Here is a 43,336-nt window from a genome sequence, read left to right on the forward strand (position 1 = left end):
CTCAGCTCGCCAAAACCAACTTTGACTTTAATTTTATCCGAAACAAAGTCTTTTCCTTGGTTGAGCGTATTACGGATCACATTACCTTTGGATACATCAATGCTGTTGATATCACGCTGTCGCGCGTAGGCAACTCCACTGTATGTTAAAACGCCTAATGAGCAAATTACCTCGGTGCCTGATTTACACAGCACTTTAACACGTGTCACAAGCTCTTTAGGGTTGAGGTTAAGTGGGTTTAATGGATGTGATTTCAGCAGCTCTTCTGTAATTTTTTTAGTATTTGATACCAAACTGACAAATTGACTAAATAACACCAGTTCATTGGCGCCGTCTAATATACCGTGCTTAAGCTGAAACTTAACAACAGCGTCTGAAACATCTTTCATTGCTTTGGCTTGCATTGCATCGTCATAAAATGGTGCTTGCTCAACCTTACCTTTGAAATCATTGATTTTTTCTTGAGATACTTTAACTACTTTATCTTTAACATCGCTGCACGATTTAGCAATTGAATCATACCAGTGACCTTCATTATCACCTGCCAAGCTTTTGTACTCTTGCTTAAGCTTATCAAGTAGTTTCCATACGTCTTTTGACACTTTGCCAGAGACGATTAGTTGACTGCCACGATCAAATGACATTAATGTCGCTAATCTTAAATCACCAAAGCGGTTGTTACTCACATCTTCCCATTCGCCAGTCTGTTGGTTTTGCAACCACTTTGATTGTAACGGTTGTTGGCTTTGACCTAGTTGCTGTGAATCGAGCAACAGCGAGCTAATCCACTTCGACGCTAGCTGTTTAACTTGATCATCGGTTAAAAATACCATCCAACTAAAATCATATTTTCCGGTTTTAAATTTACGCGGATACAAGTTATATAATTGACCTGCTCGACTTTCATCGCTATCGCTATCCGGTTGGAAAACAAGCAAATCTTTTAAAAGCTGATGTAGGAAGCTTAGCTTGTCTGTCTCTGGCGACTTTAAAAAGCTTGGTAACATTCCGCGCTTTACAAAGTTCAGCATTCGCATCGTAGTATCACTCATACTCTAAGTTCCTTTCTTAAATAACATCTATCAAACTGGCTTAATTTGATTCAACCAAGGATAACAATATCGCTGCATTAATAGCGTGACCAACCATATTATCTGGTGGCATCACAACCGGTAGTTCAGGCGCGACAATCGAGCCGGTACCTGACCAAAATACCGCATAGCCTAGCCATCCTGCCGCGGTATCCAACCCTACTCGTTCAGCTAACTGCTGAGCTCGAATTCGCATGGTTTCATTAGGTGAACTCAACCAGCTTGCAACGCACTCTAAAATAGCGGCATTTTCAGCGGCAATCCGTTCATTGTTAGATAAAACACTTAATCCCCAGCGTATTGCTGTCATTACCGGTAAACCGTGCGCAATTAATTGAATTGCATCATGTGGTAAGTCATTCTCAACAAGCTGTGAGACTGCCATTTGAGGCTGCCAATCTGGATTGGATTGTAGTAGCGCTTTGGCATTATCTGACGCTTGGTATTTAGCCAATATCACACTGACTTTAGGCTGTTTTAGTTCACTAACAATAGCATCGGTAATTATATTCATTGTGATTATTTAATTTATTTTAACCAGTGCACCGGTGATTTCTGCCATCGCAGCACCACTGAGTTTTGCCATTGCTGTTGATGTTACTTGCGCCCCTGCGGTGCCCTCAAGTTTAGCAATTGCAGTCGATTTAACATTTGCGCCCGCAGTACCTTCAAGATTCGCTTGTGCCGTCGCTTTTATATCAACATTTGCATTAGCACTGATTTTAGTTGAAGCATTACTTGATGTAGTAAAATTCATTGCAGAAATTTTAGTATCTTGGCTCGATTTAAGCTCAATGCTCGACGCGTCTATTTTAACCCCTGAGCTGCTAATCGTAATTTTGTTACTACCCACTTTTAACTCAATTTGAGTATCGCCTTCCAAGGTGATTTTATCGGCTTTTAAAGTGTAGTTATTTTTTACCGTAACCGTTTGAGAATCTTCAATCGATGTGGTTTGCGTCTTCTTGATGGTAACTGAATCTTCAGCGTTTACTAAGGTTGTTGCGTTATTTGCCACTGTAATAGCGAAGTCTTTACCCGAAGTAAGTGATAACTTCTCTTCACCTTTTTTATCATCAAAACAAATTTCATGAGCAGTATCATCTGCCAGCCCTGTTTTAATGGTCGATTGCGTCGCATCTTTTTGAGCATAAGGAGGCTGAGTGTTTCCGTTATAAACACTGCCAATCACAATCGGCTGATCAATATCGCCATTGATAAAATCAACTAACACTTCATCACCGATGCGCGGAATAAACTGCATACCAGCATTTACGCCTGCCGTTTGTTGCATGACCCTTAGATAACAACTGGTCGATTTTGAATCGCTTACATCCCATAAAAAATGCACTTTGATGCGACCATCTTTATCTTGGTTAATTTCACCTTTGCTATCAAATGAGCCACTGTCAGCAACCACGATGGCATTTGTTATGCCGGTGTTTCTGGGTTTTGCAGGGTATTTCGGTGTAATCGGTAATTTAGGTGAGCGACATGTAACACGGCATTGGTAACTGGTACTGAGATTACTTTGTGATACTTCAATATCATGATGACATGCCAGCACATTGTAGTCGTCTTGCCATTGTGTATTGGGGTGATTTTTCACTGACAGGCTGGTACCTACAGTGACAATATTTGCATCCGTTAGCATCACAATATTTTGCGATTCACTTTGCTGAGAGTCACTTAATTGCTTCACTAAGGTAGTGCTGTCGCTGTAATCCCCTTTATCAGACGATAATGAAAAGTGCTCTAACTTTTTATTCGTAAAGGTTGCAATAGATGTTGATGAAACCTGTGCAGAACCCGATTCGGTTTTTGCCTTATCGTAATTGTAACCCGATAAAGATATGCTTTTTGCGATCAGCTTTTGCTCGGGTTCAAACTTGCTCATAAGTAAGTTTGATGCAGACTTAGTTAAGGTATGGTCAAACTTCGCAAGGCTATTTGCAGAAAAAGGGGCGCTTGCGTTTTGTACCACTAACGTGTGCTTTCCCTCGTCTTGGGTAAAGTAAAATATAATGCCCGCTTCAGCCATAATGCGAGTAACAAACTGATAATCTGTTTCGTTAAACTGCGTACAGTACTCTTTTTTTGTTGATGGCATAGCGCCAAATTTATACGCACCTTTAAAACCCGCATTATCAAAAATATCGGATAAAATGTCCTTTACGGTTTGCGCTTGATAAATGCGATAGGTTCGACAAAATTGCAGCAGTGAAAGCCAGCTAGATAGACTAACTTCAAAGCTTCGTATAGATTCAGCGTTGGCTTCGAGTTCGCGAACCTCGGTAACATAGCCATTGTATTGCAACAGCGTATTTGGACGTCCCGCCACATCTTGATACCAAGTAATCGATAGCGACTTGCCAAGTTGCTCAAATACGTCTTCACCATCAGTGATAATATTCGTTGTGATGGAAAAACTAGTGTTTAAAACATCATTAACCTTGCAGCTACTGAGTCTATACTCTTTTCCTTGCTCGGTTTTAGCAACAAGGTAACTGGTTTCGCCTGCAATATACGTATCCATAACTTTCTCTTATTTCACGCTATTTATTTTAATAACGTTGCGGGTATTGTGAGCTCTGCAAAAAACAGCGGATTTAAGATACTGCTATTATCATCAATACCTTTTATCGCTATCGCAACACCTTGTTTATTTTTAAAATTAATGCGTAGCAATTCACTGCTAGTGCTAGCTTGATGCTCACTGATAAAGCGATAAATGCCCCAGTTTCCCTGGTAATTTAGTTGCTGCTTTTGATTGTTTAAATCTGTCAACGTGATTGTTAAATTTGACTCAGTAAACTCTTTAGGCCAGCTAAATGTTTTCGGGATTTCAGGACCATGAGTATAGTGCAATGAGCGCTCACCCGTTTGTAGTGTAAATGCACTGAGCTCTGGCGACATATTCCTCGCCGACACGGTAACAGCTACTTGAAGCTCATTGTTACGGCCGTACAAACGTTTTTGTAACGCAATATACTGACTCATAAACTGCTCTACTTCGCTATTAAGCGTTATTACAGTATCTTTATCAAAAATAGCGAGCTGTTTTTGATTACCAACGTTTAAGAAGTGACTCAATATACTGTCGTTAAAATTATTTACCGAACTGCCTGGAGCGAAATAACTTCTCAGCGCTGTCAGCGATAAATCTGTGCCATCTTTATTGAACGGGTAAAACGGTGATATTGTGCTGTTGTATGGCTGTATTACGCTATCTTGCCAAGCTTGTTGCAAATAAGCCGATACTTTTTCTTCAATATGATTTGCTGATTGCGCAAGTACAAGGGCGATTAAATCAGCGACTACGGGCTCTGAATGCTTGCCAAGCCATAACCCTGAAAAGGCATCAAAACGGTTTTCACTTTGTAATTGTTTAAAGTAAGTTAAGCCTGGGATCACATCGTTATCGGCTTTTGCTAACCACTTTTTCAACTCAGTAAGCTTTTTGACAAGCGACTGATATTCATTACTAATATCCTCACGCTTTGCGATGATCAGTGTATTTTGTGAAAACGCGTGCGCCACCTTTTCGCTAACTTCGTTATGCTCCTCAGCCTTAGCAATCGCTAGTTGCTGCTCTTTATTCAATAAACGATTCGCCGAGCTCGCTAACTTGTCGAGTTTTTTTGCTTTTGCGGCTAACTTTTTCGGCGCTTTCGATGCGCTTTGCGGCTCTTCAAACGTTGGCACTTCGACAGGTGGAATATAGATATAACTGCGCAGCGTACTGTACAACTGCACTAATGGCGATGTTTGTTTTTCGGTTAACGCGTTTAACACTGGCTTTAATGTTAAACCATCAACCAGTGTGATTTGCTGATAGTACTGTCGCCAAAAACTAATGTAATCATTAATAAACTTGTACTTCAAATAATTACCGACGCGGGTCAGTTCGCGTTGTGATGGCGTTGATTTAAATAGACCATGATTATCTTTTACCAGCTGTTGCATAAATTCCGACTCAGGAATAAACGACAACTGTTGTAACGCTGCTGGTGTAAACAATTGAGGCACTAAGAAATTCGCATCATCACCTTTTAATTTAAACAACTGTGTTTGCGTTGCCTCATCACCAAATAAAGAGCTTCGAATATCAATTAAACGAGAAAACTCTGGCAGTTGCTTAACATATTCATACATCAATTGATTCGTGTCTTGCATTGCAAGCTGGCTATCAACAATGGCGAGTAACTCTTCATTGGTGTCTATTTTGCTGTAGCCAAGTTGATAATAATCTTCTAATAGCGCTACAAAGTTTTGAGTTTGTACCTCATCCAAAATACCGCCTTGCTTTAATGACTGCGCAACATAATTCACGACAACTTGTTTATTTGAACCACTGGCAAAAGACTCATAAACATCTTTAATATTAATGACCTTTAAATAGTCTTCGAGCTCTAGATAAACAAATAACTCTTCTTCAAGGTACTTTAATAAGGTCGGTTGCAATGCCAAACTTAATTGTTTTTGATAAAGCTCTGTATAGTGACGCTCGCGTTCAATTGAAGCCAGCACTGGTAATGCAAACCACGGCTGATTGTGTTGCTCGGTATCAAACTTTGCGTAGGCAAGTCGTAATACCGTAAGTGGCTCGATAATAGATTCGGGGTCGTTGATATCGAACTGGGTATTATCAAGCTCTGCACGATACTGCTGATGAACGTCACCAAATTCTTGGTGTAGCGTTTCGTTGTAAACATATGCCTGCCAACCAATCCAAGCTGCCACAGAAAATATCGTTAAACCTACCGAAAACATGCCAACTTGCTTAACAAAGTGCTTAACAACGCGACGTTTATTTGTTGGCGCCGAATTAGACAGTGGTAATACTTGTGCCGCGAAGGTTTTAGTTAATTCTGCGCGCGGTTTTAAATTCGCATCTCGCACAACCGGTAGCATCGTTTGATTTACTTCAATCAAGGTGTGTGCCGTGGCTAAATTTACCCGATACTCACTTGATTCAGACTCAACCAAATGAAAGCTTGTTAACGTAAATGGCGATTCCAAGCCATTAAAGTCGAGCAAGTCTTCGATAAAACCTTCAACAGAAAGTTTTACATATTGGAGTTGCATTGAACCTAATAATTGTTTGCGCTTGAATTCGTCATCTAGCTGCAGTGAAACGTGATGAATATTGTTAATAAACAACTTTTTAAACAGCTCATCACAGGCATGCGATAATGTGTGTTGCACACCCGTTGTTTGATCGGCCAAATAGAAAGATAAGTCATCGATGTTCGTTTGCTGGTGCAGGCTTTCAGCTAAACCGTCCAGTTTGTTAACGCCACACAGAAACAAGTGCAATGGCACTTGAATACCGTTGCGAATATAAATTGATTCAAGCTGGGCTTTAACATCACTTAAAAAGTCTTGCTTGGTTTTCTGTGAGCGCTGAATCAGACTAAACGCATCGGTTAGCAATAACACGCCATTTAATGCTTGCTTAGGTCTAACAAAATTAAGCCATGCAAAAAAGTTTTCACGCGTTACGTTGTCTTTAGCGGTCACATGCCAAATTAGTGCCCCTTTAACATGATAAAGTGCAATATCAGGGGGCATATAAGACAATTTAACACGGTTAAACTGGGCAAAACTCTCACCCACACTTTCTTCAGATACTACTAAATACCAGGCTGTTTGATATAAATTGGCATTCAGTTTTAATTTTTTTTGTGCGCCGCGAATAAGACGCGAGTATTGCTTAAATTGATTACGTTTGTGTACACCGCGCAGTAATGCTTGGTTGATAGTGGGTAGTGTAATAACCAAAACACCTACTAAGGCAATTGCAATACATACCCAGTACAAGGTGTTTGAGTAGTGAAAAATAGCATTAAGTATCGCCAGCACTATACCAATTATAATAAGTATTGCGCCGCTATATAGACGCACTAATGAACGGCTCACTGGTACTCCTTAATAAAAGGTGACACGCGACATAAACTCGAAAAATATGCGCTCACTTTTTTAGCCGAGGTGAAGCCGTCGGCAATAAAGCCAACCCGATGGCGCGCACCGTCATCTTCAATCACGGTTTGATAGTCTTCATTGCCGCACTTTTGTTGCAAAGCAAGCGCGCGTGAGCGCTCATAAAATGCACCAAGTTGCACAAAATATTGAGTTGTTGTATCAACTTGGGGTTCAGGCTGTGTTTCAGGTGCATGTGTAATTGGCGCGGCTGTCACGACTGGCTTTTGGTAATTTTCTTTAGCGGTAAATTGCGCATTTTCAATTGAAATTGGTTTATGTTTTAACTGTTGCAAATGAGCAAAGGTATTTTTGGCCATTTCATCATATTCATGATGTTGGCTTTGATATATTTTGCCGACATAAACATTGTAAGAGATCAATCCAGCGAGCATTAAGAACACAATAAAAACAACAAAAGACGTAGCAGAAACGCCTTTAAATAAGCCATAGCTAATATGAGATTTTCGCTTAATGTTTGCTAATGGGGAAACCGTGTTTTGTTCTTTAAATGCGCCTAGTTCAGTAATTGCAAAATTTACATCAGCAATAATTTTATTAAGCTCTGCTTGTTGCTGGTTATTAAACTTGCCCTTAAAGCCGAGCTGTAACAACAAATAGCAAATTTTAATAAGCTCAATATGCTTTTTTGGAAACTCCATTAACTGCTTGAGTAAACTAAAAAAGGTTTCGCCGCTATTACGAATACCAAACAACTGACTCACAAGCGTGTTATTTTGCCATTGAGTTGTATCTAATTTACATTCATAGCTGATGCGCTCATCAAAAAACGCAGCCCAAACAAAACACAGTTTATCAAGCAGCGCTGGCGCTATATTTTCATCGCGGCCACGGCGCTTTAGCGCTTTAAGTTCCGTTACCAACTTATCGCGCAAGTTATTAAGCGAATTTGCTTCATCGAGTGACGCAACCGCATCAATCATCGGCAAAAACGGTAAACTCAAACGCAATAACGCTTCACCTTGCCATTCAATTTCATTGAATAGATCTTTAAGTGCAGTATTTTTTTCATCAACTAATGAAAACTGGTTAACGGTATAACTGGCTATTTGCATACTAGTTAATTAAAAATAATTTAACGTCTTCAACATAAATACGCGCATCAATATGTAATGCGAGCATCTCCTTGTTATCAAGCACTTTTTGCCACAGCACATCATTTAAATCAATTTGGAAATAGCTGGTGTTGGCACGCTCTTTTAACTCTGGTGGTGGAAATGGCAATGCAGTAACATTTACCCCTTGCGTTGCATTTTTTATGCATTCAATAATGGATTTATTGCCCGCCAGTTTGAAACCGGTTTCAAATACTTCTTTGGCAATATTGGCCTCAGAAGATACCGCAATAATCACCCGTTGTGCTTGCCTCACTTCTACTTGCTTAATCTTTGCCAATAGCATGCGTCTGCTATCAAATAGCGATTTATCCCATAAATACTCAATCACATTTTGCTGTTGATTGATTGAAAGCTTGTCTTTAATTCGTGATATCACGCTATGAAATTGGTGATACAAATTTTCAAATGTCAGCGGAGTCCACGATGTACGCGGTTCAAAGTCAGCGCTCAGTAATGCCGATTCGAACTGCTTTAATTCATAAAAAAAACGTCCCAGCTTGTAGTGCTGTGTACGCTGTGTCGCTTCAAGCCATGGCAACCAGTGATAGATCAAAGAAAGAAGTTGCTGCTCTTTAAACAACACACTACCCGTTTGCGTTTCAATCGTTGCGTTTAAACGTGCAAGTAGCTGATTCGCTTTTGCATTCGCTAAGGTCTCAAGCTCTTTAATTCGTTCAAGCAAAATATCCGCGGCTCCTAAGCTAAGGCAGTCAGGAATAAACGCACGGTCAATCACCACTTCTCCGTTACCATTAACTTCTAACACTTTGCCAACGGCTAATTTAACGAAACCATCTAAGTTATCTTCTTCGAGTTGCAAGGTGATATTAAGTGACGCATGTTCTACTTCAAGCTCAGCTTGTTCGCTTGAGGTAAAATCAAACACTTTAGAGAAATGTGTTCGATAGCGAGATGTGGCAAGCTGATTGTTAAAGCTATCATTGCCAACCAACATAATTGGTACAGTTAAATAAACCATTTGGTCGACCGTGCCTTCAGGGATATGCAAAGCAATCTCGCTTTCTAAATTGAAATATTGACCATCTGGTAAAATGCCTTCACATGCTTGAATTGAAAACTGCCCAAGGTTAAGCAAGCCTTCATTTATTTTTAAACGGGTTAAACCGCAATGTGGCGTCAACTCTCCGGTTTTCAGCCTGCTATAATTTTGTATTACGCCTTCTAAATGCGCATCCATCTGTTGAAAGTGCTGAGGATACAAAAAGGTGCCATCGCGCCAAACGATTTTATTATTCATTATGCTGCTCCCCAGCTAAATAGACTATCCCACCAACTTGGTTGTGGTACCACATTAAAGGTCACTGTACTGCCTTGAATTCCCAACCAAACAACCGTGTCTTTCGATAAATCCTCTGGCAATGTAATCAAGGCTTTTGCTGCACTTTTTTGATAGTCTGTAAATTCAACTAACACAGCTAAATGGCGCACACCTGGCAACAATTCTATGGTCTTAAACTCTGAGGTTTGCGGCATCACAGGATACCACCTTTGACGCTCTATCAGCTGCTCAGCCAACACTGATTTATCGTCATTAAATAGCGTAATAAAGTCGCTTTGCATAAAGCGATCTGACTTTTCAAGCTGATACAAGCGAACCGCCACTGGATTGGCGGTATTATTTGACCAATTAAGTTTTTCATTGGTCTCCAGTTTTAGCTGAATAGGCAGAGAAAAACGCTTCAATAAATCGTTGCTCGAGCAACCAAATAAACAAGCGGTTATTATTAATATAATTATTTTTGCATGCATTCTATTAATAGCGCTTTAAACTGACGTTTAAAATGCCCTTCATTTTGTTTTCGCTGATAATAATTCTTGTATGCGACCCACTGTTTGTTGTTCCAGCGTGATGGCGGTCCAACCATCTCTTCAATCATCTCAGGGTCAAACTCTTTAATAAACTGCTCAACAACATCATCCAACATCATAAGCAATTGTTTTTGCTGAATCCATGGATTTTGCGACACTTCTAAAAGTTTATCTAACTTCTTTTCAACCGTATGAGAATAAGCCCCTTGTTGGCTTGATACATCAACTTCCTGATAAGCATGATAATCAACAAATTCATCCTCTTGTGATTGATGCTCGGCCACTTGATCAAGTTCACTTTCAAGATCGGCAAAGATATTACTGGCATCAAATTCAACATTCGAAACCGTGTCATAAAAATCACTCGAGGCATTATTTGCCTTATCTGAATCGTTGATTGATTCAGTTTGCATATCCGTGTCGGCCGAAAATAATAGAGTGTAACCATTAACCGCTATCACATCACCGTCACTTAAAGTAACAGACGAATTGGCGATTTGTGCTCGTTGGTTCACCGCAACCCCTTCAACTTTGGTCAGCAGTTTAAAACGGCCAGTTGTCACATCAGGCGAAACACGAAAGTAAATAGCGCCCGCGTCTTGGTTCGCATCAACTGCAGGTAAAATTAAATCACATTCAATTGACCCACCTAACGCCACGCCAGCCTCGGTGACAGTTGCCATACGAGATAATAAGCGAACATCTTCGGGGCACTCTGTCACTTGTAACATTGCCGAATTCATGAGTTAGTTCCCCGTATCCTGCACCAGGCAATTAGACGCAGCAGTATTAAATGATTGTAAAAACGTCGGATGCTCATTTAAAAAGGCCTTAGAAAACAATACACCAAGCGCTATTTTCCCATAGTGCTGACGCGAAAAGCGAGTACTTTGCAAATTATGCTTTGATAATTCATAACTAAATTCTTGTTCATCAAGTAATATTGCATCCACTTCATGGCTCACTAACAGTTGCACCAACTCTTCGGCATCACGCGGCTTTTTCTGTACGTTATATGCTTGGCGTTTTAAGGTTAACCATTCGTCTGAACCAAAATCAGCAGCCACTTTGTATTTTTGATAAAGCGGGTTAGTTGTCGCTACATCAATTTTAGAGCCTGTGAAATACCAATAAAGATGCTTTTGTGCCAACGGGATAGAAAGCTCACCAAATTCACTTCGTCTTTCGTTGTTAGCCACAGCAAAAATAGCATCAAGTTGGCCAGTACGCAGTCGTAACTCAACGTCAACCCAATCACTAAACTCTGCTTTAAACGGCGTTTCCATGCGATTAAAAGCACACTTTACTTGGCGAATGACATCACCGTACACTTTACCGTTCTCAACATAGTGATATGGGTAAACTTGGTGCGTCGCTAAACGCACCCTTTCAATCGCCAAACTGTTAGCTGTAACGAATAAGCTCGATACAAGCAGCACATATGAAAATGCTCGATACCACATTAAATGTTATTCAACCTTCAGTTCAAAATCGGTTGCATCGGCAACGCCCGTAATAGTTACGCTGGTTACTGCATCACCATTACTAATTCGTTCGATGCATTTTTCTGCTAATAGCGGCATTAAATTACGGTTAACGATTTGCTCAATCGCGCGCCCACCGATAGTTGGCTCATTACCTTTGAGCACTACATAATCGATAAACGACTGATCATAATCCAATGTTGCACCATAGGTTTCTGACAGCTTTTGTGAAATTCGTTTTAACGCAATGCCCGCTATTTGTGCTAATTCATCAGTGTTAAGTGGGTAATATGGAATAATATTACAGCGACCAAGAAACGCTGGCTTAAAGTACTCTTGCAGTGCCGGACGCACGTTATCAACCAGTTCGATTAAGTCAGGACGCGTGTCCTGTGCATCACAATAGTCCACTATCGCGCTATCAGCCGCATTCGAAGTCATAATAATCAGCGTATTACGGAAGTCGATATTACGCCCTTCGCTATCTTGAATGCAGCCTTTGTCAAAGATTTGGTAGAAAATATCATGCACACTTGGGTGGGCTTTTTCCATTTCATCAAGTAGCAGCACACAATATGGATTACGACGAATTGCCTCTGTTAGCACCCCGCCTTTACCATAACCAACATAGCCAGCTGGAGAGCCTAGCAACATAGATACCTTGTGCGCCTCTTTAAATTCGGTCATGTTAATAACCGTCATATCTTGTTCGCCACCAAACAGTTGGTCGGCTAACGTCAGCGCCGTTTCAGACTTACCAACACCACTTGGGCCACACATTAAAAACACACCAACCGGTTTGCGTTTATCTGTTAAACCTGCGCGCGACACACGAATACTTTTTGCCAACTCATGCATTGCATGTTTTTGACCAATAATTCGTTGGTGCAACGACGCTTCAAGTGTCAGCAATTTTGCTACTTCATCTTTTAGTAAATTACCAATAGGAATGCCTGTCCACGCACCAATTACCTCAGCAATGGTTTGTTCATCAACAATAGCATGAACCATTGGCGTTTCACCTTGCAGTGCTTTTAACTTGTCTAACGATGCTAAGAAGTCGCCTTGCTGTTCACCGCTTTGAATTGCACTAAGTTGATCGACTAATTCTTTTTCTTGTTGCCACTGCTGGTTAATCGCTTCAAGTTCAGACTCAAGATCTGCTTTTTTTGCTTGTTTTTCAGCGATGCTGGCAGCTTGGTTGCCGAGCATCTCGTTTTCTTTACTAAGCGATACAAGTTCATTTTCAAGGTAACGAATAGACTGCTCAACCTTTTCCAGTTTTGCTGGCTTGGCACTTTGCGTCAATGCGATACGCGCACATGACGTATCTAAAATACTAATCGCTTTATCAGGCAGCTTACGACTTGGCAAATAACGTATTGATAAGTTAACCGCGGCTTCCAATGCTGCCTCGGTAATAAACACTTTATGATGCTTTTTAAGGGATTCAGCGACGCCTCGCAGCATTTGTAATGCATCGTCTTCATTTGGCTCATCAACTTTTACAACTTGGAAACGACGTGTAAGCGCAGGGTCTTTTTCAAAGTACTTTTTATATTCTTCCCACGTGGTCGCTGCAAGCGTTCTAAACTCGCCTCGCGCGAGGGCTGGTTTTAGTAAGTTCGCCGCATCATTTTGCCCTTCTGCGCCACCAGCACCAATTAAAGTATGTGCTTCGTCAATAAATACCACAATCGGTACATCGGCGTTTTTAACTTCGTTAATGACATCTTTTAAACGATTTTCAAATTCGCCTTTAACGCTGGCACCCGCTTGTAATAAACCTAAATCTAATGAATGAATTTGTACGCCAGATAAAACGGGAGGAACTTCATCATTCGCAATTTTTTGCGCAAGCCCTTCTACAACAGCGGTTTTACCTACTCCAGGTTCACCGACAAAAATTGGGTTATTTTGGCGCTTTCGACATAGTATATCGATTGCTAATCGCACCTCGTCAGCACGCCCCGAAACCACATCTAATTCACCATTTTTAGCCGCTTGGGTTAGGTTTACCGTATATTTTTCAAGTGCCCCATTGGCAATTGGTGCTGCAGGCGTCGCACCTTGGCTTGTTGCGCTTTTTGCTGCGCCACTTGCAAGCGACTTTATATATTCTTTTAAGCTTTCAATCGAAACATTATTAAGTGCCTCAAAGTGATGGCGATTCAATGAAAGCGGATCGGTTTGTAGCATTGCAAGTAACAGATGCAATCCCACAACTGCATTATGCGAAAATTCAACCGAGGCAATTAACCACGCTGATTTAATTAGTTCGATAACATCAGGGCTAATTGTAGGTTGCCCCGAATGTGTTTTATCTAAACGTGCTAGCGCCTTTTCTAGCTCAGCTTGAAAAGCAGGTAAATCAACTTTTTGTGATTCAAGGAATTGCTGTAACTTAGCGTCACGCCCTTGCAACAAAGAAACCAACCAATGCTCTACTTCAATTGCACCAACTTGCGACTTCATCGCATCTGCTGCTGCATATTCCAACGCATTTTTTAGGTTATTGTCCAAAAAGGAAATGAGCTTTGAAATTGATATTTGTGACATAAAAATCCTTTTAGCTCGACAGAGCCCTTACGGTTCGTTTATTTGTTCCATGCAGTGTGGCTAAGTTTGAGTTAATACCTAACACCAGCGCATGCTGTTTATTCTTGGTAAGTGCTAAACACGATTTATCTGAACCAGTATATTCAGCCTCAACATTAACTACAACTTCGTGATTAACATAATACTTACAAATTGATTTGATTGATTGTAAAACGTCCATTGCAGCGCTATTTTGCTGTTCAATTTGACTAAAAAATGCAGAGTCGTCTATTTTCACTACCACATTTAGCGTTCGACCCAATTGCACAAACGTTTCTCCTACAATAGCGCCATGACCTAGCTGACACCCCCCTAAACGACTGCGCGCCGTTTGCGGAATGGGCTTTTTTTCTAGCTGATTAAGCGCAATGGTAAATTGAAACGGAAAATAATAAGCTAAAAGCAACTTTAAATTGTTCAGTGAATGACTCTCACCACGCACAACCAAAGTTGCCGGCAACATATTTAATTCTTCGTAATGGGCGGTAAGCGCTTCAAAATAACTCTGTTTCAACGCATTTTGCTGTTGTTTATCACCGCACTTTTCGGCGCGATAAACAATTGAGTTATATGAATCAAGCTTCACTGATTGACGCACCATCGCATCATCAAAAATCGCAATAAAGCGTAAATAGGCGCGATTAGATTTTAGGTATGCTTCTTTTAACCAATCTAAAATAAAATGAGGTAAGCCGCCATTAATGCCAAACAAGGTTGCTTGATGCGAGCGCACAACCAAGTGTTGGTCAGGTAATTGGGTGAACTTAATGTACTTATCGTGATATTGATTAGAAAACAAATCTTGTTTATAGCTAATCTTTTTAACACCGAGTACTCGCGCTAAGCGATTGAAATGAAGCGCCGACTTTACTTTATAAAGTGCCTTTTGTTTTAGCTGCATACGCGAACTCCTAGCTGCGCATCAAACGTTTTAACTGGCCAATTGAAGCTAGTGTACGATACCGATAACTGGCAACAACGGTCAAATGCAGTCTGTGCTAAGAAGAAGTCATTAAGCAATGCAATAAATAAGGAATAGTCCGCATTGAGCTCTGAGTTATCCAAGGTCAATTCAATTTTCATGCCTGGTACAAACACCATTCGTCCTTCCAGTAAAAACGGGGCATTGATCTTTTTAGCGGCAACGTTGTAGATGACGTTTAGCTCATGGTGCGTGGCATTTGAGTTAATGAATAGGCGCAAAAACCCTTTGAGGCTTTCTTTGGCATTATCTGCCGTTAATAATTGCGACATATTAAACGACAATAACTTGAGCATATTCCAATAATTCTGTTCATCGGTAGTTGCTTGCGTTGGCTGTATTGCCACACCGCCAACGTTAAACTCACCTGCAAGCGCTTCTTCTGTATTGACAACAATTTGGTTACCAACATGCACTTTGTTTGCTAAATGCGCATCAAAGCAGGTTACCTCTGCGTAGGCATTAAAACCATTAGGTAACTCACTGCTAGAGTGATTAATTGGAAATATTAGATGCTGAACTTCCTGCCCTGATAAGGCTTTAATATTTCGACCGCGGCCAAGTTTTGTTGTTTGTGACCAATACAATTGCTGATTAAAATCGATCGCTTGTTTGCCCAGAATCGGTGGAATTTCTACCGCACCTTCAGTATCAACGCGCAGTACCCGATCAATTGAGTAAACTTGAATATTCGACTGACTTGCATCAGCAATAACAGGGTACGAAAGCTCTTGATAGTTAACACGAATTGGCTCAGATGTTTGATGAAACAAGTTACTAAACAGGGTTTTATTTATTTTTACTTCTAGTTTTTTCTCATCTAATAGGGCTGCGCCTAGCTCGTTTAAATAGAAATCGAGATACACGCGTTGACCTGCTTCAACCGCAATATGATGTGGGTTGCGCAAAATAAAAAAGTGGCGCTTATCAGGAATAGAAAAATACTCTTTGAGCTTAAAGTAAACAGGCACTTCATTGCTAGCAATTGGCGATACAATAAAATCATCGTCAATCACTAGCGGCTTAAAGTTATCTCGGCCAAGCGATACCGACTGCGCTTGTTCATCAACTGTGATTGCAACGTCTATTAAAGCCTGATTAATAACATCAGCAACATTACGACCTATCGACTCATTACTAAAATGAAGTTGCAACGGCTGCGCTAACACTTGGCGCATATCAACTTCAAGACTAATTGGGTCGAGCGCAACACGAAGACAAAAAAGCGCGTGCTTGGTGTCTAGGTTACTTGGAATCGCATGCTCAAAAGGTGTTTGCTCAAGCTTAAAGAAATCGATTTTAATTGGACTAAAAGTGATGGGTAACGAATTACACAAAGTTACCTGAGCATTGTCATCCCCTTTATTAATGACTTCTAACTCAACTTCAATCTTTTTATCGAGAAATACAGGCTTATTAAAATCATCTGGATTTGGATTAAAGTGCGCTTTTACAACTGTTGGTAAAGGTTTAAACAGATTAGGTGAAACAATTTGCGCGAATTCTTCAATATGGCGAGTACGCAGCGAATCGATTTGAATTGCATTTTTTGCCGATACCCAGGCAAAGCTATCAACTAAACGTGTAACGTTCGGATCTTCTTGCCCTTTGTCGTTGAGGTTAATGTGTTCAGCTTCACGTCTAAAACGCTTACGGAACCCCTCCAAGCCACTTCTGATGCTCGCAAGTTCATCTTCAAAGTGTTTTAACATGCGATTAATCATAATTTGTGTCGTTCTCTATCATCACAGTCATTTTTGTCAGATTTATATCTGTATCAAACTGGAGCAATTCTTTTTTACCATTAATTAGTAGCATTGCAGATACTTCAAATTTGAGCGTATTGGTTAACTTGGCTTTTTGTGAGTCATCAACATAGCTCACTTTTATATCTTGCAGGCGTGGTTCAAACTGCATAATTTTATTTTTTATTCTCAGTGCAATTTGCTCACCTGAATTTAGGCGACTAAACAATGCCATATCTTCTATACCGAAACACAAGTTTGAGTCATCGCTCAAACTACCATCGCCTTGGTGTAAACTCGCTGCTTCGGTTTTTAAAATCAAGCCAATGTTGTGATGAATAGACAACACAATTTCATCCATTGAGTTAGTGCCAACTTCATCCTGTTCCAAATAAAACGCGCTAAAAAAAGACATTTATTCAACCGCCGTCGATAAACTAACTAAACTTGCAACGCGGTCGTATTGGTACTGTGGCATTAAATCAATTTGGCAACTGTAACGCTTAAGGCTGCCAGGTTCTTCATCCACTGTTACTTTCGCCGATCGTAACGGCATACCAGCCAAGGTCACCTCATCATTAACAATCGAGTTAGAGCAATACTGCTCTAACCAATGGCTAATGCGGTTCTCACAGTCATGGGGCTCCATAGCTGCGCCAATCATTTGTCTTAATTGCAGTTTAATATAATGGGCAATTCTGCTGATCATTAATGTTGTTTGAATCAAAAAGCGATTTTCACCGTCTTGCTCTAATTTAACCGAACTGTTCGATTGGAAAAAATAGCGATTATTTAGAGGATTATAGAAAATCGGGATTAATCCTAATTGGGATAAAAACGCAGCACTAGAAGCCGACAAATGAATTTTAAAGCGTGGTTCTAAATTAGCTTTTAAACCATAGTTTTTAATTGCACTGCCACCTAGCGAGTCCAACTTGCGCGACTTTAAAAAACCAAACCAGCGCACACGATTAAACTCAATAATTACGTTTTTTAAAAACGTGGTCGCAGCATTGCCCCATTTAAACGCTTCGGTTTCGTCTTCATTAAAGACAAAACCAGCGGGGTAATATTCGTAACTTTCCCGAATCGCTACTTTATTAAATACCAAGCCGAGAAAATGGCTATTTGGGCTTTCTCTTAAGCGATGCCATGTATCAAAATCGTGATCCGTTAATACACGCTTTACTTTTTCTACATCAGCCAAATACTGTTCACCTTGAGCGCCTAAAAAACCATCGTCAGCATCGAGTAAAATTGGACATAAACTCTTTTCACCTAACGCAGCAAGCAACTCTAAGGTATATAAATCATCAAACTCGTTATCGTAATCAAAGTCTAATGTTAAATTGTGATCGATAACCACTAAGCCATATGGCTCACCACCTAAGGTATTAAATTCTTTATTCGCGATTAAATTAAACAGACGTGAGTGCGATACCGAAGTAGAAATATTTAAATCTTGCGATATTTCTCGCCAAGAAATATTAAGAATGCGAACTTTTATCGCTTTATAGTTAACAGGTAAACTGGTTAGTTCCTGTAAATTAAGCCATCGAGCTTCTAAAGCTTGGAACTTTTTGTCAGACATCACTTTAGATAATTGAGCACTGATAAGTTGGTCAATTTCTGCAATCAAATTGTATGCTAACGCTTTTGATTGTTCTAATGAAGCTGCCTGATCGCTCAGATTCACACAGTATTCCTTGTTTTTATTATTTTTAAATCAAAAGCGAGGTGCTAAAACAGCACCTCGCATAGCGGCAACTAACCTAAATAAGTTGCCCTGATGTGGCATTAGCCCGGTAGGCTTGCAACCATACGTACAGACGTTGTTAACTCTTCCATCTGTAACCACGGTCTTAAATGCGCTACCGCCGAGTATGAACCTGGGCGACCCGGCTGTTCGATAACTGAGATTTGCGCTTCCGCTAGTGGCGTTTTAGCACGTTCTTCGTTACCCATTGCTCCAGAGTTGGTATACATCGCAATCCATTCACTCATTTGCTTTTGAATGTCGCTTGCTTCCATATTTGAACCAATGTTGTCACGGCCCATTACTTTTAAATAATGTGCAATGCGGCTACTTGCCATAATGTACGGTAAACGTGCTGAAATAGCTGCGTTTGCCGTTGCATCTGGGTCTGTGTATTCTTTTGGCTTCTGAGTCGTTTGACCACCTAAGAACACGGCATAGTCAGAGTTTTTATAATGAACAAGTGGTAAGAAACCTAAATCACTTAGCTCTTTCTCGCGCTCATCCGTCAGGTTTACTTCTGTCGGACATTGCTGCGTGATATCACCTGAGTCAGTCAAGTAAGTTAAGTTAGGTAACGCTTCTACTTTACCGCCATTATCCATACCACGAATAGCAGTACACCAACCAAACGCTTCGAATGCGTTGTTCATGTTCAACGCCATATCGTATGCAGCATTTGACCAAACAATCTCATCGTTGCTTGCTGGTTTTGGATTACCTGCGTTATCGTTTGCAAGCTCTTCAAAGTTAAATGACTTAATCTTTTTACCTTTAAAGCCGTACGGTAAACGAGCCATGGTACGAGGCAGTGTTAATGCAACATAACGTGCATCATCACTTTCACGGAACGAGTTCCATGACGCATAACTTGGCGAATCAAATGCAGGTGCAATTGGCTTGCCTTCGCTAAACGTTGAGAAGCTGCTTAGTTCGAACATTTCTGGTGATGCTGCAGCAATAAATGGTGCATGACTTGCCGCTGCCACTTCACCCATATAGCGCAGTAAAGCAACATCTTCATCAGATTGAGAAAACTCATAGTCACCTAATAGTAAACCATAAGGTTCACCACCCGCTGTACCATATTCGTGTTGGTAAAGTGAGTTAAATAGTGGGCTACGATCAACTGCAGGTGCATCTTCAAACTGCTCTAACAACTCGTCTTTTGAGATGTTAAGTAGTTTTACTTTTTGTGATGTACCTAATGCGCTGTTACGGATCAGTTTCTGTAAACCTAACCAAGAGCCTTCTAACTGTTGAAAGTTATCTTTTTGCATAATCTGTGACAGCTGCTCTGACATTTTTTTGTCAATCGCCGCTACCGCATTTGCAATTGTATCGGTAAGGTTTTTATCCCATGTAACTGTGCCCGACATCGCTTCTTGCGTAAGCGACGTTAATAGCTCTTTGGTTCTGTCTGGTGCTGTTTGGCTTGTTGCGCTAATTGCTCTGTCTAAAAATGACAGGCTTTCACCTTCGGCAGCTGATCCTTGTTGTAACTCTTCAGACATTATTCTTCTCCCTTCACACCAAGTTCTTCTGATAATGAGCTAAGCGAATCAGCGCTTTGCAGAATGTCTTTTAACAGCTTTTCAAAATCGCGCGAACGGTCTGCTTTGCTCAACAATTCATTTAGCTGATTGCGCGTTTCAAGTAATTTCTTAAGCGGTTCGATGCGCTGAACTAACGCATCCGGCTCAAAGTCTTTCATTGATTCGAACTCAAGATTTACTTCAAACTGGCTATCATCATTTTCAATTACGTTATCAACTTTCAGTGATAACTCAGGCTTTATGCGGCCAAGAACTTCGTCAAAGTTATCTTGATCAACTTGAATAAATTCACGATCTTCTACTTCTTTCGGATCTTCTTTGTCACCTGAAAAGTTACCTAATACGGCTGAAACAAAAGGAAGTTCTTTCTTCTCTGTTGCGCCATTAGTTTCCACGTCGTAAGTGATACTTACACGGTTTTTACTAACGCGCTTATGTTGCGAATTAAGTGCCATTTTTAATTACCTTATTTTAAGTCTGCCGCAGAAGTTAACTGGTTACCAGTTGCGTCGTACTTAACAGAAGCTGCTTTTTCTAACTTACCGCCTTCATCTTCTACGAAGAAGATTTGCTCAATTTTAGTATATGTTAGCGAGAATGATTCACTTGGCTGGCTGCCGTCGCTACCTGAAATACTAAAGTTAGCCATACGTGCTTCTTCTAGTGAGATAACAAAGTAAGGAACAATGCCTTTACCATCGCGAGATGGTTTTGTCATTACAAGCTCAACAGTTTTACCATCTGCACCTGGTTGGAATAAATAAGTTAAAAGGTATGGTGTCGCACCATCGTATCCTTTAGAAATACTAATTTCGCCTAGCGCTACCATGCCGTTATCTTGGTTATTTGCATTGCCGATATCAACCGACACACCACGCATAGCACCCCAAGAAAGGCTATCTACTGCAAACCAACCTTTTTTGCTATTTAAATCAGCTACAGTTGCAGCGCCCTTGATGCTATCGTTACCATCGATTCTCATGAAGATTGATGCCATCTTACATTCTCCTTAAATATTTATTATTTTGCCCTACTAAATGTAGATGCAATCTTTACTAATTTTTACCATAAAGGGCCTGAACTCGACGTTGTGTCAGTTTCAGGTTCCTTTGTTTGATTTGGTTCAGCTTGAACAACTGGCTGACTTACTGCTACTTCAGATGCTTGCTCAACTTCTTCTACTTCAGCAATTGGTGCTGTAATAGCTATATCGTCATTGAGCAATTCGCCTAAATCGTTATCTACCCCTGTTAGCTTGCGGATTTCAGCAAGTTCTGGGGATTCTTTTTTGATCAACTCGCCAAGCAATTCTGAAAACGACATATTGCCCCAGCGAATCGCGCGGGCAATAAGGTACGGAATAGGACTATGGGGCTCTGTTTTTTTGAAAAAGACCGCAATGCGATTAAGATCTTCAAGTGCATTTTCGCGTGTATACGCTTGAGTAGCAGCAACAGGTGTACTTGCCACACTTGGTGTAGCCTGTACCACTTGCGTTGTTGCTGGTGTTGTTGACTCAACCGCACTATTTTCAGTATTCACGGTTTGAGGTTGAACCGTTTCACTTGGTTGTTCATCTCGTTTATCAACATCTGGGAAAAAGTACAGATACATTAATTTGATCTGTTTTAAGTTGTCGCGAATAAAACGAAAACCCAACAAAGAATGGCCAAATTTATTGCGATAACCATTGATAAATAAGTCGATATCACCGATTTTCTTATCGAGCTCAATAATGCGGCTGAACTGTTCTGTTAACAGCTTTTTATTCGCCTGCAACTTAGTGATAAAGGTCCCTTTAACTTGTTCAAGTGAACCTGATTTTTGATCCGATAAGTAATCGCTGTAAGTATAATCATCGATTAATGGGAAACGCATAAGTGGAACATTAAGTAAGCCAGAGCTTGGGCTATCACCGGTTAATTGCTCAAGTGCACGAGTCTGATTCTCACAGTGTTTTGCCGCGACTTGATCTTCGTCAAGCTTGGCAACCTTCTTCTCTGGTAACTTAGGATGTATGGACTCATTTAATGCATTTAATGCATATAAAAAATCGTCTAACCCCTCATTAAATGCTGAAAGGTTACTGTTATTAAATGCCAACGCCGCTAACCACCACACAAACACTTCAATATCGCGTGACTCTTGTTTAAGTGTTTGGGCACATGCTTGTTGCAGGTTATTCCAATCCTCAAAATTTTCACGTTGTAAATCGAGATCTTGTGAAGAAGTAGGCGTTTCTAATAGTTTACGTAAGCTTGATTGGGCTATATTTAGTAGATTTCGAAGTTCACGAAACTTAGTTCGCTCCTCTCGTAAATATATGCCAGCGTCTAACTCAGTGTCGTCAGTATAGAGCAACATAAAAGTTAAAGGCTCATCCCTTTGTCATTATTATAAGTATAACGATTATTTTGGAGCATTATGGGGTAAAGTCAAGGTAAGATTGACCAAGTTATAACAGTTCAAACCACTAAAATTTACAATCTATTCAAACTCATTCGATTTTTGCAATCGGTGCAACAGTGGGTAGCTTAATATCAAACGATACGCCACTTTTCCCCTGCGATTGACACAATTTAATTTCTCCACCAAGCACACCGGTTACCAGATTAAACACAATATACAAGCCTAAACCACTGCTTCCCTCGCCAAGACGCGTTGTGAAAAATGGGTCGAATATTTTATCGCGATGCGCAATATCAATACCTTTACCGTCATCGGTGTAATTAATCACAATAAAATTTACGTCGCTTTGCTGCATTGAAATGTTAATTTTGCCTTGTACACTGCCATCAAACCCATGAACCAGCGAGTTGTTGATTAAGTTAATAAAGACTTGCTCAAAAGCACCTGGAAAACTGTCTATTTCAACGTTTTCTAATCCGTGAAAACTGACCGTATTGCTTGACAGCAATTTTGTATTTAAGGTGTTAACCACTACCTCGAGTGTTTGCGCTAAATTAAACACACGGCGTTTATTGCTGGTATGGTCGCCGCTAATCTGTTTAAAGTTAATAACCAATTCACTTGCCTTGTGACAATTATTGGTGACTAGCCCAATCGCTTCTTCTAATTGCTGAAGATGTTTCGACAGGGAGTCAACTGATAGCGATTTTTGCTTAAGTTCATTTGCAATTTTATTATGAACCTCAAGTGCAAAGCTTCCCGCTGTAAGCGCCACGCCAATTGGTGTATTTAACTCATGTGACACACCCGACACTAAACTGCCAAGTGACGCCAACTTTTCGCTTTGTACAATTTGTTGCATCGCGCTTTCTAACGCTTGGTTTTGGGCGCTTAATTGCTGCGTACGCTCTAACACTCTTTTTTCTAGTTGTTCATTAAGTTCAGTCACTTGCTGTTGGCTTTGTTCTAACTCGTGATGTTCTCGCTCTAAATTGCGATAACCTTCCACTAAATTATCTGCCATTGAATTAATTGCCGCAGCAAGCTCATTAAATTCATCAATTTTTCCACCGCGAATGCGTTTATCGAGGTCTTGATGTGCAATTTCAATTGCTAACTTTTTAACACGCTCTACTGGACGAGACATAAGACGCGCAACAACCAAACTGACGAATATCGAAACAATCAACAAAATAGCAATCTGTAACAATAAAAATTGACGGTAATTAGCAAGGTCACGATTGTGTTCTTGCGCCGTTTGTATCAGGGCGATTTGCCACTCAAACGGTTTGATTTTTGCGTGACTTTTATAAACATTATCACGCTCTTCCAAGCGCTTTTGTCGCTGACGTGAATCTGCGATTGGCGTTTCGTTTGCGCTAATCGTTAGCCACTGAGAATAGGTTAGGTGTTTTGCGATACTATTTACGAGTTGTTGAATCGCCGATGTTTCTAACATTAAGCGTAAATACCCCACAACTTTCCCATCACTGCTGCGGATTGGCGATGAAAAATAAATACTTTCAGGGTCCTTACTGTTTGCACCTGAATAATGCATTACTGGTGCTGGCGACATAGATTGACGTTTAAAGTAAGCAAATGACGATTCATCTCGGCTCTGTTGGCCAATTCGAATGTCTTGAATGTTTTTACCCGATGTATTAATAAGCGCCACCGAGGTCACATTCAATGTGTCTTTTACGATCACATTTCGCAAAATAGCATTTATCTCAGCGATTTGCGCTTCTTGTTCAGTACCATAAGCGGTAAGAAAGTTGGCAAACTGGGGAATATTACTGTCGGCACGCACATACTCTAAAATTGTATTTAAATATGATTCAACGCGTTCTTTACTGCGGTTAAGCGTAAGACGTCGCACCGTGGCTTGGTTTTGTTCGTTAGTTGCGACTTTTTGCGTATACGCTATATATGAAATAAACGATGTAGGAAGCACTAATGAGGCCAATAAAATGGCACTCAAAACAAACTTTAGTTTCATTGAATTAACCGGGCATCTAGTAAACGCTCGCTGCGAATTGGTTTAGCAATGATCCCTTGCCCAACATAAAATTGATTGTACACACCAATAACACTGTTTAAGCCTGCGCGATTTTGCGACATAAATGCTGCAAAATTATCCGCTCGATTTAACAATTTAACACCGTTTAACTTGATACTTTGCGGTGTTTGTTTGATGACTCGCGCAATGATTTCATTACCTTTACTTGGATTTTCAAGCCACCAAGCTTGCGCCTCAAACCATGCATCAACAAACCCACGCGCTGCCTTATGATTATTTTCAATAAACGCGCTTTGCATCGCTATAACATCTGGAATTAAGCCTGGTGTTTGGGCACTTGAGTACACAACGTGCGCGCCACCTGCAACCATTTCATCTACGTAAGGTTGCCAAGTATGTGCATAGTCGATGCTATTATTGTTAAGTAGCTTCGCTGCATGCGACACTTCAATATTCATTAGCGTCACATCATCAATTGCGATGTCGTTTGCATCTAAAAAGCGGCGTACTAATAACTCTCCAAAACCACCTAAGTTGGTGCCAATTTTTGTGCCTTTAATCACTTGTTGGTCACTTCGCGCTAAAATCGCGTCACCGCCACTCGACTCGTCTGCCACCATAACAATGCGTGCATCAGGGTACTGCTGTGAAAGGTTCATTACATCACCCAGTGCTACCGCAATTGCGTCATACTCTGCCGCCGCAAATTTAGCTAACATACGATCGGTATTACGCGGGATTGATAACTCTAGACTAATATTGCGCTTTTTTAACATACCCAATTCATCGGCAAGAATGATTGGGTAATAGCCTGGCCACAAATCAATTGCCAAACTAATCGAGGTAGTTGATGCCTGATTATGAGTACCTTGACGATTCCCGTTATCGCAGCCTGATAAAAATATCAGCATGGCGAACAAACAAACCTTTAAAACACCTTGTAAGCGGAACATTTCAAAAAGGCCTAAATCACATAATTAACTTAAGACTTAAATAGGGAACGAGATTAAAGAAAACAATTAAGATCTTATAAAAAGCAAAATATTGAATATAAACTACATTCAATGCTTTATGCTCTACGTTAAATAGTTGGCTATGAATACTGACAATGGTGCTGCGAAAAAGTAAAAAAATCACCATGCTAACGCTAACGATTAAACAATTGGCAATGGTAGCCCAACCGAGAAACGTTGTTATCTGATCAATTGACATTAGAACCCCTTAATCTTTTACATAATGTAAGATTAATGTACTTGCTGTAGCGGTGCAATGTTATCAGGCATTTAGTCTCTAAAATTGCTTACCACAGCGGGGTTCTGTAAGGTGTGATTATAATTACACTTTATTTTTTTTTCGTTACTGCTATAGTACTGTATAAAACAACAGTTAAGAAGGTGCAATATGGCCGTTGAGGTATGTTACAAAGTAGTTAGAGATGGAGTCGAACGCATGACATTTACATCAAAAAAAGAGGCAGACGCATATGACAAAATGTTGGATATTGCGGAAGCACTTGAAACCATGCTTGGTGAAGTTGATGTGCCGTTAAGCGAGCAACAAAATGAAGCGCTGGCCCTTGAAATGGCAAAACGTAAAGACCAATTTATTGCAGCTTTAAAAGGGGGAAAACCAACCCCGCCTAACAATAAAGCAAAAGTAACTGATATTAAAAAAGTAAGTTAAATAAAAAAGCCACCGTGAAGGTGGCTTTTTTATTAATGCGTAAATTTACTTAATTACAGTTGCAACTGCATCGGCAAAGTAATCTAAGTTTGCTTGGCTAACGCCTGCTACATTTACACGGCTTGAGCCAACAATGTAAATTGAGTACTCTTTTTGTAAACGTTCAATTTGCTCTGGCGTGATACTTAAGAAAGAGAACATACCATGTTGTTTTTCAATAAATGAAAAGTCTTGTGCAACACCACGGCTATGAAGCGCCTCAACAATAGTGCTACGTAAACCATTAATACGATTACGCATTTCGGCAAGCTCTTGATGCCACTCGGCAGTTAACTCTTCACTACCAAGAATAGTATCAACAATTGCAGCACCGTGAGCTGGCGGCATTGAATAGATACTGCGTACAACACTTAATAGCACTGAGTTAGCAACGTCGGCAACTGCGCTCGATTCTGAAATAATTGAACACGCACCGATACGCTCGCGATAAAGACCAAAGTTTTTAGAACACGAAGAACAAATGATCATTTCATCAACGGTTTCAGCTAATAAACGTAAGCCTGCCGCATCTTGTTCAAGGCTAGTACCAAAACCTTGATAAGCAATATCAATTAACGGCGTAAAACCAACTTCTTTTGCAAGATCTGCAACTTGTTGCCATTGCTCTGCGTTTAAATCCATACCGCTTGGGTTATGACAACATGCGTGTAATAACACGATATCGCCTTTAGGAACTGTCTTCAGAGTGGCCATCATTTCATCAAACAATAAGCCTTTATTCTCGTAATCGTAATACGGATATTCTTTAACTGTTAAACCAGCAGCTGAGAATAAACCAATATGGTTTGCCCATGTTGGCGTAGTTACCCATACGCTCGCATTTGGGTTTGCTTTTGCGATAAATTCTGCAGCAACACGCAGCGCACCGGTTCCACCTGGTGCTTGCGCTGTGCGAACACGGTTTTCTAAAAGCGCTTTATGCTCACCCAGTAATAGAGATTCCATTTTTGCACAAAAACCTAAATCACCAGCTAAGCCAATATATGATTTACTTGTTTCATTTTCTAAACGAAACGCTTCAGCTTTTTTTACACAGCTTAAAATTGGGGTATCACCCTGTTCTGTTTTATAAACACCAACGCCTAAGTCGATTTTATTTGGATTTGTATCTTGGCGATATTTGGCCATCAAACCTAAAATTGGATCCGTTGGTAATGGCTTTAAGTTTGCAAACATAGTTATCTCTTAAATTGAATTTTTGCTATGGGATGAAGCCCTAGCTTACCATACTCTCTGTTGTGGAGAAGTATCTAAAGAAAATTTCATGGCGATAATCAATAGAACTTTTTGCTTTAGATTATTCAGGTAAGTAATTGGGTACTATTTCACATACGGCCTGTAGTAAAGCAAGTGCATCACTCGTAAACACATCATTATTAAACGCTTCGGCGTCAATAATGCCAAGTACTTCGCCAGATTGCGAAAAGTAAGGCAGACAAACTTCCGATTTAACTGCTGGGTCGCAAGTATAGTACTCGCCGCCATTAGCAACATAGTGTTCTACGTTGTTAATCACGCGTCCTTTGCCGTAAAGCGCAACAAAGGCATTGTTGCTAATACGCGCATAGTCCTCATCAACAGGAAAAAGTGGACGGCTTGGTTTGCCAAAATAGCTTAATTTAAGTAACTGTGTTTGATTATCAATCGAACGTGATTGGTAAATACCAAACCAATCAATTAGGTTTTGCTGCTCAACAAATTTAACGATGCGCGCGAGTGCAGCCATTGCATCAACATTTTTTTGGTGCTTATCTACATGCTGCGTAAGATCAAACGGCGCTTCTTGCAACTGCCCGAATAAGCTACAGGTTCCGCCCTCGCCCAATTCAGGAATAAGGTACTGCCACGTAATATCCAAGTGATCTGTTTGCGTAATGTCATTTACAATTAATTGACGGAAATCAGCCACTTTTTGCGTATCTAAAACGTAATCTGAAAAATCTATTGAATCAGCCATATAGCCATCTAAACATCTTTTAAAAAATAAAGTTTACATGGCTTATATTGGTTTATGCAATACTATTCTTAACTTAAATTACAAATAAATTTAGATTACGTATTTAATGGCTTTTATGGGTCGTTGCAAATAAGGGGAATAGAAAATGAAATGGACATTTTAAATGTGCTAACCAACTGAGCGTAGTATCTTGTACTGCAAATTTGGTGCTTTTTATTGAGACAACATAACCTTTTGTTTTTATGAAAATAAATATGGAAAAGTAACAAGCCAAAGCAGCGATTAACATGCCGTTTTTATAATGGGGCCACTTTAATTATGTAATAGTGAGTACGTTACGGTGATGCTATTGCCGCTCTCATTTTGTGAAACTGATTCTGCAATCTCTTTAATTAAGCCCAAGCCACGGCCATGAAAATTATTGTCGTCATTAGCAATATTCTTCCTTGTAAAACCATCACCTGAGTCCGTTATTGTAAAACTTATTTTGGGGTCTTCTGGTAAGTAGCTCACATCAATATTAATCGCCCCTGCCGAAAGTTGTGCTAATCGTTCAGCACGAAGTTCGTAATACTCACAAAACCCTTCATCACTATCTTTTAAGCAGGACTCGAGCCCTAATACGCCGTGTTCTAGTGCATTGTTAAATGTTTCAGAGATCAGCAAAAACAAATTAGAGCGATGCTCAGAACAGCCTTTCATCGCACAAATCATTTCAACAACATCAACAACGGGATCTGTTTGTTTTAAGCGTTCTGCATCTAATGTCAATGCCATGTTTAACGGCGTTGTCATGTATTCATCGCTCAATTGGGGCTCAATATTTGATGGTCTGCATTTTACCAACGCTAAACTTAAATCATCTTGCTGATCTTGCTTACCCGTAAAACGCTTAACCGAGTCAACAATGGAGCCTAATTCAGTAAACGATGAAGCCGTCACCTTACGCAGTAATCGTTCTTCACCAAAAAATTCGCCTTTGGTATTTTCTGCCTCGATGACACCGTCGGTATACAAGATAATTTTGTCATCTAATTCCGTCTCTACGTAAATGGTATCGCGTTCAAATTCGTATTCTTCGAGTATACCTAATGCCATATGGCGCGATGTTAGCTTCTGCTTAACCTTGCCTTCTTTACTCAACAGAAAACTATCAGGAAGCCCTCCCAACCAAGCAGAAAATGATCGACCCGAGCTATTTAGCTCAAGAATCGTTGCCGCGCAAAACATGTTGCCTGGTAATAATTCACTGAGAGTTGAATTTAATTCAGCGGCAATATCGCCAACAGGTAAGCCTTTTTGTGTCATTGAGTAAAATATTTTTGATGCTGGAAGCGCCCCCATCGCGGCTGCTAATCCATGGCCGGTAAAGTCCCCCATCAAGACATAAATGCCACCGGTACAGCTCGGTGCCATTAAAAATAAGTCACCGTTAAACATGGATGCCGGTGATAAATTAAATTCAACAAGTTCAGGTAACAAAAAGCGCTTTTCCAGAGCATTTTCGAAAATATGTTCAACTAATTCGTGTTCGCGTTCAGTATGCAGCTGATAATACGCAAGTTCTTGGTTTTGTTTGTAGGTTTTTATACTGAATTCGCGTGTTCGCGCATGGGCTTTAATTTTTGCCGAAAGAATTACTTTATCGAAAGGCTTATTCAAAAAGTCATCACCACCAACCTGCAAACATTTTTCTAGGCTGCTTTTGTCATCCAATGCGGTGATAAAAATGATGGGAAGATATACATCTGCAGATTTGGCTTTAAGCAACGGCGCTACTTCAAAGCCATCCATTTTAGGCATTACAACATCAAGCAAAACCAAGTCGGGAGAAAACTTATCGAAAACCGTTAGTGCTTCTTCTCCGTCCGAAGCAAGGGCAACATGGTGCTGCTCTTGCTCTAGCATAAAACGCAGTAAGTTGCGATTTAGCTCCTGATCATCGACAACCAGAATCTTCATGGTTCAGTCGATGTCGAACTTTTTATCAAAACGAGAGATCTGTAAAATTTTCTTAATTTGAGGTCTGCAATTTGTTATATGAATACTGCTCACAGAGTCGCCTAGCGACTTTTTCATATTTAATAGCATTCCCAGTGCCGAACTATCCATGTAATCGGTTTCACGTAAGTCGATAATTACTTTTGGAGTACTTACGCCAACATCGGCATATGCGCTCCTAAATGATTGTACTAAGTTAAAGTCAAACTTGCCTTTAATCTCAATCGTAAATAATTTGCCATCTGGCGATAGAGCCTTATTCAAACTCATTTAATTCTCCTTGGAATGTCCTAATGCCTGCTAAATTTACGCCATTCGCTTTATTTAAATTAAGTACTTAACCCGCTAATTTGCAAATATTATCTTAAAAAAACTAAAAATAAATTGAACGATAATATGGTTGCAAAATTATGATAAACTTGCGTCATGCGTATTTACTTGGATTTATTATGTCAGACTCAAATTTAGTCTATTCCACAGAAACCGGAAGAATAAAACAGCCAAAAGAAGCACCTGAGCTCGATGTAAAATTATTTAAAGACGGTGCAGTGCGTATTGAACGCCAAACAAAAGGACGAAAAGGCAAAGGCGTGATGCTCGTTGTGGGAATTGATCCAAGCGCCCATGACTTAAAGAAGCTAGCCAAAACATTAAAGTCTAAAATGGGCCAAGGTGGTGCAGTCAAAGACGGTATCATTGAAATTCAAGGCGACGACCGCGATAAGTTGAAGGGTTTGCTTGAGCAGCAAGGCTTCAAGGTGAAAATTGCAGGCGGATAATAGACATTGCTTGGTGATGGCAGCGAGCCATCACCAAATTAAACACTAAAAGTGTATACCTTTCGTTTTATCTATCATCAACGAAATCTCATGTTCTGGTACCGGCTTACTGTAATAATAACCTTGTACTACATCACACTTATTCAGCTTTAAAAACTCAATTTGCTCATCGCTTTCAACGCCTTCAGCAACCAGCTCTAAATTAAGCTTTTGCGCCATCGCGATAATTGCAGCGGTAATCTCCATATCATTGCTATCTTCTGGAATATCTTTAATAAATGAGCGGTCAATTTTTAAGATATCCAATGGGAAGCGTTTTAAATAACTGAGTGACGAATATCCCGTACCAAAGTCATCTATCGACAGCGATAGCCCAAGCGATTTTAATTGATGCATTTGCTTAATAGAACCTTCAACATCACCCATTAGCATACTCTCAGTTAACTCTAGGTGCACGCGCTCAGGTACGATACCCGTTTTCTTAATCACCTTTTCTAGTAAAGGAATTAGACTCGTATCTTTAAATTGGCGTGCTGATAAATTAATAGAGATGCTGCTCTCATGATCTTTAAGCGCCATACGCTGAGCAAATGCACACGATTCCCACAATACCCACTCACCTAATTCAACAATTAACCCTGTTGTTTCAGCAATTGGAATAAACTTATCTGGCGCAATATGCCCAAGTGTAGGATGGTGCCAGCGGATCAGTGCTTCAAAACCGACTATCTTCTCGTTGGTAATATCAATTTGCGGCTGATAATAAAGCTCGAACTGCTGTTCTTTAATCGCAATGCGCAGTTCATTTTCAATAAATAATCGCTCTTTTGCCGCTGCATCAAGGGTGTCGTTATAGAAGTAATACGTGTTTTTACCTAACGCTTTTGCTTCATACATTGCAAGATCGGCGTGTTTCAGTAACACATCTTCTTCAGGGCTTTGATCCGATGCCATTGTTATACCGATACTGGCGCTAACAATCACCTCGTTACTGCCTAAGCGAATTGGCTGGCTTAAGGTATTTTGAATCGTGAGTGCCACTTCTGTGGCTTTTTCGCGGTCATCAATACCACTGAGCAACACAGCAAACTCATCACCACCAAGACGGGCAATGGTATCTTCAGCTCGAAGACGCTTTTGTAGGCGTTGTGCTACTTCCAACAGCAGTTGGTCACCCGCATCATGACCTAATGTATCATTGATGCGTTTAAATTCATCTAAATCAAAATAGAACAGAGCAAACGAGTAATGACCGCGCGATGCTAAGGCTAAAGACTTTTTAAGCTGCATTCTAAATAACGCACGGTTAGCAAGCCCTGTTAGTGTGTCGTAATACGCCAATTGTTCCATTTTGCGCTGACTTTCTTTTACAAAGGAAATATCTTGCGCAGAGGCAACATAGCTATACACTTTGTGGTTATCATCGCGAATTGGTGAAACAGATAACGACACCCAAAGTGCACGTTTGTCATTGTTATGCAGTAACGTGTCACCTTTCCAATGATGGCGCGAAAGTAAGTCCTGAACGATATCCTCAACCAAAATCATCATATCGGGTTCCATTAAAACAAGTAATGGTTGCCCAATAAAATGACTTTTCTCAAACCCTGTCATTTCAAGCAGTTTAGGGTTCACGTATTCAATATTGAGATTTTCATCAGTAATTACGATAGCTGAACCAGAGAATTCAACGGCTTTTGATAATCTTCTTGCGCGCTGCTCTGCTTGCTCTTTTTCATCTAGCTCTTGGCGTAAATCACGCATGGTCTTTTCGAGCTTGCCTGCCATTGCGCCAAACTCAAAATTGAGCAAGCCAATTTCGTCTTTGTTAACCGTTAGGTTTTGCGCCGTAGTAAATTGCCCTCTTGCAACTTCTCGTGAGCTTGCAACCAATGCTTTAATACGCTTAATTACTAAATGAGAAAGCGTTTGATGCAGCAACAATACGACCAGCACGGCATATAAAATAAACAAGCCAAAAAACTTTACTTCTATTTCATCAATCGCCGAAAGTGCTTCAGAATGGGTTTTATAAACGCCAATATACCAATCAAAATCACTAAACTTTTTGATGCTAAAAATATGCTTGCTGTCGTCAATGGCAAATTCACCCTGCAACTCATGACGCTGACTTGTTAGTAGTTGCTCAACTTGATTACGCAATTCATCTGGTAACTGGTTTTTAGTATCCAACGAATCGTTCATGCTGCCACTGAGACGATTGATAATATCTGTTTTACCTTCAAACTGAATAATTTGTCCTTTGCCGTTTAACACAAACAGCTTGGCATCACCCACTTTGTCAGGGAACATCGCCTGCAGCTTTGGCAACTCAATATCACTGCCAGTAACGCCTTTAAATTCTCCGCCATAATGTAACGGTACAATAAGGCTAATAACCCAGCGCTCCCAAATATCATCATAATAGATGGGGGTCCAGGTTGCTTCTAAGTTAGGGTTAAATTCAGGAGTACCAATTTCGTAAAAGACATCCTGCCTAAAGTCATGGCTTGCCGGCACGTTTAACGCCCAGTTTGGGGGCGATATGCGAATAAAACGATCTTGGCTAATAAAGTAAAAATTAAAAAAGGTTTCGTCGGTTAAAATCGGCGCGATTTGCGACCATACTTTTTCTGTTTGCGAAAAAATACGTTTATATTCGTGACTATAGCTTTGCTGAGGAAGGAAAGCCGCAGAACGTACACCCGCAACATTAGTACTTGAAGAGCTGCGAATACTGCCGTCTTTACCAAAAACCAACTTACTCGGCACGATTTTTTCAGCAAGCGCGGTTTCGGAATAAAGGGCTTCTGTAACTATGGTATTGGCATCAATGGCGATGCGCTTTTTCTCATTAAGTAGGTTTTCAAAACGGCTAACAAACGGCTTCGATAACTCTGTTAGCACACCAAACTCTTCAAAAAGCAGTTGTTTGCGCTCAGATTTAACCATCAAGTACGCAGCAGATAATCCAGCTATTAAGCAAATGGCTGATATTAATATGGATAACTTGGTACTAAGTGCGTTAATGCCAAAACTCGCATCCAAATGTTTAGAGTTCACAATGTAACCTTACTTCTGCTGCAACTCGTTGATTGTGGTGCTTGGAACTATAAAAGAATCTCACTAATTTCTACACCTTTTTTTCGGTTTATTGCAAAAAAGCCATAATAAATAATGAAAAAATCTGTTTTGGCATAAGTTACTCTCAATTTACTGTTGACTTTAACAACACTTATTTCTAAATTCGGGTATATGAACAAATTAATCTTTAACTTTAGCTTCTTTTTTCACCATCCGTAATTCGGGAGGCGACTTTGTCACGAACAAGCTAAAGTCAAACTAAACCTCCCACTGGGAGGTTTTTTTTTGCAATTGGGAATGAGGAAAAGAAAATGTCCAATGCACTTGAGTCCCTACGTCGGGATATCAATGAGATAGACTCGGAGTTACTAGTCTTACTCGCCAAAAGACGTCGCGTCAGCCACGGCGTTGTTGAGTATAAAATTGCCAACAACAAACCGATCCGTGATGAGCAACGTGAACAGGCGTTACTAGAAAAACTCATTAGCTATGGCAGTTCACTGGGGCTTGACGGTTATTACGTGAATCGCGTGTTTCAAACCATCATTGAAGATTCTGTCCTGCATCAACAAGCAATGTTGCAGCAGAACCTAAATCCAGATCTGCACACAGAAACGAATCGCGTTGCTTATTTGGGTGGTCAGGGCTCATACAGCCAGCTTGCATGCCATAAATACTTCAGTCGTCGCCCTGGCAAACTTGTTGAACTAGGCTGCAGTAGCTTTAATGAAATCACCAATAAAGTAGAAACTGGACAGGCCGATTTTGGTTTATTACCAATCGAAAATACCTGCTCTGGCAGTATTAACGAAGTATATGACCTATTGCAGCACACACAGGTATCGATTGTTGGCGAACTAACACAAGCAGTAGAACATTGTTTGGTAGCAAGCCCAGGCGTTGCCATTGAAGATGTGACTAAAATATACGGTCACCCGCAGCCATTTGCTCAATGCAGCCAATTTATTAGTAATTTAAGCGGCGTACAGCTAGCCTACAGCGACTCAACATCAAGCGCACTCAAAGAGGCGTTACAAGATGATGCAGGTGCTGCAATCGCATCTGAAGACGCAGCTCGCAAGGCTGGATTAGTGGTACTTGAGCCTAACCTCGCCAATCAAAGCCATAACCACAGCCGCTTTATTGTTGTTGCGCGTAAAGCAGTTAAAGTATCTAAGCAGATCCCGACTAAAACAACATTAATTATGGCAACTAAGCAGTCAGCCGGTGCGCTTGCTGATGCACTGATGATCTTCAAACAGCATAACATTAACCTAGTAAAACTAGAGTCCCGCCCGGTACCGGGAAATCCATGGGAAGAGGTATTCTATGTTGATCTAGAAGCAAACATCGATTTGCCAGAAGTTAAAAAAGCGCTAGATGCGCTTAAAGAAGTGACTGCCTACATTCGTATTCTTGGTTGTTACCAAAGTGAAACGTTGAGCGCCGTAAGCGTTGCAACTGAGTAAAAAAGGGGCGTTTAGCCCCTTTTTTAGTAATCTAGCACTTTCGCGTCATTTGCCTTACTCAATAACGCTTTACTTTGACTTAAAAAGGTACTGGCAGAATCTGAAAAAAAGGTTTTTGCAGCGGCAAAGTCATTAATTAATCCCGCTTTATCATTTTGCTTCAATTTTTCAAACGTTTGTTGGAAAACCTCACAATACTCTTTCATCAACGGTGCGACGTCTTCAAATTGCGCCAACATAATATCACTGTAAAGCTCTGGCGACTGTGCAAATAAGCGCCCTACCATCATTAATTCCAAGTGATAAATAGGCGAAGAGCAAGATTCTATTTCTTCAAGGCTGTGGCTTTGTTTCGCCAAAAATTGACCATAAACAAAGGTCGTTAAGTGGCGCATTACCTGCACAATTTGCATCGCTTCGTCGTGCTTTTTCGCATCCATAGACACTAAATTACAGCCCCACACGGTGAGCTGTTCGAGTAAGGAACTCGCTACTTCACAGGGCTTATTTTGACAAACAACAACGGTTTGCTTTACCCAATGAGGAATATCAGGACCAAACATCGGGTGTAGTGCCAGTACCGGTCCTTGATGGTGAGTTTCCATTGCTTTGAGTGGTGATGATTTAACGCTGGTAATATCAACCAATAAACACTCAGGGTGTAGTTTTGGCATATCTGCAATAACTGATTCAACCGCATGGATTGGCACAGAGACAATCACGCAACGAGCTTCAGATAACAAACTCTCACGTTCACTTTGATTATCTTTATCAAGCACGTTCACCTGATAACCCGAGCGCTCTAACTGACGCTTGAACAATTGGCCCATTGCACCTTTACCACCCACTATCACCATTGGCGATAAATGCGGCGCAACGCACGCTAAACCGAGTTGTTGATTTTGGTAAGATTCACGCATAAGTCGACGCAATACATCCTCGACTAATTCAGGGCTTACACCAGCAGCAATTGCTTGTGATCGCCGTGCATCAATTAATTCGGTTTCTCGCGATGGTACATAAACGGGTTGACCTTGTTGTTGCTTATAAGCGCCAACTTGAGCTGTGATATGATTTCGTTTAGCTAATAGTTCAACAAGTTGCCTATCGCATTCATCAATTTGATCTCTTAACGTATTCAGTGCGCCCATTACAAAGTAAACCTTTCTTTACAGCAAGTAAATTAATATATACAAAATAATATCAAGCTATCTCGCTGAGTAAAAGCGTTAAAATAAAATACGTTATACAAGTTAGCTATTTAGCCCATATTTAAGAAGTCTTTCTAGGATGTTAGCTTTATTGTTAGATAAAGCGCGGAATTTTTAACAGACTTAGGACATTAAGTTCTCGAATCGCTATTTTTAAGAGGTTATCCCACATCAATAAACCTGAATATCACATGCAAATATTCAGCTCACCAACGATGTTGCCTAAATCAGATAATACAAATATCACAATTTCAAGTAAGTGAATCAGCAAACCTCTCCACAGCATAGTTAGTAGTGTGCGAAGAATTAGAGGCTTGTTGAGTAAATTCGCATTGCTGTGACTACCAAGGTTTGGTGTGTAATTCATTAATGCCCGCAACGCACATCAAGCAAGAGTTTATCGAAGTTAATAAGGAGTTGAATCTGGTAGGCTTGTGTAGATACGTTCTTTGTTTGATAGGTAATTTTTTGTTTTATAAAAACAAAACAGGCTGAGCAAAGCTCAGCCTGTTTAGATTCTGAAAGTTCAGACGTATTAGTTAAGTTTTTCTTTAATACGTGCAGACTTACCAGAACGCTCACGTAGATAGTAAAGCTTAGCACGACGAACTGCACCGCGACGCTTGCGCTCGATGCTGTCGATTAGTGGGCTGTGTGTTTGGAAAACACGCTCTACACCTTCGCCGCTTGAGATCTTACGTACAGTGAAAGAAGAGTGAAGACCACGGTTACGCTTAGCGATTACCACACCTTCGAACGCCTGTAGACGCTCTTTGTTACCTTCTTTAACACGTACTTTAACAACTACTGTATCACCAGGGCCGAACTCTGGTACGTCAGATTTAAGTTGCTCATCTTCAAGCACTTTAATAATATTTTGGTTTACTTTTGCCATTATATTTCTCACATTTCCTAGGAGTAACTGTCTTCTAGCCACAAACATTATGTTCTTGCTGAAATTCAGCGAGTAACCTTGCTTGCTCCTCAGTCAGAGCTAGGTTTTGCAACAAGTCCGGACGTCTAAGCCAAGTTCTACCCAACTGTTGCTTTAAGCGCCAGCGAGCGATTTCTTTATGGTTTCCACTGAGCAATACAGCGGGCACCTGCTTACCATCCAATAATTCTGGCCGTGTATAGTGAGGGCAGTCTAGTAAGCCGTCAGAAAATGAATCCTGCTCGGCAGACTGATTGTGACCTAACACGCCTGGCACTAAACGAGATACTGAATCGATTAATGTCATTGCAGCGAGTTCGCCACCGGATAATATAAAGTCACCAATTGACCATTCTTCGTCAATGTGTGATTCAATTAACCGCTCATCTATACCTTCATAACGACCTGCCACTAAAATCAACTTTTTATGGTTTGCAAGTTCTTGCGCACCTTGTTGATCTAGCTTTCTACCTTGTGGTGATAGATAGATTACCTTTGCCCCTTCACCCGCTGAAGCTTTCGCTGCATCGATGGCATCTCGCAATGGTTGCACCATCATTAGCATACCAGGGCCACCGCCGTATGGGCGGTCATCCACAGTTTTATGCTTATCAAAAGCATAATCACGCGGACTCCAACAGTTAAAATCGATTAAACCGTTTTTAACTGCGCGACCAGTAACACCTTGCTTTGTTACCGCATCAAACATTTCAGGGAACAGTGAAATAACACCGAACCACATGTGTGCCTGTTGCGACATTTAAAAGCTAGGATCCCAGTCTACGGTAACTTCTTTAGCATCTAAATCCACCTTTAACACTACGCTCTCGGTTAAATATGGAATTAAACGTTCACCTTTTCCAAATCCGTCGTTAGGGTTAGCTTTAACCACTAAAACATCATTAGAACCTGTTTCTAGCATGTCGTCGACCTTACCTAAATCGTAACCTTTATCAGTTACTACAGTAAGACCGATGAGATCTCGCCAATAAAACTCACCATCAGGTAAGTCTGGCAATTGTTCTTCAAAAACAGCGATTTCAGCATTTGTTAACACATTTGCTTGGTCACGGTCTTCAACATTTGCCAACTTGGCGATAAAACCTTTGTTGTGACGACGCCAGTCGACCACTTCAACGGTTTGCCAGTTTCCTTGTTGCCCTATCAACCATGGGCTGAAATCAAAGATCCCTTCGGGATCATCAGTAAATGAATGAACCTTAAGCCAACCCTTAATGCCGTAAGGGGCGCCGAGTTTGCCTGCTATAAATTTGGCTTGCTCTTGACTCATGGTTACATTACGCCTATTAAGCCGCTTTACGAGCGTCTTTAACTAACTTAGCTACACGATCAGAAAGACCTGCACCTTGACCTACCCAGTGATCTACACGATCAAGGTCTAGGCGAAGTGATTCTTCTTGACCACGAGCTAGTGGGTTAAAGAAACCTACTTTCTCGATGAAACGACCATCACGCGAGAAACGGCTATCCGCAACCACGATTTGATAGAATGGACGCTTCTTAGCGCCGCCACGTTGCAAACGAATAGTTACCATACCGTCCTCTACATAGATTGATTGATTTCATTAACATAAAAACTAATTTTACTTCCCTAACGGGAAGCCCGAGAATTGTACGAATTTTTACTCTGATTGCAAGTTAAAATGCACTCTTTTGGCTACTTTGTGACAGTTATACCAACATCAATACAAAAAAAGCACCAAAACTGGTGCTTTTTTAACAACTTTGCAAAGTTTAGAATTTCGGGCCGCCGCCACCCATCATGCCAGGTGGCATCATGCCTTTCATATTGCGCATCATTTTCATCATGCCGCCTTTGCCTTTCATCTTCTTCATCATTTTCTGCATTTGTGTAAATTGCTTTAATAGCTTATTTACGTCTTGCACTTGCGTACCAGAACCTGCAGCGATACGCTTTTTACGAGACCCTTTAATGATGTCTGGGCGCTCACGCTCTTTTGGCGTCATTGAGCTAATGATGGCTTCCATTTGATTAAAGGTTTTATCACCTACTTGGTCTTTAACAGCATCTGGTAAGTTTGACATACCCGGTAGCTTATCAAGCATACCCATCATGCCACCCATGTTTTTCATTTGGCGTAATTGGTCAGCGAAGTCTTCTAATGTAAAGCCATCGCCCTTCATTACCTTCTTCGCCATTTTCTCAGCTTTCTCTTTGTCGACTTTCATTTCGACTTCTTCAATAAGAGAAAGCACATCACCCATACCTAAAATACGTGACGCAACACGATCTGGATGGAATGGTTCTAACGCATCAGTTTTTTCACCAACACCAATAAACTTAATTGGCTTACCTGTGATATGACGAATTGATAGTGCAGCACCACCACGGGCATCACCGTCAGTTTTGGTCAGTACAACACCGGTTAGTGGCAGAGCTTCGTCAAATGCTTTTGCGGTATTCGCAGCATCTTGACCTGTCATTGAGTCAACAACAAAGAGTGTTTCTACCGGCTTAATCGCACCGTGTAACTCAATGATTTCTTCCATCATCTCGTTATCTACGTGCAAACGGCCTGCGGTATCAACAATCACGACATCAATGAATTTCTTTTTCGCGTGGTCAATTGCGCCATTGGCAATATCGATTGGTTTCTGTGAAATATCACTTGGGAAGAATTCCACATCAACTTCGTTAGCAAGCGTTTCTAGCTGTTTAATCGCAGCAGGACGGTACACGTCGGCACTCACAACTAACACCGATTTCTTTTTGCGCTCTTTTAAGAACTTAGAAAGCTTACCAACACTGGTGGTTTTACCTGCACCTTGCAGACCTGCCATCATAATAACCGCTGGCGGTTGTGCCGCTAAGTTAAGCTCTTCGTTTGCTTCACCCATGGCTTTTTCAAGTTCTTCACGAACGATTTTAATGAAAACCTGACCTGGGCTTAAACTTTTAGTGACTTCAACACCTACAGCACGTTCTTTAACTGTTTTTACAAATTCACGCACTACCGGTAAGGCTACATCCGCTTCGAGTAGTGCCATACGCACTTCGCGCAGCGTGTCTTTTATATTGTCTTCAGTTAATCGGCCTCGACCACTGATATTTTTCAGGGTTTTACCAAGGCGTTCCTGTAAGTTCTGAAACATTCACGTTAATCCAAACTAATATTTTGCGAGAATTATACCTAAGAAACAGGAATAAAAAAGCTTTGCAACCGTAACTAAAGGTTATTTTCCTATTCTGGGCTAGGCTTTTAGCGATTGATAAAATACAATGAGGTAAAAATTTTAATCGAAACCGATTTTAAACAAAGTCATGAATTTAATTGTTTTAACTGTAATTGCGAGTCTGTTTTATAGCCTTTCCACTATGCATGTGGTGAGTAAGTTATTTGATAAGCAAGGCCCAAATCAAAAGAAGACTTTGTTGCTTAGCACTGTTGCTATTTTGTTGCACCTTGCTGTGATTGTTAATTCGATTTTCACTGAAAGCGGGCAAGACCTCAGCTTTGCCAACGTTGCACTATTAATATGTTGGCTAATTGTGGTGTCGGTAACGACTGTTTCCCTGCGCTTTCCTGCCACCTTATTACTGCCGGTTGTTTATGGCTTTGCTGCAATTTTATTAATCGCCAGTTTGTTCATTCCACATCATGTTATTTTGCAATCGGTTAATTTTGAATTCGGATTAGTGTCACATATTTCACTTGCCTTTATGGCCTACTGCGTGCTGATTATTGCGACTTTATACGCAATTCAATTTTACTTTATTAATCGCCGTTTAAAGCAAAAAGACATGTCAATAGTGACCAGTCACTTACCGCCTTTAATGCTGGTAGAAAGGCAGTTATTCCACCTGGTTTCAATGGGCTCGTTGCTACTTACATTTGCCCTCGCAACAGGCTTTTTATTTATCGATAATATGTTTGATAAAGGCTATATCCATAAAACAGTATTATCGTTACTTGCCTGGGCGTTATTTGTCACCGTTGCGTGGGGCCACAAGTACCGTGGCTGGCGCGGCAAAAGCAGTGTAATTACGACAATTTGCGCGGCAACATTACTTACGCTTGCGTATTTTGGTAGCCGCTTTGTTCAAGAAATTATTTTGGGTAAGTTTTAGTACTTTTGGTACGAATTAGCTTATACAAATAGAGCACTTGACTAATCACCTCAACTAAGAGTTAATACTCTTTCGACAGTTTTTAAAGGATCCCTCATTGGACGCCATATCGACGAGTACTTTATTCATCATTCTTGGTGTATTGATACTACTTTCAGCTTATTTCTCTAGCTCAGAAACGGGCATGATGTCGCTAAACAAATATCGTTTACGACACCTTGAAAAAGAACACCATAAAGGCGCCAAACGGGTTAGCAAGCTGTTACAACGTCCAGATAGACTGATAGGGTTAATTCTAATTGGCAATAACCTTGTTAATATTGCCGCGTCATCTGTTGCAACTATTATCGGTATTCGCTTATTTGGTGACGTAATCGGTATTGCTGTTGCCACCTTTGGTTTAACCTTTGTCATTTTGATTTTTGCTGAGGTAACACCAAAAACATTAGCGGCACTGTATCCTGAGAAAGTGGCCTTTCCAAGTTCATTTATTCTTAACTTTTTACTCAAGTTACTCTACCCGCTGGTTATTTTAGTAAACCTTATAACCAATGGTATTTTAAAACTGTTTGGCATTAGCCCAGAGCAAATTGAAGAGCACAGTTTAAGTAAAGAAGAACTTAAAACAGTAGTTAACGAATCTGCTGCTTTATTACCTGAACGTCACCAAAATATGTTGGTATCGATTCTTGACCTTGAGCAAGTAAAGGTTGAAGACGTAATGGTTCCGCGCAATGAAATTGTGGCGATTGATGTTAACGACGATTGGAAGCTGATTATGCGTCAGCTTACCCATGCACAACATACTCGTGTTTTGCTATACCGTGAAAATATTGACGACACAGTTGGCTTTATTCACGCTCGCGACGCGCTACGTTTACTGACTAAAGAGCAATTTACGAAAGCGACTCTGCTTCGCGCAGTACGTGAAATCTACTACATTCCAGAAGGTACGTCGTTAAACGTACAGCTACTTAAGTTTCAGCAAGCAAAAGAGCGCATTGGCATTGTGGTAGACGAATACGGAGATATTCAAGGCCTCGTAACCCTAGAAGATATTCTTGAAGAAGTAGTAGGTGATTTTACCACCAGCATGACACCAACACTGAGTGAAAACGTGCACCCGCAACAAGATGGTTCATTCTTAGTTGATGGCAGTGCCAACGTGCGTGACCTCAATAAAGAAATGGATTGGGACTTTCCTACTGATGGCCCGAAGACCTTAAGTGGTTTGATTATCGAGTTTTTAGAAGATATTCCAAGCGAAAAAGTCAGTATGCGTATTTCAGGCTACCCTATCGAAATTGTTGAGGTAAATGAAAACACCATCAAGCTGGCGAGAATTATGCCTGAGTATAAGAACTAAGAGTTTCAGGTTTCAGGTTTCAGGTTTCAGGTTTCAGGTTTCAGGTTTCAGGTTTCAGGTTTCAGGTTTCAGGTTTCAGGTTTCAGGTT

Annotated in this window: 37 protein-coding genes and 1 other annotated feature (1 of these 38 cut by a window edge); of the genes, 5 read left to right on the plus strand and 32 right to left on the minus strand. The window is 40.6% G+C overall.

All coding sequences use genetic code 11. The annotated features are described in order from the left end of the window. From AC2IOM_RS14035 to AC2IOM_RS14135, 21 genes are all read right to left on the minus strand, one after another. A protein-coding gene (locus AC2IOM_RS14035) for a hypothetical protein (protein ID WP_486358701.1) crosses the window boundary here: on the minus strand, window positions 1-1,052 show its 5' portion. It extends 562 nt beyond the left edge of the window; only the first 1,052 of its 1,614 coding nucleotides appear in the window; its start codon is at window positions 1,050-1,052; its stop codon lies off the left edge, out of view. Between the two features lie 40 nt (window positions 1,053-1,092). Continuing rightward, the gene (locus AC2IOM_RS14040; RefSeq protein WP_475149189.1) at window positions 1,093-1,605 is read right to left on the minus strand and encodes a DUF6931 family protein; all 513 of its coding nucleotides are present in this window, start codon (window positions 1,603-1,605) and stop codon (window positions 1,093-1,095) included. A 9-nt stretch (window positions 1,606-1,614) separates the two neighbouring features. Next, entirely contained in the window at window positions 1,615-3,627 is a 2,013-nt protein-coding gene (locus AC2IOM_RS14045; protein WP_486358702.1) for a type VI secretion system Vgr family protein, read from the minus strand. Window positions 3,628-3,650: 23 nt separating this feature from the next. After that, on the minus strand, window positions 3,651-7,013 hold the full coding sequence (locus AC2IOM_RS14050) for a type VI secretion IcmF C-terminal domain-containing protein (protein ID WP_486358703.1): 3,363 nt from the start codon (window positions 7,011-7,013) through the stop codon (window positions 3,651-3,653). Further along, a complete protein-coding gene (locus tag AC2IOM_RS14055) occupies window positions 7,010-8,149 on the minus strand; it encodes a DotU/TssL family secretion system protein (RefSeq protein WP_486358704.1) in 1,140 nt (379 codons plus the stop codon). Before AC2IOM_RS14055 ends, AC2IOM_RS14050 begins: the two co-directional genes overlap by 4 nt. Before the next feature lies 1 nt (window position 8,150). Then, window positions 8,151-9,470 (minus strand): type VI secretion system baseplate subunit TssK, encoded by a 1,320-nt coding sequence (tssK, locus tag AC2IOM_RS14060; RefSeq protein ID WP_486358705.1) that lies wholly within the window; start codon window positions 9,468-9,470, stop codon window positions 8,151-8,153. Further along, the gene (tssJ, locus tag AC2IOM_RS14065) at window positions 9,470-9,916 is read right to left on the minus strand and encodes a type VI secretion system lipoprotein TssJ (RefSeq protein ID WP_233430460.1); all 447 of its coding nucleotides are present in this window, start codon (window positions 9,914-9,916) and stop codon (window positions 9,470-9,472) included. Before tssJ ends, tssK begins: the two co-directional genes overlap by 1 nt. Before the next feature lie 50 nt (window positions 9,917-9,966). After that, window positions 9,967-10,785 carry a hypothetical protein gene (locus tag AC2IOM_RS14070; RefSeq protein WP_486358706.1) on the minus strand — a complete coding sequence of 273 codons (819 nt, stop codon included), beginning with the start codon at window positions 10,783-10,785 and terminating at the stop codon, window positions 9,967-9,969. A 3-nt stretch (window positions 10,786-10,788) separates the two neighbouring features. Further along, window positions 10,789-11,505, minus strand: coding sequence for a substrate-binding periplasmic protein (locus AC2IOM_RS14075; RefSeq protein ID WP_486358707.1), 717 nt, complete (start codon window positions 11,503-11,505; stop codon window positions 10,789-10,791). A 6-nt stretch (window positions 11,506-11,511) separates the two neighbouring features. After that, window positions 11,512-14,085 (minus strand): type VI secretion system ATPase TssH, encoded by a 2,574-nt coding sequence (gene tssH, locus AC2IOM_RS14080; protein WP_486358708.1) that lies wholly within the window; start codon window positions 14,083-14,085, stop codon window positions 11,512-11,514. A 10-nt stretch (window positions 14,086-14,095) separates the two neighbouring features. Continuing rightward, on the minus strand, window positions 14,096-15,025 hold the full coding sequence (locus AC2IOM_RS14085; protein ID WP_486358709.1) for a type VI secretion system baseplate subunit TssG: 930 nt from the start codon (window positions 15,023-15,025) through the stop codon (window positions 14,096-14,098). Continuing rightward, the gene (locus AC2IOM_RS14090) at window positions 15,016-16,830 is read right to left on the minus strand and encodes a type VI secretion system baseplate subunit TssF (protein ID WP_486358710.1); all 1,815 of its coding nucleotides are present in this window, start codon (window positions 16,828-16,830) and stop codon (window positions 15,016-15,018) included. Before AC2IOM_RS14090 ends, AC2IOM_RS14085 begins: the two co-directional genes overlap by 10 nt. Beyond that, entirely contained in the window at window positions 16,823-17,266 is a 444-nt protein-coding gene (gene tssE / locus AC2IOM_RS14095) for a type VI secretion system baseplate subunit TssE (RefSeq protein ID WP_100912998.1), read from the minus strand. Before tssE ends, AC2IOM_RS14090 begins: the two co-directional genes overlap by 8 nt. After that, the gene (locus AC2IOM_RS14100; RefSeq protein WP_486358711.1) at window positions 17,267-18,547 is read right to left on the minus strand and encodes a type VI secretion system contractile sheath domain-containing protein; all 1,281 of its coding nucleotides are present in this window, start codon (window positions 18,545-18,547) and stop codon (window positions 17,267-17,269) included. It lies immediately after the preceding gene. A gap of 101 nt (window positions 18,548-18,648) precedes the next feature. Next, window positions 18,649-20,121 carry a type VI secretion system contractile sheath large subunit gene (gene tssC, locus AC2IOM_RS14105; RefSeq protein WP_010560611.1) on the minus strand — a complete coding sequence of 491 codons (1,473 nt, stop codon included), beginning with the start codon at window positions 20,119-20,121 and terminating at the stop codon, window positions 18,649-18,651. Continuing rightward, the gene (gene tssB, locus AC2IOM_RS14110) at window positions 20,121-20,618 is read right to left on the minus strand and encodes a type VI secretion system contractile sheath small subunit (RefSeq protein WP_010560612.1); all 498 of its coding nucleotides are present in this window, start codon (window positions 20,616-20,618) and stop codon (window positions 20,121-20,123) included. Before tssB ends, tssC begins: the two co-directional genes overlap by 1 nt. 11 nt (window positions 20,619-20,629) lie before the next feature. Continuing rightward, a complete protein-coding gene (locus AC2IOM_RS14115; RefSeq protein ID WP_010560613.1) occupies window positions 20,630-21,160 on the minus strand; it encodes an Hcp family type VI secretion system effector in 531 nt (176 codons plus the stop codon). 65 nt (window positions 21,161-21,225) lie between these two features. Continuing rightward, window positions 21,226-22,527 carry a type VI secretion system protein TssA gene (locus tag AC2IOM_RS14120; RefSeq protein ID WP_486358712.1) on the minus strand — a complete coding sequence of 434 codons (1,302 nt, stop codon included), beginning with the start codon at window positions 22,525-22,527 and terminating at the stop codon, window positions 21,226-21,228. A gap of 133 nt (window positions 22,528-22,660) precedes the next feature. Next, on the minus strand, window positions 22,661-24,571 hold the full coding sequence (locus AC2IOM_RS14125; RefSeq protein WP_486358713.1) for a sensor histidine kinase: 1,911 nt from the start codon (window positions 24,569-24,571) through the stop codon (window positions 22,661-22,663). Further along, window positions 24,568-25,503: an ABC transporter substrate-binding protein gene (locus AC2IOM_RS14130; protein WP_486358714.1), complete on the minus strand. Its 936-nt coding sequence runs from the start codon at window positions 25,501-25,503 to the stop codon at window positions 24,568-24,570. Before AC2IOM_RS14130 ends, AC2IOM_RS14125 begins: the two co-directional genes overlap by 4 nt. Window positions 25,504-25,561: 58 nt before the next feature. After that, window positions 25,562-25,804, minus strand: a complete 243-nt coding sequence (locus tag AC2IOM_RS14135) for a DUF6868 family protein (protein ID WP_100912995.1) — start codon at window positions 25,802-25,804, stop codon at window positions 25,562-25,564. 189 nt (window positions 25,805-25,993) lie between these two features. Between AC2IOM_RS14135 and AC2IOM_RS14140 the strand changes: the two genes are divergently transcribed. Next, window positions 25,994-26,275, plus strand: a complete 282-nt coding sequence (locus AC2IOM_RS14140; RefSeq protein ID WP_054978299.1) for a YebG family protein — start codon at window positions 25,994-25,996, stop codon at window positions 26,273-26,275. Between the two features lie 45 nt (window positions 26,276-26,320). Here AC2IOM_RS14140 and AC2IOM_RS14145 read toward each other — a convergent pair whose 3' ends face one another. From AC2IOM_RS14145 to AC2IOM_RS14160, 4 genes are all read right to left on the minus strand, one after another. Next, window positions 26,321-27,511, minus strand: a complete 1,191-nt coding sequence (locus tag AC2IOM_RS14145) for an amino acid aminotransferase (protein WP_100912994.1) — start codon at window positions 27,509-27,511, stop codon at window positions 26,321-26,323. Window positions 27,512-27,632: 121 nt separating this feature from the next. Then, window positions 27,633-28,292: a GAF domain-containing protein gene (locus tag AC2IOM_RS14150; protein WP_486358715.1), complete on the minus strand. Its 660-nt coding sequence runs from the start codon at window positions 28,290-28,292 to the stop codon at window positions 27,633-27,635. A 312-nt stretch (window positions 28,293-28,604) separates the two neighbouring features. Beyond that, window positions 28,605-30,254 (minus strand): ATP-binding SpoIIE family protein phosphatase, encoded by a 1,650-nt coding sequence (locus AC2IOM_RS14155; protein WP_486358716.1) that lies wholly within the window; start codon window positions 30,252-30,254, stop codon window positions 28,605-28,607. 3 nt (window positions 30,255-30,257) lie between these two features. Next, window positions 30,258-30,563, minus strand: a complete 306-nt coding sequence (locus AC2IOM_RS14160) for an STAS domain-containing protein (protein WP_010560622.1) — start codon at window positions 30,561-30,563, stop codon at window positions 30,258-30,260. A 179-nt stretch (window positions 30,564-30,742) separates the two neighbouring features. Here AC2IOM_RS14160 and yciH point away from each other — a divergent pair, with 179 nt between their 5' ends. After that, the gene (gene yciH, locus AC2IOM_RS14165; protein ID WP_010560623.1) at window positions 30,743-31,072 is read left to right on the plus strand and encodes a stress response translation initiation inhibitor YciH; all 330 of its coding nucleotides are present in this window, start codon (window positions 30,743-30,745) and stop codon (window positions 31,070-31,072) included. Window positions 31,073-31,117: 45 nt separating this feature from the next. Here the strand turns inward: yciH and AC2IOM_RS14170 are convergent, their stop codons facing one another. Beyond that, window positions 31,118-34,135 (minus strand): bifunctional diguanylate cyclase/phosphodiesterase, encoded by a 3,018-nt coding sequence (locus AC2IOM_RS14170; protein ID WP_486358717.1) that lies wholly within the window; start codon window positions 34,133-34,135, stop codon window positions 31,118-31,120. Window positions 34,136-34,326: 191 nt separating this feature from the next. Then, window positions 34,327-34,443 (plus strand) — a sequence feature (Phe leader region). 24 nt (window positions 34,444-34,467) lie between these two features. Between AC2IOM_RS14170 and AC2IOM_RS14175 the strand changes: the two genes are divergently transcribed. Further along, window positions 34,468-35,625 (plus strand): chorismate mutase, encoded by a 1,158-nt coding sequence (locus AC2IOM_RS14175; protein WP_475149132.1) that lies wholly within the window; start codon window positions 34,468-34,470, stop codon window positions 35,623-35,625. Between the two features lie 23 nt (window positions 35,626-35,648). On the opposite strand, the gene tyrA is transcribed toward AC2IOM_RS14175, so the two are convergent. From tyrA to ffh, 6 genes are all read right to left on the minus strand, one after another. Continuing rightward, window positions 35,649-36,776, minus strand: coding sequence for a bifunctional chorismate mutase/prephenate dehydrogenase (gene tyrA, locus AC2IOM_RS14180; protein WP_486358718.1), 1,128 nt, complete (start codon window positions 36,774-36,776; stop codon window positions 35,649-35,651). 595 nt (window positions 36,777-37,371) lie between these two features. Next, window positions 37,372-37,731: a 50S ribosomal protein L19 gene (gene rplS / locus AC2IOM_RS14185; RefSeq protein ID WP_010560627.1), complete on the minus strand. Its 360-nt coding sequence runs from the start codon at window positions 37,729-37,731 to the stop codon at window positions 37,372-37,374. 34 nt (window positions 37,732-37,765) lie between these two features. Beyond that, window positions 37,766-38,512, minus strand: coding sequence for a tRNA (guanosine(37)-N1)-methyltransferase TrmD (gene trmD, locus AC2IOM_RS14190; RefSeq protein WP_010560628.1), 747 nt, complete (start codon window positions 38,510-38,512; stop codon window positions 37,766-37,768). 18 nt (window positions 38,513-38,530) lie between these two features. Next, entirely contained in the window at window positions 38,531-39,061 is a 531-nt protein-coding gene (gene rimM / locus AC2IOM_RS14195) for a ribosome maturation factor RimM (RefSeq protein ID WP_010560629.1), read from the minus strand. A gap of 16 nt (window positions 39,062-39,077) precedes the next feature. Continuing rightward, window positions 39,078-39,326, minus strand: a complete 249-nt coding sequence (rpsP, locus tag AC2IOM_RS14200; protein WP_010560630.1) for a 30S ribosomal protein S16 — start codon at window positions 39,324-39,326, stop codon at window positions 39,078-39,080. 199 nt (window positions 39,327-39,525) lie between these two features. Then, window positions 39,526-40,905, minus strand: coding sequence for a signal recognition particle protein (gene ffh, locus AC2IOM_RS14205; RefSeq protein WP_100912988.1), 1,380 nt, complete (start codon window positions 40,903-40,905; stop codon window positions 39,526-39,528). Window positions 40,906-41,074: 169 nt separating this feature from the next. On the opposite strand from ffh, the gene AC2IOM_RS14210 reads away from it, so the two are divergent. Together AC2IOM_RS14210 and AC2IOM_RS14215 are read left to right on the plus strand one after the other, a co-directional pair. Further along, on the plus strand, window positions 41,075-41,881 hold the full coding sequence (locus tag AC2IOM_RS14210; protein ID WP_010560632.1) for a cytochrome C assembly family protein: 807 nt from the start codon (window positions 41,075-41,077) through the stop codon (window positions 41,879-41,881). 97 nt (window positions 41,882-41,978) lie between these two features. Further along, entirely contained in the window at window positions 41,979-43,247 is a 1,269-nt protein-coding gene (locus AC2IOM_RS14215; RefSeq protein ID WP_010560633.1) for an HlyC/CorC family transporter, read from the plus strand. Window positions 43,248-43,336: the final 89 nt, after the last annotated feature.

The organism is Pseudoalteromonas sp. NS-SX12, from assembly GCF_057367955.1.

Bases quoted from the DNA above. Each gene is read 5' to 3' on its own strand.
- AC2IOM_RS14125 (WP_486358713.1), bottom strand. From the start codon at position 24,571: ATGAAACTAAAGTTTGTTTTGAGTGCCATTTTATTGGCCTCATTAGTG.
- AC2IOM_RS14140 (WP_054978299.1), top strand. From the start codon at position 25,994: ATGGCCGTTGAGGTATGTTACAAAGTAGTTAGAGATGGAGTCGAACGC.
- tyrA (WP_486358718.1), bottom strand. From the start codon at position 36,776: ATGGGCGCACTGAATACGTTAAGAGATCAAATTGATGAATGCGATAGG.
- ffh (WP_100912988.1), bottom strand. From the start codon at position 40,905: ATGTTTCAGAACTTACAGGAACGCCTTGGTAAAACCCTGAAAAATATC.
- AC2IOM_RS14210 (WP_010560632.1), top strand. From the start codon at position 41,075: ATGAATTTAATTGTTTTAACTGTAATTGCGAGTCTGTTTTATAGCCTT.
- tssE (WP_100912998.1), bottom strand. From the start codon at position 17,266: ATGTCTTTTTTTAGCGCGTTTTATTTGGAACAGGATGAAGTTGGCACT.
- AC2IOM_RS14075 (WP_486358707.1), bottom strand. From the start codon at position 11,505: ATGTGGTATCGAGCATTTTCATATGTGCTGCTTGTATCGAGCTTATTC.
- AC2IOM_RS14130 (WP_486358714.1), bottom strand. From the start codon at position 25,503: ATGCTGATATTTTTATCAGGCTGCGATAACGGGAATCGTCAAGGTACT.
- AC2IOM_RS14055 (WP_486358704.1), bottom strand. From the start codon at position 8,149: ATGCAAATAGCCAGTTATACCGTTAACCAGTTTTCATTAGTTGATGAA.
- AC2IOM_RS14175 (WP_475149132.1), top strand. From the start codon at position 34,468: ATGTCCAATGCACTTGAGTCCCTACGTCGGGATATCAATGAGATAGAC.
- AC2IOM_RS14155 (WP_486358716.1), bottom strand. From the start codon at position 30,254: ATGAAGATTCTGGTTGTCGATGATCAGGAGCTAAATCGCAACTTACTG.
- AC2IOM_RS14040 (WP_475149189.1), bottom strand. From the start codon at position 1,605: ATGAATATAATTACCGATGCTATTGTTAGTGAACTAAAACAGCCTAAA.
- rimM (WP_010560629.1), bottom strand. From the start codon at position 39,061: ATGAGTCAAGAGCAAGCCAAATTTATAGCAGGCAAACTCGGCGCCCCT.
- rpsP (WP_010560630.1), bottom strand. From the start codon at position 39,326: ATGGTAACTATTCGTTTGCAACGTGGCGGCGCTAAGAAGCGTCCATTC.
- trmD (WP_010560628.1), bottom strand. From the start codon at position 38,512: ATGTGGTTCGGTGTTATTTCACTGTTCCCTGAAATGTTTGATGCGGTA.
- AC2IOM_RS14090 (WP_486358710.1), bottom strand. From the start codon at position 16,830: ATGATTAATCGCATGTTAAAACACTTTGAAGATGAACTTGCGAGCATC.
- tssK (WP_486358705.1), bottom strand. From the start codon at position 9,470: ATGAATAATAAAATCGTTTGGCGCGATGGCACCTTTTTGTATCCTCAG.
- tssH (WP_486358708.1), bottom strand. From the start codon at position 14,085: ATGTCACAAATATCAATTTCAAAGCTCATTTCCTTTTTGGACAATAAC.
- AC2IOM_RS14070 (WP_486358706.1), bottom strand. From the start codon at position 10,785: ATGAATTCGGCAATGTTACAAGTGACAGAGTGCCCCGAAGATGTTCGC.
- tssB (WP_010560612.1), bottom strand. From the start codon at position 20,618: ATGGCACTTAATTCGCAACATAAGCGCGTTAGTAAAAACCGTGTAAGT.
- rplS (WP_010560627.1), bottom strand. From the start codon at position 37,731: ATGGCAAAAGTAAACCAAAATATTATTAAAGTGCTTGAAGATGAGCAA.
- AC2IOM_RS14115 (WP_010560613.1), bottom strand. From the start codon at position 21,160: ATGGCATCAATCTTCATGAGAATCGATGGTAACGATAGCATCAAGGGC.
- AC2IOM_RS14085 (WP_486358709.1), bottom strand. From the start codon at position 15,025: ATGCAGCTAAAACAAAAGGCACTTTATAAAGTAAAGTCGGCGCTTCAT.
- tssC (WP_010560611.1), bottom strand. From the start codon at position 20,121: ATGTCTGAAGAGTTACAACAAGGATCAGCTGCCGAAGGTGAAAGCCTG.
- AC2IOM_RS14150 (WP_486358715.1), bottom strand. From the start codon at position 28,292: ATGGCTGATTCAATAGATTTTTCAGATTACGTTTTAGATACGCAAAAA.
- AC2IOM_RS14120 (WP_486358712.1), bottom strand. From the start codon at position 22,527: ATGTTGCTCTATACTGACGACACTGAGTTAGACGCTGGCATATATTTA.
- AC2IOM_RS14145 (WP_100912994.1), bottom strand. From the start codon at position 27,511: ATGTTTGCAAACTTAAAGCCATTACCAACGGATCCAATTTTAGGTTTG.
- AC2IOM_RS14135 (WP_100912995.1), bottom strand. From the start codon at position 25,804: ATGTCAATTGATCAGATAACAACGTTTCTCGGTTGGGCTACCATTGCC.
- AC2IOM_RS14160 (WP_010560622.1), bottom strand. From the start codon at position 30,563: ATGAGTTTGAATAAGGCTCTATCGCCAGATGGCAAATTATTTACGATT.
- AC2IOM_RS14045 (WP_486358702.1), bottom strand. From the start codon at position 3,627: ATGGATACGTATATTGCAGGCGAAACCAGTTACCTTGTTGCTAAAACC.
- yciH (WP_010560623.1), top strand. From the start codon at position 30,743: ATGTCAGACTCAAATTTAGTCTATTCCACAGAAACCGGAAGAATAAAA.